Raw genomic sequence first — 56,983 nt, 5'->3', positions numbered from 1 at the left:
TGGCCGACCTCGACGACCTCGGACGGGTGGTCGATGTGCTTCCAGGACAGCTCGGAGACGTGCACCAGGCCGTCGACGCCGCCCAGGTCCACGAAGGCGCCGAAGTTGACGATGGAGGACACGACGCCCTTGCGGACCTGGCCCTTGGCGAGCGCGTTGAGGAACTCGCTGCGCACCTCGGACTGGGTCTGCTCGAGGTAGGCGCGACGGGACAGGACCACGTTGTTGCGGTTCTTGTCCAGCTCGATGATCTTCGCCTCGAGCTCGCGGCCGACGTACGGCTGCAGGTCGCGCACCCGGCGCATCTCGACCAGCGACGCCGGCAGGAAGCCGCGCAGGCCGATGTCCAGGATGAGGCCGCCCTTGACGACCTCGATGACGGTGCCCTTGACGGGCTCGTCCTTCTCCTTGAGCTCCTCGATCGTGCCCCAGGCGCGCTCGTACTGCGCGCGCTTCTTGGACAGGATCAGACGGCCTTCCTTGTCCTCCTTCTGGAGAACGAGGGCTTCGACCTCATCGCCGACGGCGACAACCTCGGCCGGGTCGACATCGTGCTTGATGGACAGCTCGCGCGAGGGGATGACGCCCTCGGTCTTGTACCCGATGTCGAGCAGGACCTCGTCGCGGTCGACCTTGACGATGGTGCCCTCGACGATGTCCCCATCGTTGAAGTACTTGATCGTCTTGTCGATAGCCGCGAGGAAGTCTTCCTCCGACCCGATGTCGTTGATGGCGACCTGCGGGGCCCCGGTCGGGGCGGTCGGGGCGGTGGCGGTGTCGGTGGTCATTAGGCGGGTTGCTCCGGTGGATGGGTGTCGTAGGTGGATGTGAAGTTGGCTACCGGCAGTGCACGCGGCGAGTCCCGCAGCCATGGCATGCGGCGACCCTGCTCAAACGTCCGGCGACCAAACGTTCCACCAGTGAACGACCGCGGCATGACCCGCTGACGATGCGCGGCCCCGGTGGGTAGTCACCCAGGCAGCGCGAACCCCACTGCGCTAACACGTATCGTACGCGGGCCCCCGCGAGGGACACAATCAGGGTCGCCCTGGGCTCCCGGTACCTTCTGTCCAACGTTTCCGCCGGTCCGGGCATTCCCCGCGCCCAGCCGGCGCCACCGGGAGAGGAGACCGGCATGCCCGAGCCCGCCGCGGCCACGGCGGCCCCGTCCGGCGACCGCCATGCGAGCGCCGAGGAACGGCTCGGCACCGTCGGCGTCGCCCACCGCGAAGTCGGCGGAAACGAGGCCGAAGCGGCGAATCTGGCCTGGTGGGACGCGGATGCCGACGACTACCAGGCTACCCACGGCGGATTCCTCGGCGACGCCGATTTCGTCTGGTGCCCGGAAGGCGTGCGCGAGGAGGACGCGCGGCTGCTCGGCGACGTGCGCGGACAGCGCGTGCTCGAGGTCGGCTGCGGACAGGCCGCGTGCTCGCGCTGGCTCGCCGCCGCCGGAGCCGAACCGGTCGCCACCGATCTGTCCGGCGGCATGCTCCGGCACGCTCGCGAGGGCAATGTCCGCACCGGCGCGACGGTCCCCCTCGTGCAGGCGAACGCCGAGCGGCTCCCGTTCGCCGACGCCAGCTTCGACATCGCGTGCTCCGCGTTCGGCGCGCTCCCCTTCGTGCCGTCGCTGGAGACGGTGTTCGGCGAGGTGCGCCGCGTGCTGCGTCCCGGGGCGCCGTGGGTGTTCTCGGTGACCCACCCGATGCGGTGGATCTTCCCGGACGATCCCGGGCCGCAGGGGCTCACCGCGACCCAGCCGTACTTCGACCGCACGCCGTACGTCGAGGTGGACGACGACGGCACGGCGACATACGTCGAATACCACCGCACGCTCGGCGACTACGTGCGCGCGCTCGCCGCCTCGGGGTTCGCGCTGGAAGACCTCGTCGAGCCGGAGTGGCCGGCCGGCCACACGCGCACCTGGGGCCAGTGGAGCCCGCTGCGCGGCAGGCTGTTCCCCGGCACCGCGATCTTCCGCACGCGCCGCGACTGACCGGCTACGCTGCGCTGGTGAGCTCCGCAGGCCGATTCGCCGAACTCGACCCGCTCCTGCCGCCGCCCGTTCCGCTCGCGAGCGGCGACCGGCTGCGCGCGGTGACCGCGTCCGGCACGCAGGTTTCCGCGATGCTCCAGCGCTACCGGCACGGTCCGGGCGACGCTCCCCTGCTGTGGTCGGCGGCCGAGGTGTGGCAGCTCTTCCCGGATCCGGAGACGGCGGGCTCCGAGGGGTTCGACGCGCTGCTCGGCGCGCTGCGGTCCCAAGTGGACACTGAAGCGCCGGGAGCCGATTCGGCGTGCGTCGTCAACTGGCCGAGCCGCGACGCCGAAGCCATCCGGGCTTTTCTCGACCACGGGCTGGTTCCGTTGTCCGCGCTGGCCGTTCGCCCCGCCGTGGCGCCAGAGAACACCGAAACCAACGCGTCGATCCGCCTCGCCGGACCGGACGACTACCCGGCGGCGCTGGCGTTGTGCACCGCGACGTTCGACTACACCGGCCTTGTCGCGCACCGGAAACGCGAGCAGACCGCGGAACTTCTCGGCCCGGCATTGCGCCGCGCGCTCGGCGAGAAAGCGACCTGGCTCGCGGAGGTCGACGGCGAAGTGGCGGCACTCGCGCAGTGCGACTGGGTCGAATCCACGCCCGGGAGCGAGGCCGCCGAACTGCTGCCGTCCGGACGCTGGGGTTACGTGAACAACGTCGTCACCGCCCCGGCCAGCCGCGGCAGCGGGATCGGCCGCGCGCTGATGGCCCGCGCGCACCGCGAACTGCTGAACCAGGGCGCGACCGGCACCTACCTCTATTACAACCCGACCAATCCCCTGTCGTCGGTGTTCTGGCACCGGCAGGGCTACCGGCCGCTGTGGACGTCCTGGGAAGCACACCCTGCGTGGGCCCTGCGCTGAGTCTTCCGCTCTTTGGTGTGACGTCCGGCGAGCCGTCTTGCCGACGCCGCCAGGTCAGGACTAACTTTTGAACTGACTAGTCAGTTCAAAATCCGTGGAGTGTGTCCTGTGCAGGTCCGTGCCGACCGGGTGTCTCTGAAGGGTCCCCACGGCCCCTTGTTGCCGCCTACCTCGCTCACCGTCGAGGAGGGCTGCCTCACCGTGGTGCACGGCGAGCCGGGCGTCGGCATCACCGCGCTCGCGCTGGCGCTGGCCGGGCGGCTGAAGCCGACCACCGGCACCGTCACCGCCGATCCCGAGGGCGACCTGCGGCGGCTCGTGGCCGTGGTGGACTCGCCGGGGGTCAGCGAGCCGGACGAGGCCCTGTCGCTGCGCGTCGTCACCGGCGAAGAGCTGGCGCTCGCGCACCGTCCTTCCGGCAAGGATGCGGTCGCGGCTTGGCTCTCGCAACACGACGCGGGGCCGTACGCCGACAGCCGGTTCGAGAGCCTCGAACCCGCGCTGCGCACCCGGCTGCTCACCGCGCTGGCGTCCGAACGCGACGGCGTGCGCGTGCTCATCCTCGACGCGCCCGACCGGCACACCAGCGACGTCGACTCCTGGACCGCCGTCGCGAAGGAGCACGCCGCCCGCGGGTTCGCGGTGGCTGTGCTGGCCGCGACGACGCCGGAATCGGCGCTCCCCTATCCGCCCGCCAAGGTCGGCGAGGCCGAGCAACCGGACCCGATCCGGCTGTACGCCCCGCCCGAGCCCGCTGAAGCGGAGGCCGAGCAGACCAAGCAGCTCCCGGAGACCGCCGAACTGACCGCCGAAACCGAGAACTCCGAGGGAGACCGGGCATGACCACCCCCCACAAGCGGGCCGGCGGACTGAACGCGTTCCGGATCGCGCGCAACGAGCTGCGCAGGCTGTCCACCGGGACGCTGCCGAAGCTCGCCATGTTCGCGCTCGTCATGGTGCCGCTGCTGTACGCGTCGTTCTACCTCTACGCGAACTACGACCCGTACGGCCGCCTCGACAAGCTGCCCGCCGCCGTGTTCACCGAGGACGCGGGCGCGAAGGATTCCAACGGGGCCGAGCGCAACGTCGGCCGCGAGGTGACCGACGAACTGGTGAAGTCCGGCACCTTCCAGTGGCACCAAGTGTCCGAAAAGGACGCTCGGGACGGCGTGCGGGACGACAAGTACTCCTTCGCCATCGGGATCCCGCACGACTTCTCGAAGGCGCTGCTGTCGTCCGGCAATTTCGAGCCGCAGCAGGCGACCATCACGCTGACCACCAACGACGCCAACAACTATCTGTCCGGCACCATCGCGAAGCAGGTCGCCGACCAGGTCCGCAAGACGATCGCGGAGAAGGTGGGCAGCGAGGCCGCGGACAAGTTCCTCGTCGGTTTCTCCACCATCTACGGCAAGATCTCCGAGGCCACCGACGGCGCCAAGCAGCTCGCCGACGGCGCGGCGAAACTCCAGACGGGGCAACATCAACTGGCCGACGGGGCGAGCCAGCTCGCGACCGGGTCGAGCAGTCTCGCCACCGGATTGGGCACGCTCAAATCGAGCACCGCGTCGCTGCCGAGCCAGACCCAGAAGCTCGCTGACGGGGCGGGCCAGGTGGCCGACGGCAACCAGAAGGTGGCGAGCGCGGGCTCGCTGGCCGCGTCGGCTTCCTCCGACGTGATGGGCCGGATCGACAGCTATCGCACCCAGCTGGCCGCGAAGCTGCAGGAATCCGGGATGCCGGAGAACCTCAAGGACTCGATCCTGGCCGACTACGACAAGCTGCGCACGGACGCGAACCAGGCGAACGGGAAGATCCAGTCCGCCAACGGAGACCTGCAGAAGCTCTCCAGCGGCGCCCGGCAGGTGTCCGACGGGGCGCACCAGCTCGCGTCGGCCTCGCCGCAGCTGGCCAACGGGATCGCGCAGGCCTCCGACGGCGCGAACCAGCTGCGCGACGGTTCGGCGAAGCTCAACGACGGCGAGAAGACCGCGGTCACCGGCACCGACCAGCTCGCCGACGGTTCGGTGAAGCTGCGCGACGGACTGGCCGCCGGGCTGTCGCAGATCCCGAATCCGGACGATCCGACCCGCACCGCCACCGCGAACACGATCGCCGACCCGGTCGCGGTCACGTCGAACGGCGTGGCGTCGGCGGGGACGTACGGCGCCGGACTCGCGCCGTTCTTCATCTCGCTGGCCACCTGGATCGGCGCGTTCGTGCTGTTCCTGCTGATCCGCCCGCTGTCGACGCGCGCGCTCACCGCCGGCGCGTCGCCGCTGCGGGTCGCGCTCGGCGGCTGGCTGTCCTCGGCCGTGCTGGGCCTGGGGCAGGTGATCGTGCTGTTCGCCGCGGTGACCTGGCTGGTCGGCATCCACGTGGCGCATCCGTTGGGCGCGATCGGGTTCGCGTGTCTGGTGTCGCTGGCCTTCACGTCGATCGTGCACGCGCTCAACGCGCTCTTCGGCGCCGTCGGCAAGTTCCTCGGGCTCGTGCTGCTGGTGTTGCAGCTGGTGAGCGCGGGCGGCACGTTCCCCTGGCAGACGATCCCGGACGCGCTGTATCCGCTGCACATAGTGCTGCCGATGGGCTATGCCATCGACGGGTTCCGGCACCTGCTCTACACCGGCGCGTCGATGCAGATCCTCGGTGACATCGGGGTGCTGCTCGCGTACCTCGTCGGCGGGATCCTGCTGTCCACTCTCGCCGCGCGCAAACACCGGGTGTGGTCGGTCTCGGCGCTCAAGCCCGAGCTGAGCCTGTGAGAGAGGCGACCAAGCGGAAGCTCTTCGAGGCCACGTTGCGGCTGTCGGCCAGTCGCGGACTTGTCGGGCTGACGGTGGACGACATCGCGGCTGAAGCCGGGGTCGCCAAAGGGACCGTTTATTACAACTTCGGGTCCAAGGACGGGCTAGTCGACGCGTTGCTGCGGTTCGGCGTCGACTTGCTCGCGGGGCGGCTGCGGGCCGCGGGGACGGATGACGATCCGTTGGCGGTGATCGAGGCCCAGGTGGATACGACGTTGGAGTTCATCGCGGAGTATCCGGGGTTTTCCCAGATCGTGGTCAGCGAGTTGTGGCATACGCCGGGGCGGTGGCACGACACGTTGGCGTTGCTGCGGGAAGAGTTGATCGCTGTCGTCAAGGCGCAGCTGGAAAGGCTGGGGGCGGCTGGGCGGTTGCCGGAGGGGTTGGACATCGCTACTGCCGCGGCCGGGGTTTTCGGGACGATGCTGGTGGTGGCGCTGGATTGGCAGGTGTTTCACCCTGGCCGGTCCCGGGCGGATGTGCTGGGGTCGGTGATGTTGCTGATCCGGGGGTTGAAGAGGTGACGTGGTGGGGCCCGGCTTCGGCGCCGGGCCCCTCAGGGGTTAGTGGCAGTTGGCGCAGCAGCCGCAGCCCTTGCCGGTGCAGGCGGAGCAGCATCCGTGCCGCAGGACGGTCTGGAACAGGCGTTTGATCATTGCTCGGTCCTTCCGGGTTGGTCGTTCCTGCGTGGGTCACGCTAAGTGGGGTTGTGGTTACGGGGGTACCGCTGACCGGGCAGGCGGGCGGGTGAATCTCGCTTCGGGCGTGGGGCGTCGGCTCGTCGCCTGGCGGCGACATTGCGCCCGGGAGTGCGTGGGGCACCCCGAAGCTTGATTGTGATGACGGTCTGAGGGTGTTTGTCAAGGCTGGAAAGATGCCTTGACAAACACCCTCAGACCGCATTTTGGCTTCGTATCGGGGTGCGGGGGTGGGCTGGGTGCCTCGATCGTTGGGTGCATTGGTGCGGTTTTAGGGCGTGTTTACTGTCCGCAGGGGACGTTTAGCCAGTCTGCTCTGGGGATGCTCTTGCGGGTGTCTTCCAGTCTGGTCAGCAGGGTTTCCAGTTGTGTGGGGTCTGCGGTGTATTCCAGGATTGCTCGGTAGAAGGCGCCGGTCATGGTCTTCGGCATCAGGTCGGAGGCGTCGAAGCAGACGGGTTTTCCTGAGGTGATGGTGTCGGCGACCTTTCGTCTTACTGGGTCGCGGTAGACGTCCTTCGCTACTGCGGTTCCTGCGGAGAAAGCGGTCGCGTTGGGGTTGCCTGCCCAGATTTGCTGGGCTTCCGGCGAGACCAGGAAGTCCAGGAATTGGCGGGCTTGCGGGGTGTCGTTGAACATCGCGGCCAGGTCTGCCGAGACTTCCGACGCGCCGGAGCCGGGGAACGGGAAGAAGTCGTAGTCGGTTCCGGGTTGCGGGTGCGGGCCGGTTTCGTTGTGCAGGTGCATGGTTTGGTAGCTGCCCATCGCGAAGGAGCCTTGGTGTTCCATGCGGCAGCCGGGCGGGTCGGTGAAAAGCGGGCGGGCCGCGTCTCGGAAGTCGGTGAGCAGGGCGGCCGGGGCGCCGCCTTGGATGCCGCCGGGGTGGACGGTCAGGGCGCCCCAGTCTTGGAAGGCTTGGCGTACGGGGTTCGACGTCCACGCGAGGGTGCCTGCGGTCCATTGCCGATAGACCTCGGGGCCCGCGGAGTGCAGGAGGATGTCTTCGATCCAGTCGGTGCCTGGCCAGCCTGAGGTGGGCGGGGCGGCCAGGCCGAGGCACCACGGGGTGGTCTGGCCGGCGGCTAGGGCGACGAGTTGTTGCCAGGTGGCGGGTTTCGGGCCGGGGAGGCTTGCCGGGCGGTACCAGATCGCGCTTTTGAGGTCTGCTTTCACCGCTACTGAGTAGAGTTTTCCGGCACCTAGGCGTTGCAGGTTGACCCATTGTCTGCCGTAGAAGGATTCGGCCTTCTGTTCGAGGAAGTCCAAGGGTTTGATTTCCTGGCGGCGGGCGTAGTCGGCCAGCAGGCCGGGGCTGGACAGGACCGCGATGTCCGGGGCGGCGCCTTGCTGGACGTCGGCGGCCAGGACCTGCTCGACGGCACGGGTGCCTTGGTAGCGGACTTCGATGCCGGTCTTTTCCTCGAAGCGTTGCTTGACCTGGTTGAAGGCTGCTTCCTCGCCTTCGGTCCACACGCCGATCACCTGCAGCGTGTTGCTGCTCGCGGCGACCCCGCATGCCGACGAAGCCCCCACCAGCGCGGTTGCGGCCAGCAGGAGCAGTTTCTTCCACAGTGGACAGTTCATGGGCGGTACCGGTATTCGTCGATCCGCCGATACAGCCCGGCGACCACCAGGCCGCCCGCGAGGATCAGGGCGGCGGGGACCAGGACGGGCAGGCCGCCGGACTCGGTGGCCTCGGTTCCGGCGGACGTCACGGCTCGGGCCGCTGAGGTGATGGCGTTCTGGGCCGGGGCGGCGGTCGAGGTGGTTGGGAGCTGGCGGCGGAAATCGTCCACAGTGGACCCGCAGCCGGGCGGGCCGCAGCGTTGTTGCAGGAGGGTGGCCAGTCGGGCGTGGCCGCCGGCGTCGGCGGCTTCGATGCTTCTTTCCCGGACGGCGACGGCCTGGTCGACGCTGCCCCGGACCGTGTCGAGGCGTCCGGCCAGGGCGAAGGCGACGAGCAGGCCCGCGACGACGCCGAGTCCCAGCACGGTCGCGCCCAGCAGGGGCAGGTTCAGCCGGCGGCGGAAACGCTGGCGCAGGAAGACTTGGGTCGCGACCAGCAGGGTGAGCAGCACGATCGGCGGCAGCAGCCAGAGGACCAGCAGGCCCGCGCTCATTCTGGTGCCGGAGATTTGGCGGTCCAGGGCGGAGCGCTCGTCTTTTTGCAGTTTTCCCAAGAGTTCCAGGACGTTGTCGGGCGCGTGCAGCAGGCGGGAGGCGTACCAGAGGTCGGCCAGTCCGACCAGTTCCGCGCCTGGTTGCCGGAAGTGGGCGTCGGCTTGGCTCATCGCGCCGGAGTACGACGCGACCAAGCCTTCGACGGTTTGCAGGGTTCCGGCGCCGGGGTCGCCTGCCTGGTTGAACTCCGCGACCCGGGCGAGGCTCTGGCTCGCCGACGCCATCCGGTTTTCGTACTCCTGCCCCGGGCCGGCGAGTTTCGCCTCGCCCGAAGCGAAACTGGCGATGGCCGCGGCGTCGGCGGATACGAGGGCGTCTCGGGCTGCCGCGACCTCGAGGATCGCTCGGCTGGTCGCGGACGAGATCTGGTCGGCGGTCCGGACGACGCCGCTCACCGCGAGGGAGGAGGTGACCAGCGCCAGCACGGTTCCGGCCAGCAGCACCGCCCGGATTCGTACCAGTGCCTGCCGCGTCCGGAGGGTCACGCGGCACCTCCGGCCAGCGTCTCCCCGCACTCCTCGCAGAATCGCGCTCCGGACGGGTTCGGGTTCTGGCAGTGGGGGCAGATCGCGGGTTTGGTGTCCGGCGGCGGTGCGGGACGGGCGTCGCGGGGTTCGTCGCCGACGTTCGAGACGGTGGAGACGAGCAGGTTGAGCAGTTCGCTGCGGGTGACTTCGGGGCGAAGCTGTACCGTCTCGCCGGTCGTGTCGACCACCCTGGCGAGTCGGCGCAGTACTTCCTTGTTGTTGGTCCGCGTGGCGATTTCGACGGCTTGGCCCCATTCCCGCGCCGCTCGCGCGTGGTCGCCCGCGGCGTAGGCCTCGTCGGCGTTCACCAAGGCCTCGCTCAGCTCGGCGTGCATGGTGTAGCGCCGCACCTTCGGGTCGACCAGCGTCGGCGCGACCGGGTCGTGGGTCCAGTGCGCCAGCAGCGGGACTGCTGAATCCGCCGCGCCGTCGACCTCGACCCAGGCGAGCATCCGGTCCGAGCCGTACTCCGGTGTGTCCGCCGAGACTTCCACCGCGAGCTGGAATTCCCGGGTCTCGCCGGCGCTCCACGAACCGAGCGAGAGGACCGCTTTTCCGTCGCCGTCGGGAACGCAGCGCGAGGTCAGGTCGTATTCGCTCGGCCAGACTTGCTTCACGAAGCGCAGCGTGGTCTGTTCGGTGACGCCGATCCTCAGCCGCGCGGACGGGATGACTTTGGCGAGCGCCGCGGCCATCAGCGCGCGGAAGTCGTCGACCAGATCTTCGTCGCGCACCACCGAATCGACCGAGCCGCGCAGCACCCGGCCGATCTCGACGAGTTCGGCCCGTTGCCAGCCGTCGCCGATTCCCCTTGCGTCGCAGACGAACTGGCCTTCGCAGGCGTCGAGTTCGCGGCGCAGCGACTCCGCGGACTGCGACTGGTTGTTCCCGTCGGTCAGCAGGATCGCGTGCCGCACCGCGTCCGGAGCCGAAGCGAACAGCGTCCGCGCGCACTCCAGCCACGTGCCCATCGCCGTGCCGCCGACCGCGACGAATCGTTCCACCGCGGCGACCGCGGCCGCCCGGGTCTCGTCCGACGCGACCGCCAGGCCGGGTTGGAGCGGATACGCCAGGTCGGCGCGTTCGGTGCCGCGGACCACGGCGAAGCCGACGCCGTCCGGCAAGGCCCGGATCGCCGCGGCCGCCGCCCTGCGCGCGGCGGCGATCTTGGTCGGCGGGTAGCGCATCGACGTCGAGCAGTCGACCAGGAGGACTTCCGCGCCGGGCGGCCGAAACTCGGGCTGGCCGTCGTCGCGCGCGGAGACGGTGACCACGGCCTGCATCTCGGTGTCGCCTTCGCCGAGGTAGCGGTTCTGATGGACCTCGACGTCCCAACCCCTGCTCATCCCTCGCCCTTTCGCCGCTTACACCCAGGTCGTCGGCCTCGTCTCGTTCGCCCGGTCGACCAGTGCGTCGTGGTACTCCGCCGAACCGGCCCGGCGCGCGATCCGCCGGTACGACTGCTCCACCAACAGACGCAGCCCGTGCTCGTCCAGGCGCTCGCCGAGGACCGGACCGGGCGGCATGCCGCGCATCCCGGCGGCGAAGCACCGCAGCGCGCTCTCGCGGACCTCCGCGGTGAGCCGGTCCGCGGTGTCGCGGTCCAGCTCCAGCGCGGACAGCCGGTCGATCGCCTCGGTCAGGTCCTCGATGCCCGGCAGCGCGTCCCCCACCGGCAGGATTCCCGCGCGCACGCGGATTCCGGCGATCCGGGCCGCCTCGTCGTGCCGCGAGTACTCCGGCACCTGGTCCAGCAGGTCCACCGCCGCCGTGCGCTCGTCGAGCTGCAGATGCCCGCGCGCCAGCCCGAAAACGGCGTTGACCTGCAGGTGGTCCCGCACCCACAGCGCGTCGTAGTAGCGCGCCGCCCGCTTCGGCCCGCCGCAGTGCTCCGCGCACAGACCGAGCGCGAGCTTCGGCGTCTCCTCGCCCGGGATGTCGCGGTGCACGCGTTCGAACCAGGTCTGCGCTTTCTCGACGGCACCGGCGGCCAGCGCGACCAGGCCGCGATGCCAGGCGATTCGCCAGTCGTGCTTCGCCCGGGCGCCGAGCAGTCTTTCGGCGGCGTCCACTCGCCGGCCGGCCTGCTCCGTGCCGGTTGAGTCCACTTCGGACAGTTCCAGCCAGGCCCGGCAGCGGCGCAGTTCCACCTCGACGGTCGAGTCCGCGCGTTCGAGTTTCTTCAGCAGCCGGGCAGGATCCGGCGCGCGGACCGTGCGCAGAAAGGTGACTGCCGGGTCGTGCGGATCCTCGTGCGGCACCGGCAACCCGAGCGCGATGTCGAACGGCTCGGGCAGCGCGCCGAGCGGGCTCGCGGTGCGCCGGGCGCGGCGCACCCACTCCCCGACCGGCCTCGGCTGGCCGAGCCCGGCGTCCAGGAGCACCGCTGCTTCGGTGAACAGCGTGGAGATCGACGGCCGCGATTGACGGTCGCGCAGCGAAAGGATCTCGTGCAGTACGCCGTCGAGCTGCACGAGCATTTCGCCGGTGGTGGCGAAGCGGTGCTCGTACGGCCCGGTCGCGCGGTCGAGGACCTGGGTGAAGGATTCGACGCCGAGCGCGATCCGTTTGTCGGCCGGATGCGGCCAGCCGTCGCTGCAGCGGAACAGGTCGCGCAGTGTCGCGCCGACGGTGTGGATGTCCGAGCGCACGGTGAGCCCGTGCTCGTCCAGTTCGGTCGCGCCGATCTGGAACCGCGGATTGCCGACGATCGGGCTGGTCTGGTCGCCGATCTTGCGGATCGCGCCGAAATCGATCAGCTTGACCCGTTTCTCGCCGTGGATCACGTTCTGCGGGCTCAGATCGCAGTACAGCAGCCCCTGTTCGTGCAGGTAGCCGAGCGCGGTGAGGATCTCCCGGCCGTAGGCCACGACGTGCTCGACGAGCAGCCTGCCCTCGGGTCCGTCGAGCATCGCGCGGCCGCGCCGCATCACCTCGGCGAGCGGGAGGCCGTCGACGAACTCCATGACGATGTAGCGCGCGTCCGGGCCGCCGTGCGGATCCGGATGCGTGGCGACGTCGTGAATCCGGACGATGTTCGGGTGGTCGAGCGAGGTCAGCACCTGGCTCTCGGTCTCGGCGATCCGCACCGCGGCCTCGTCGCCGGTGTTGAGCAGGCCCTTCAGCGCGACGTACTGCTTCAGCCGCAGATCGGTGCCGAGGTAGACGTAGCCGAGCCCGCCGCGGGCGATGCAGCCGTGCACCTGATAGCGGCCGTCGACCACGTCGTCCGGAAACAGCTTGGGAGAAAACGAAAACGGCGTGCCGCACTGCGAGCAGAAGCCTTCGGTGCGCGCGGGCCGGCCTGCGGTCGAGCGGCCGACCGGAGCGCCGCAGCCGCGTTTGCCGCAGTGCCGTTCGTTCTCGGCGACGTGCGGATCGGCGAGGACCCGCCCGGCGAGGTCCGGCAGGACGACCACGGGAAGCGGGATGTAGTCGTCACCGGTGCCGTGCCCGGCGGTCTGCTGCTCCCGCGTGACGACGGTGTCGGCGATCCGGCTCGCCCCCGGAGCGGGGATGACGAGCGTCGCGTCGGCTTTCGGGGCCGGTTTCTTCGGCTCGGATCCCGGTGCCCAGCCGCACTTCGCGCAGAATCCGGCACGGCTGATCGTGCCGGAGCAGTTCGGGCGCGCGCAGGCCGTCATCGACTCCCCTTGCGCACCGCGGCACCGAACTCCTCGACAGCCGCCGCGGCCGCCTCCGGATCGCACGCGCCCTCGTACAGCAACTGCCAGGCGTTGGCATACAAGGAATCCAGCAGCGGGTCCTCGACCCGGCCCGCGGCGCGGGCACGCTCTCCGTAGCCGTCGAGGCGAAACCGCAACTCGGTGCGGCGCTCGTGCGCGGCGTCGAGCCGATCGCGGGCGTTTTTCGCCGAAGCCAGATCGGCGGCCACCACACTGGCGACTTTCTCGACGTATCGCTCCGCCCATGCGACATCCCCGAGATCCGCGGCTTCCTGCAAGCGGCTCACCGCGCCACCGCGGCGACGCACCCGCGGCGGCGGAATGTCGTTCACCGCGAACCTCGGGGCCAGCTCGGCGATGTGCTCCTCGATCGCGGCGAGTTCGTCGATCTGCTTGTCCAGCGCGGAAATCCGGCGAGCCAGCCCGTCCGGCCGGGCCCCGTTCCGGCGCGACCGCAGCTCGGTCAGCCCAGGCGAGGACTCCCGGCGGAACCCGAGCGCGAGCCGGATCCCGAGCCGCGCGGCGCGGTCCGCGAGCGGCGCGATCACCTCGCCGATCAGCTGTTCCGGCTCCGCCGCGTCGTCGATCGCGTTCACCACCACGGTGCGGCCGATGCCCGAATGCGTCGCGCCGTTGTCCAAGGTGAGGTCCAGCCGTTCTGCGAGCCGCTGCCGCACCTGCGCGGAGGTTTTGCCCGCCGCGTCGACCGCGAGATCGACACTTCCCGCCGGCGGCAGGGTTTCTTTGGCCAGGGTGTCGCGCAGTTCGTTCGCCGCAGCGGAACGCTCGCGGTCGGCAAGCACCACCGCAAGATCGAGCGCGGCGGCTTTCGCGGACCCGACCTCGCCGGTCACGACGATCCACACGCCGTGCCCCTCGCCGAACCAGCCCACGACTTCGCGCGCGAACTGCGGGTCGTACGCGACCCGGTCGAGTTCGCGGCCGAAAGTCCGGTCGACGGCCGGACTCCCCTGTCCCCACCGGTCCGCGCCGAGGTAGCCGAGAATGGTCTCGACCGGGATCATCCACGCGACCCGCTCGCCCTCCGCTTTGTACCGGGACACGACCATCCCGACCACGCGGCCGGTCTCCTCGTCGAGCACGGCGGTGCCGCTGAACCCGCCGGTGATCGGCTGGTCGTCGTTCTTGCGGGCGAGCTGCACCCATTCGCAGCCGGGCCCGCCTTCGCCGGCGAGCTCGCCGAACGTCCACAGCCCTTCGTCCGCGCCCGCCGGAAACCCGTAGGCGCGCACGGCTTGGCCGTCTGACAACGGCATCCGGTACAACGGCGCGCCCGCCGCTCCCGGCACCCGCTCGGCCAACCGCAGCACCGCGATGTCGCCGCGCTCGTCCCGCCCCGGCGGCACCCACGCCCCCGGCACAACGCGGCCGGTGCCGACCGGAGTGCCGGGCAGCCCGACGAAATCGACCAGGACGTCCTCGCCCGGCCCGCCCGCCCGCTCGACGACGTGCGCGCAGGTGAGCACATGGTCCTCGTCGAGCATGGTGCCTGCCCCGCGGATCCCGCCGGTGCGGTCGCGCAGGCGAACCCGCCAGCGTCGACGCTCGGCCTGGTACCCCACGGGAGGACCCTACGCCGGGCGCGTCGCAGGCCGGGCGGCGTTCGCGGAAAGTGGCCCACGCTGGAGCAGCAAGCTCACCCGTTCAGCGGCGTCGCGGCACTTCTGGTGGGTGACACCGGTTTCGCGGGGTGGTTTGGTGTTGGCGGGCGGACAGCGGAAGCCCCGGCGACGCGGGCGAGGCTGGCTCTCGACTCTTGGCTACCGGCTGTCGGACCGGTTGCGGGCTGCCGGGTTCCCGCGCCGGGTGCGAAGCGGACCGGACGGGCAAGCGGCGAGCTTGAGTCGGATTGCTGATTCGTGCTCGCTTAGCCGATTTGGTTGCCAATTTCGTTGCGCCGGACGCTGTTCGCCTTTGGGTGCGCCGGGGATTCGGCTTCAACCGCGCAGCAGATTCGCGTTCGTGTTCGGGACGCGCAACCGATTGCGTTGCCCACACCGCCGATTCACGCTCGCCCGGGACGCGCCACCGATCGCATTGCCCACACCGCCGATTCACGCTCGCCCGAACGGAGAGACCGCGCAGATTCCGTTGCCTGCTCCGCTGAACCGCAACGCCAGGACTGGCTTCGGCAGCCCACCCTGCTGCCCCAGCGTTCGCCCGAACGGGCGCAGCACCAACCACCACTGCCCTCACAGGCCCGCCGACAGTCAGCCAAATTCCATCGCCGAGCCGCTACCCCGTGCGCTCCCGCACCGACGCAGCGCGTCTCCAGCCGAGAGACCCGCTCCGCCCTCGTGCCCGGGGCCGGTCGGCGGCCCCGGGCAGTGCTCCTCAAGCTCAGTGCGTCAGTGCGCGGCCTCGTTCCACGACCGCCCGTATCCGACCGAAACTTCCAGCGGCACAGCCAGTTCCGCGGCCGAGCCCATGCCCTCGCGAACCAGCTTCTCGACGTCCCCGCGCTCGCCGTCGGCAATTTCCAGGACCAGTTCGTCGTGGACCTGCAGCAGGACGCGGCTGCGCGAGCCCGCTTCGGCGAGGGCGCGGTGCACGTTCAGCATCGCCACCTTGATGATGTCCGCCGCGCTGCCCTGGATCGGGGCGTTCAGCGCCATCCGCTCGGCCATTTCGCGGCGCTGGCGGTTGTCGCTGTTCAGGTCCGGCAGGTAGCGGCGGCGGCCGAAGATCGTCTCGGTGTACCCGCGCTTCGCGGCCTCGCCGACGACCGACTGCAGGTAGTCGCGCACCCCGCCGAACCGCGAGAAGTACGCCTCCATCTGCTCTTTCGCGTCTTCCGTCGAGATCTTCAGCTGCTGCGACAGGCCGTACGCCGACAAGCCGTACGCCAATCCGTACGACATCGCCTTGACGCGGTAGCGCTGTTCCGGCGTGATTTCCGCGGCGGGCACGGAAAACGCGCGCGACGCGACGAACGTGTGCAGGTCCTCGCCGCTGTTGAAGGCCTCGATCAGACCTTCGTCCTTCGACAAGTGCGCCATGATCCGCATTTCGATCTGGCTGTAGTCCGCGGTCATCAGCTCGACATAGCCGTCGCCTACCACGAACGCGTCGCGGATGCGCCTGCCTTCCTCGGTGCGCACCGGGATGTTCTGCAGGTTCGGCTCGACCGACGACAGCCGTCCGGTGGCCGCGATCGTCTGCTGCAGCGTGGTGTGGATGCGCCCGTCGTCGGCGACCGATTTGATCAGGCCCTCGACCGTGGTGCGCAGCCGCGTCGCGTCGCGGTGTTCCAGCATGTGCTGCAGGAACGGGTGCTCGGTCTTCTCGAACAGCGACTGCAGCGCGTCCGCGTCGGTGGTGTAGCCGGTCTTGGTGCGCTTGGTCTTCGGCATGCCCAGCTCGTCGAACAGCACGACCTGCAGCTGCTTCGGCGAACCGAGGTTGATCTGCTTGCCGATCACCTCGTACGCGGAGTCCGCGGCCTGCGTGACCCGGCTGAGGTAGTGCGCCTCCAGCTCGGTGAGCTGGTCGACGTCGACCGCGATGCCCGCCGCCTCCAGTTCGGTGATCACTTCCAGCAGCGGCAGTTCCAGCTCGGCCAGCAGCTTCGCGCCGCCGAGCTCCTCCAGCTCGGTGGTGAGCGCGCCGGCCAGCTCGAAGATCGCGCGCGCTTTCACCAGTTCGGCGGAAATTTCCTTCTGCTCCAGCTCGTCCGCGCCGCCGTCGAGCAGCGACAGCTGACCGTCGCCGTCGCCGGCTTCCGAGCGCAGCTCGCGGTGCAGGTAGCGCAGGGCCAGGTCGTCGAGCCCGAACGTGCGCTGCCCCGGCCGCGCGAGGTACGCGGCGAGCGCGGTGTCCATGGTGAGCCCGGCGAACGTCCAGCCGCGGGCGCGCACCGCGTGCAGCGGCACCTTCAGGTCGTGGCCGATCTTGCGGATCTTCGGGTCCGCCAGCCACGCCGACAGCGCCCGGTCGTCCGCCTCGTCCATCGCCGTGACGTCGACGTACGCACCCTCGCCGTCGGCCGTCGCGAACGCGACCGCCTTGAGGTCGGAGCGGACCGACGCACCGGTGGTCCGGAACGACAGCGCCACCGGTTCGGCCGCGCCGGCGTGCGCTTCGAGCCACGCGCCGAGCGTGCCCGGCGCGAGCGCGGAGCCGGACACCTCGAAGCCCTCGTCGGCCTCCGGTTCGGCGCTGCTCAGGGTCTCGAAAAGCCGGTCGCGCAGCACGCGGAACTCCAGCTCGTCGAACAGCCGGTGCACCGCCTCGCGGTCCCAGGGCCGCAGCTCCAGCTGATCCGGCACGGACTCCAGCGGCACGTCGCGGACCAGTTCGGTGAGCTGCCGGTTGAGCTGGACCGACGACAGGTGCTCGCGCAGCGCGTCCCCGACCTTGCCCTTGACCTCGTCGACCCGGTCGATCAGGTCGGCCAGCGAGCCGAACTGCCGGATCCACTTCGCCGCGGTCTTCTCCCCCACGCCGGGGATGCCGGGCAGGTTGTCCGACGGGTCGCCGCGCAGCGCCGCGAAGTCCGGGTACTGGGTCGGGGTGAGGCCGTATTTCTCCTCCACCGCGTCCGGCGTGAACCGCACGAGGTCGGAGACGCCCCGCTTCGGGTACAAAACGGTCACCCGATCGGTGACGAGCTGCAACGCGTCGCGGTCGCCGGTACAGATCAGGACGTCGTAGCCCTCGCCGGCCTGCGTGGTGAGCGTGGCGATGACGTCGTCGGCCTCGTAGTTCTCCTTCGTCAAGGAGGGGATGCCGAGCACGTCGAGCACCTCTTTGACCAGGTCGACCTGGCCGCGGAACTCGTCCGGCGTGGCGCTGCGGTTGGCCTTGTAGTCGGCGTACGTCTCCGACCGGAAGGTCTTGCGCGAGAGGTCGAAGGCCACCGCGAGATGCGTCGGCTTCTCGTCGCGCAGCAGGTTGATGAGCATCGAGGTGAAGCCGAAGACCGCGTTGGTGACCTGCCCGGTCTTCGTGCGGAAATTCTCCGCGGGCAGGGCGAAGAAGGCGCGATAGGCCATCGAATGGCCGTCGATCAGCAGCAGCCGGGGGCGGTCTTTCTCGGCGGCGGCGCCTGTGGCGTTGGCAACGGTTCGGTTCTCGGTCGGGCTCACGGGGGCGAGTCTAGGGTGAGGGTCTGACACTCTTGCGTGTCGCATAGGTTGAGGAGCAGAGAGTGACCGAGCAGACGGCGGAAATCACGCCGGGCCAGTTCGCGGGCATGGACCCCGCGGCAGCGGGCCAGCAGCTGAACGACAAGATCGGGCTGAAGCTCGTGGAGATGACGCCCGAGCGGGTCGTCGGCACGATCCCCGTCGAAGGCAACCTCCAGCCCTACGGCCTCCTGCACGGCGGCGCGAACGCCACCGTCGCGGAAGCACTCGGCTCGGTGCTGGCCGCACTGAACGCAGGCCCCGAACGCGCCGCGATGGGCCTGGAACTGTCCTGCACCCACCACCGCGCAGTCCGCTCCGGCACCGTCACCGGCGTCGCAACCCCGCTGCACGTCGGACGGGGGACGATCACGTCGGAGATCGTGCTGACTGACGACGAAGGCCGCCGCACCTGCACTGCCCGCTTGACTTGCGTGGTCCGGGACCGCCCACCAGGCGCCTGATTCTTCGGTGAAACGCCGTGAGGGGAACCCTGACGAACTCTGATTCCCTCAGGGTTCCCCTCACGTCCCTAAACCGCAGCCAGTGCACCCAAGTCACCAGGCAGCCACACTCCCCCGCTCCCCGATACGAAGCCAAAAACGCGGCGCGGGGGTGCTTGTCAAGGCATCTTTCCCGCCTTGACAAGCACCCCCGCGCCGTAGTCACAATCAAGCTTCGGGGTGCCCGTCTCACCACCCAAACGCAATGTCGCCGCCAGGCGACGAGCCGAATGAGAAATCACCCAACCCCGAGATAAGCCTCCTTGATACTGGTATCAGCCAGCAACTCCTGCCCAGTACCAGTCTTGGTAATCTGCCCAGTCTCCAGCACATAAGCCCGATGCGCCCGAGACAACGCCTGCTGCGCATTCTGCTCAACCAGCAGCACGGTCGTCCCCTGCCGATTGATCTCCGTGATAATCCGGAAAATCTGCTGAATGAACTGCGGCGCCAACCCCATCGAAGGCTCGTCGAGCAACAGCAACCGAGGCTTGGCCATCAACGCCCGCCCGATGGCAAGCATCTGCTGCTCGCCCCCGGACATAGTCCCGCCGACCTGAGTCTTCCGCTCAGCCAGCCGCGGAAACAACTCGAACACCCGATCAAAGTCCGGCTGGAGATTCTTCCGGTCCTTGCGCGCATAAGCGCCCATGTCCAGATTCTCGAGCACCGTCATGCCAGGGAAAATCCCCCGACCCTCCGGTGCCTGAGAAATCCCGCGAACCACGCGCAAATCCCCGCGCAGCCGCGAAATGTCCTCGCCGTCAAACCGGATAGCACCGCCGGAAATCGGCCGGATGCCGGAAATCGCCCGCATCGTGGTCGACTTGCCGGCCCCGTTCGCCCCGATGAGGGTGACGATCTCGCCCTCGTTGACCGTGATCGACAGCCCGGACACGGCCTGGATCCGTCCGTAGTGGACCGAAACGTCAGAAAGCTCAAGCAACGTCATCGTCGGGAACTCCCAGGTAAGCGGCGATCACGGCGGGGTTCTCCCGGATTTCGGCGGGAAGCCCGTCGGCGATCTTCTTGCCGAACTCCAGCACCACGATCCGGTCGGTGACGCCCATGACGAGCTTCATGTCGTGTTCGATCAGCAGGACGGTGTAGCCGTCGTCGCGGATCGTCCGGATCAGCCCCATGAGCTCTTCCTTCTCCGCCGGGTTGAACCCGGCGGCAGGCTCGTCGAGGCACAGCAGCTTCGGCTCGGTGGCCAGCGCCCGCGCGATCTCCAGCCGCCGCTGATAGCCGTACGGCAGGTTCTTCGCGCGGTCCGCGGCCCGGTCGGCGATGCCGACGAATTCCAGCAGCGCCATGGCTTTCTCGATCGCCTGCTTCTCCTCGCGGTGGTGCCGCGGGACCCGCAGGAGCGCGCCGAGCAGGCTCGTCTTGTGCCGCGCGTCGGTGCCGACGACCACGTTCTCCAGCGCGGTCATCTCGGAAAACAGCCGGATGTTCTGGAACGTCCTGGCGATGCCGAGCTGGGTGATCCCGTGCCGCGACGTCTTGCCGAGCGGTTTGTCCTCGAGCAGCACCTGCCCCGAGGACGGCCGGTAGACGCCGGTCATCGCGTTGAAGCAGGTGGTCTTGCCCGCGCCGTTCGGCCCGATCAGGCCGAGGATCTCGCCGCGCCGGATCTCGAAGGACACCGAGTCCAGCGCCACCAGGCCGCCGAAGCGGACGGTGACGTCGTCGACCTTGAGCAGCGTCTGCCCGTAGTCGGCCTGGATCTCCCGGTCCGGCGCGACGACCTCGGCGACCTCGGCCTCGTGCTCGGCCAGCTCGTCGGCGGTCATGTTCGCGACCTCGGCCACGAGGCCGCCCTCGGCCGGGACCTCGGGCCCGTTTCCGTTGCCAGGGACCGTCATGCCTTCTCCCCCGCGTTGTCGGACGCCAGCGAACCGTCGCTGCTGACCTGCTCGCCCTTGCCGAGCAGCCGCTGGTACGCCTGCCTGCCGTACGCGAGCAGCCGCTGCCGCGCGCCGAGGAGGCCCTGCGGGCGAAAGATCATCAGGATGATCAGCGCGAGTCCGAAGATCAGGTACTTGTACTCCGCGATCGCCTGGAACCGCAGCGGCACGTAGGCCACCACGATCGCGCCCAGCAGCACGCCGACCTTGTTGCCCGCGCCGCCGAGAATGACCGCGGCCAGGAACAGCATCGACGTGACCACGTCGAACTTCTGGTTGTTCACGAAGCCCAATTGCCCCGCGTACAGCGCGCCGGAGAGGCCGCCGACCGCGGCGCCGCCGACGAACGCCCAGATCTTGAACTTGAACGTCGGCACGCCCATGATCTCGGCCGCGTCCTCGTCGTCGCGGATCGCGACCCACGCGCGGCCGACGCGGCTGCGCTCCAGGTTCCCGACCACGAACAGGATCACGATGATGATCGTGACGCAGAGCCAGTACCACGGGATTCCGTCGGTGTTGTTGAACAGCGGGCTGCCGTCGGCCTTCGAGCCCGGCGGATGCCCGACGCCCTGGAAACCGCGGTTGCCGCGCAGCGGGTCGATGTTGTCGGCCAGCAGGCGCACGATCTCGCCGAAGCCGAGGGTGACGATCGCCAGGTAGTCGCCCCGTAGTCGCAGCGTCGGCGTCCCGAGGATGACCCCGAAGATCATCGTGACCACCATCGCGATCGGCAGCACGACGAGGAACGGCAGCTTCGCCAGCGACGAGTCCGGACTCGTGAAGAGCGCCATCACGTAGGCGCCGATCGCGAAGAACCCGACGTAGCCGAGGTCGAGCAGACCCGCCTGGCCGACGACGATGTTGAGCCCGATGGCGACCAGCGCGTAGCGGGACACCTCGAACATCGCGATCGGGAAGTCGTACCCGGGCTGGGTGGTGATCAGCGGCGGGTTCAGCACCGGCAGCAGGTAAACCAGCGCCACCAGCGGGATCAGCACGCCCCACTGCTGGACCCGGGACAGCCGGTTCCACCAGTCCGAAACGGGACGGCGGCGCGCCTTCGCCGGAGCGGCGGGCGGCGTCGTAGTCGTCGTCATACCCGTGCCTTTCCGAGCGATTCGCCGAGAATGCCGGTCGGGCGGAACATCAGGATCAGCACCAGCAGGGCGAACGCGACGACGTCGCGCCACGCGCCGCCGAACAGCGACTGCCCGTAGTTCTCCACGACCCCGAGCAGCAGGCCGCCGAGCAGCGCGCCGCGCAGGTTGCCGATGCCGCCGAGCACCGCGGCGGTGAACGCCTTGATGCCGAGGATGAAGCCGCCTTGGTACGAGGCGCCCTGCGGGATCTTCATCATGTAGAACAGCGCCGCCGCGCCGGCCAGCAGGCCGCCGATGAGGAACGTGAGCGTGATGACGCGTTCTTTGTTGACGCCCATCAGCGTCGCGGTGTCCGGGTCCTGCGCCACCGCGCGGATGCCGCGGCCGAACTTGGTGCGGTTGACGAACATGTCCGTGCCGACCATCAGCAGGATCGACGCCACCACGGTGATGATGGTGACGATCGTGACGCTGCCGCCGAAGATCGTGAAGACCTCGTCGTTGCGCAGCAAGCGGATGCTGTTCTCCGGGTTGCCGCCGCGCCAGATGAACAGAATCTGCTGCAGCACGAAGGAGGCGCCGATCGCGGTGATCAGGAAGACCAGCCGGGGCGCCTTGCGTTTGCGCAGCGGCCGGTAGGCCACGCGTTCCAGCACGACCGCGGTGCCGCCGGACACCGCCATCGACGCGATGAGCGCGAGCAGCAGGAAGCCGATCAGTTCGAAGATCGGCAGATCGGGGGTCGCGCCGGAGCGGAAACCCAAGCCGTAGAAGGTGAACCACGTCGCGAAGGCGCCGTAGATGAACACCTCGGAGTGGGCGAAGTTGATGAGTTTGAGCACGCCGTAGACGAGGGTGTAGCCCAGCGCCACGAGCGCGTAAATGCTGCCGTAGGAAAGACCGTCGATCGTGTTGTCCCAGAACTGGTTCAGGAACGAATTCACGTCGAAGGTGATCCAGCTGCCGCCGCCCTGCGCGAGGACGAGCGAACTGAGGTCAGGGGTCATCGACACACTAGTTCTCCATGTGGGTCCGGGGTGCGGGCGAGGCGGGATCAGCCGCCTGGCCCGCACCCCGGTACTGGAACCGAAAGCGGTGAGCTACTTGATCTCGGTGTTGCGGACGATCTTTCCGTTGTCCACCTTGTAGGTCCACACGGTGGTCGCGGACAGCTCGCCGTGGTCGTCCCACTTGAAGTGCTTCGTGATGCCCTGGCCGTCGTAGGTCTTCACGAAGTCCAGCAGGTCGGCGCGGGTCTTCTTGCCGGCGTCGATGCCCTTCAGCAGGATCGTCGCGACGTCGTAGGCCTCGGGCGAGTAGGTGCCCGGGTCGACGCCGGTCGCCGCCTTGTAGGCGTCGGTGAACTTGGTGAACTGGTCAGCCGGGACACAGGGGCAGGTGAAGTACGCGTTGGCCGCGGCGTCGCCCGCGCCCTTCACGAACAGGTCGTCCTTCACGCCGTCCGGGCCGACGAACTTCGCCTTGACGCCCGCGTCGTTCAACTGCTGCGCGAACGGAGCGGCTTCCTGGTAGTAGCCCGAGTAGAAGATCGCGTCCGGCTTCTCGCCCTTGATCTTGTTGACCACGGCGGAGAAGTCGGTCTGCTTCGTCTTGACCTTGTCCTGGCAGCTCGCCTTGTCGCCGAGCGCCTTGATGGTCGAGGCGGCGAGGCCGGTGCCGTACTCGGAGTCGTCCTCGATCACGCAGACCTTGCTGGCCTTGAGCTCGCCGGTGATGAACTTCGCGGCGGCCGGGCCCTGCGCGTTGTCGTTGCCCAGTGCGCGGAAGAAGGTCTTCCAGCCGTTCTGGGCGAGCGACGGGTTGGTCGCGGACGGGGTCACGGCCACGAGGCCCGCGGAGTTGAAGATGTTGCCCGCGGCCTTCGACTCGCCCGAGAACGGGAGGCCGATGACGCCGATGATGCCCGGGGTGTTGACGATCTGGGTCACGATGCCCGGCGCCTTGTCCGGGGTGCCCTCGGTGTCGAACTGCTCCAGCTTGACCTGGCAGCCCGGGTTCGCCTTGTTGTGCTGGTCGACCGCCAGCTTCGCGCCCTTGAGGATGTTCTGGCCAAGGGCCGCGTTCGCGCCGTTGATCGTGCCGGCGTAGGCGATCGAGGTCGGCGCGCACTGCGCCTTGCCGTCTCCCGCCGGGTCCGCCGCGTTGGCCGCCGCCGACGGGGCCGCGGCCTGCGGCGCGCCGCTGTCGCCACCCGAGTCACCGCCGGTCCGCGCCGAGCAGGCGCCAAGGGAGATGACTCCCGCCGCGGCCAGCACGATGACCTTAGTGAGTCGTGCTCTCTGCACTCGTTCCTCCAAATGCCACCCGACACGCTCCCGTGGAACGGCGGGTCCCTGCGTGGGACTTCGACTGGGCGCTGAACGTAGCCGCCGGGTGAGGTGTTGCACAGAGTCACAGCGAGTCTTGTATCCACATCGTGACGGTCGTCACGAGAATTAACGGACGATTTACACTCGATCGTCTTATTGCAACGACCGAGTGAATGACTCTTCGTGTCCGAGCACCCCTCGAAAGGACCTTGACCAGACGCCTGATCAATGGGGGCAGTCTAGGAACATCCCCTCCGTCACCGTGACCGACACCACGATGCCCCGGCCTCCAAGGTAGCAACCTTGCCCTTTCGCGCAGGGCAGATCAACCCGCACGGGTGGGTCCGGCGCCGGTGCGGCGAAAGGGTTTTCGCTGGTCAGCACCCCAGTTTCGGCGCGACACGGCGGGCCGGGACGGACGCGGCGAAACGGGCGAAGTCCCGCTGGGCGGGAGCGCACTCCGGGTCCGGCCGGTCACTCTCCGGCGCGGTTTCCGGTTTCCGGGCCACGAAAAAGCGGGCGCGACCCCCTGGTCACGCCCGCTTTTTCAGTGCCCGTTGCTCAGCCGATGCTTTCGACGACCGCCTCCGCGACGGCCTTCATCGTGGTGCGCCGGTCCATCGCGGTGCGCTGGATCCAGCGGAACGCGTCCGGCTCGGTGAGCCCCTGGCGGCTCATCAGCAGGCCCTTCGCCCGGTCGATGACCTTGCGGGTCTCGAGCCGGTCGGTGAGCCCGGCGACCTCGGCCTCGAGGGCCTGCAGCTCGGAGAACCGGCTGACGGCCAGCTCGATGGCGGGCACGAGGTCGCGTTTGGCGAACGGTTTGACCAGGTACGCCATGGTGCCCGCGTCGCGGGCCCGTTCGACGAGGTCGCGCTGGCTGAACGCGGTGAGAATGACGACCGGCGCGATCCGGTCGCCGGTGATCCGCGCGGCCGCCTCGATGCCGTCGAGCTTCGGCATCTTGACGTCGAGGATCACGAGGTCCGGCTTGAGGTCGGTGGCCAGCGCGATGGCCTCCTCGCCGTCGCCGGCCTCGCCGACCACCTCGTAGCCCTCTTCGCGCAGCATTTCCACCAGGTCGAGCCGGATGAGCGCCTCGTCTTCCGCGACGAGCACCCGTCGCTGCGGCACGCCGGCGGCGGCGCCGTTCGACTCGGCAGCCTGTTCGGTCACCGGTGTCCTCCTGAAGGCTCGGCGGGACGTCTTCGACACGCGGTCACCCGCGAGAGCCCAGCGTACCGGGACCGATCCAGATCCCACGATGGCGTTCACCACGAAGTGGCGGGAGACACCCAGCCCCGGCCGCAAGTCGATCACCGTCGATCACCGGACCCGGTCGGCGGGCGGGAAGACGGATCCCGTAGAGTTTCCGGTACTACGGCCCCGTAGCCCAACTGGCAGAGGCAACGGATTCAAAACCCGTCCAGTGTGAGTTCGAATCTCACCGGGGCTACAGACGATGACCAGCACAAACCGGCCCCGCGACCTGCGAAAACAGGTGCGGGGCCGATCTTGTTATGTCCGGCTGTGTCCGGCCGTATCGGGCTGTTCACGGGTATCCACCCCCAATACGCCCCCATATTTTCGAACGCCTGCGTTCACTCCGATGCATCAGCGTCGTCGTCCCAGTCCAGCGCTCGTTCGATCCGCTCGTGCGCCTCCGCCTCCAGCCCGGCGATCACCGCGGCGTAGGTCGCCAGCAGCACCGCCACGGAGTGGCCTGCCCACGCAGCGCACTGCGTGGCCGGCACCCCGGCAGCGAGCCACGTCGACACGCACGCGTGCCTGAGGTCGTACGGACGCCTCGCGAGCGGCGACGCGTATTCGCTTTCCGAGAGCGCTGCTTTCCGCGCGTTATCCCACACCCGCGAGATCGTCGACTCGGCGAGATCGCCCCCGGTCAGGTTCCGGAAGAGACGGCCGTCGGCCGCCGTGCCGACGGTACTCAGGTGCTCGTGCAGGATCGCCGTGAGCGGAGGAGGCGAGGGCACGGTGCGCACCTCGCCTTCCGCCCGCTGTTTCAACTGCCGCCGGTCCCGTCGCTCCCCCGAATCTGTCCACGCGGCTCCCGTGGTCGGAGCGGTCTCCGACAGCAGCAGTTCGCCCCACCCTTCATCGGGCAGTTGCAGGTCCGGCTTGCACAGCATCGCGGCTTCCTCGGGGCGCAACGCGGCGAAGTACATGACCGCGAAGAAGGCCTTGAGCATGGGGCCGGACGACCGGCGTGGTGCGGTGTCCACTTTTTGCGCCTCGACAGCGCCCAGCAGATTGCGTCCCTGCGCGGGATTGATGACCACTCGCTTGTCGATTGCCCGCACCGTTTTCGGCGCCGTCCATTTCACTTCCGGGAGCCGGTTGGCGGTCAGGATCTTCAACTCCAATGCGTACTCCAGCGCGTTGTTGAACACAGCGCGTTTCCTGTAGACGGTCTTGGCCGCGGCCTGTTTGCCGTCGAGCTTCAGCGAGATCTGGTCCAGGACCTCACGCAACTTCGCGGGATCATTGAGCCGGGAGGTGGGCAACGTGTTCGCTTGTACCCATTTCAATGCCTGCTCGATTTCGGGCGGCTTCGGGTCTTCTCGCCGCTTCGTGTTGAACGCCCATCCGGTCAGAGCACGTCGGAGGACACGGTCGTCGGGCTTGCCACGGGTAGTAGCAAGCATCGCTGGCAACACGGACGCCAAGGTGTCGGCATTACCGGCGCGCGACTTTCCGGCTGCTCGCGGCCACTTCATGTCGACGTACTTGCACGCGAAGGCGTAGAACGGCATGTCGTTTTCGTTGCGGAGCATCGAGACCGGCAGCCCGCGCGCGCATTCAAACGCCTCGCCGCGACGAGCCGCCGCCACAAGATCGGAGCGGAAGCTCTCGGCCAGCGTGTAAGTACTCGCCGGTTCGTCAAACCGCTCTCCGGCGACGAACCACGTGACCCGATACGACGTCTTGGTTTTGCCTGATCGCGTCTCGATATTCCAGATCTTGACGTCATAGCTGGTCTCGTTCACACGTTCTCCTCAGCGAGGCTGTCGAACCACCGGTCAAAGTCCGCGCGACGGATGCGAAGATCGCCGTTCGGAAGCCTGGTGCATTTAGGCCCGCGATTCTTCGCGCGCCAGTCGTAGAACGTCGAGCGCGCGAGCGGTTTGCCGTTCTCGTCGGCCAGCTCGGCGCAGACTTCGTTGACGGTCATTTTGCGATCGGCAGTTGCCATGACAATCCCCTTTGATGCGGTGGCGGGTGATGACGAGGCAGGACGGGATGCCCTCAGAGCAACTGGGGCGGAATGGTCACTGCGCGTGTTGGGTTGCGGGTGTGCTGGCAGGAGGAGCGGGGGCTGGTGAGCGTGGGAGGGCGAAATCAAACCCCGCAACCCCGCAAACCCCGCAAAGTGGTCCTGGACCTGGGGATCTGTCTGCGGGGTTTGCTGTGGTGGGGCTGGGGTCGAAACCCCGCAAACCCCGCACGTTGCGGGGTTTGCGGGGTTTGCTGGTCTCGGCGCGGTGAGCAAACCCCGCAGACTTTGCGGTGTCGTTTCCGCAGTTCAGGAACTGTTTCTCTGGCCTGTTGCGGGGTTTGCGGGGTTTGTTTTGGGGATCAGCTCGAATCGGCCCGGTGTTCGACGCGGTAGAGCTTGATCTTGCTGTGGTTGTCCATTGCGCTGCGTAACACTTTGTCGCCGCGCCACCTGTCCACCTGTCCTGCCAGCCTCTTTCCCAGCGCCTTGGCCGAGAGGGGTTTGCCGGTGATCGTGGTCGGGAACGTCCCCTTCCACTGGTCCGGTGCGCCGAACTCGGGTTCGGCACCGGCGCGGAGCTGTTGCGCGGTCTGGGGTTCCTCGCCGTAGAGATGGTGCCAGGTGGACAGGAACCCGTACCACTCGCTGGCGTCCTCGTCCAAGTCGCGGCCGGCGTCGGCGTTGCCGAGGAAACCGTCGATGCCGTGGTGGGCGAGGAATCCGCCGAGGTACTGGGCCCAGCGGGTGAACTGGCGCATCTGCGGGACGTCGGTGGCGATCGGCGCGCCTTGCGCGGTCCAGTCCAGCACCAGCGTCAGCACGTGCCGCAGCACCTCCGCGCGGTTGCGAGGGTCGAGGATCCAGCTGTCCAGGTTCGGGATGGTAAACCCGGTGCGGGCCTCGGGCCGGGGGCAGTCCGGATCGAGGCGCACCCACACCGACCGGCTGGCCATGTCCCCGCCGGTGCGCAGGTTGTTCCCGGTCGCGAGCCAGAGCCGGTCGTTGGTGAAGTTGGCCGCGGTGTTCGAGCCGAGTTTCCGGTCGGTCCAGGTCCGTTCGGTGACCAGCCGGGCGAGCACGGCGGAGTTGACCACTTCGCCCTCGGTGAGGTTGTCGAACACCACGACCCCAACGCTGTCGGCCAGCACGGTCGTGATGCTCTTGCGCAGCTCTTCCTCGCTGTCGGTCCAGGTAAGAACCCGCTGCCCCACCAGCAAACCGACGCACCCGGCCAGGATCGTCTTGCCGGACCGGGCGGGCTCGGCCGAATCGACTTGCGAGCAGGAGAGGAGCTGTGGGGCTACGTCTCGCTGCACCTGTGCGGGGTCGACCGCCGCGCCGTCCTCGCCCGCGTCGCCGTCGCCGAAACCCAGCGCCGACGCGGCCTGGCCACCCTGCTCCTCGACGCAGCACTGGCCAGCGCGCCCGGCTATGACTGGTCCACCGCGGCCTTCGACGCCGACGACCCCGTCCTCCGGTCCCTGCGGGCCACACTCGACCTGGCCGAACCCGTCACGCTCGGAATCCCGGGCTACTGCTCCCACATGCGCCGCGCCAACGGCGACCACGACTGGCTGTGAGACCCCAGCGCTCGGGAGCCTTATCCCCTGCCGTTCAAACCGCGTTTCAGGGCGTTGAACTCGACGTGCTTCGAGCCGGTCAATTCGGTCTTGCGTAAGCGCTGCAACGCGGGCTGTACTGTGTTGACAACCCAACCGCGGGTTGTGAAGGGTTGGGCGGGTGCCCAAGGCAACCCGCCCAATGCGGCCTTCTACATCAGCGCCAGTGCACGGACTGCCAAGCCCCCCCGCACCGGCGATGATCAACCAGGTCGTCAAACGGGTCGCCGTGAGCTTCACCTGCACAGTGACGCTCACGGTGATCCCGCCCCACTTCTCCGCGGATCGCTCCGCGTTCCCTTCTCCCACGGCCACAGCCGAGGGCTTCGACAGAACCTCGTCGGGATCCATCTACATCGCCCGTACCTTCCATGTTGTTGTGAGGCACCAGCCCCACCGTGACGGGACGGGTTTCCCGTCACGCCCGAGAGGAAGGCACCTTCTGGCGATGCGAGTCACAGCCTAGAGGTCAACAGCACCTCGGCGGCAAATCGTCGGTGCCTGCAAACAAACCGCTGTTCCGGCAATAACCCGGAACAGCGGGTCTCGTTTTGCAGACGACGAACAGAACCCGACGCACTGGGTACTGCGTTCGTGGCGACGTCAGCACTTGCCGACGTTTGCCGACTTGCGGTTGGACGAACCTCGGGGAGAGCCGCGAAATGCCGCACAGTGGCCGCGCACCCGCCCCATCGCGCAGACCTCGGACGGGGTGATGGCGGGCGGCCCGCGCTGGAGACCAGGACCCCCTGTCGAGCCGGTGACCAGGACTGTCACCAGGCCCAGCGGAGTGGACTCCTGCGGGGCCAGTAGGCCGACAACGCCGGTGGGCTTAGGCGTAGTGAAGGAGAAGGCCGGTGGGCTTAGGCGTAGTGAAGGAGAAGTACGCGATCGGGACTACGATGCCGACGATCGCCCATCACACGACGTCCGCTGGGCCCCCGCCACCGCCGCGCCAGCGCGATCTTCGCCGTGGCCATTCTCTTCGATTTCACTACACCGCGCTCAAGCGCGGGTCTTGAGCCGCCGATCCGGCTGGCGGCCTTGAAGCGGTTCGGCATGTTGGCCCGGACAACGGCTCACGATTCTTTTTGCCTGCTGCCTGACGAACTGCCTGACAACGGATCCGGACGTCAGCGGACGTCCGCGCACGCTTGCGGCTTCTCGCAGTCAGGCAACAACGCGACTCCACCAGGTGTTTTGAGCCTGTCAAGTGCCTGGGGGTCAAGGGTTGCAGGTTCAAATCCTGTCAGCCCGACCGGACGAACAAGGGCCGCTGAGCTGCAGGTTTACATGTCCCTGCGTACACGCGGGGGAACCACCCGATATTTGACCCGACCAGAGAATTGCCTCGGCTATCCCTAGGGTAATCCGAACGAATGCCCCGCAGCGCACCAGCTAAGATCATGATCAATACCCCAAAGTGCATTCCATTTCAACATCAGAACTCTAACATTTGTATTTGTCCACTAGAATGCGGGCGGCACTCAAGGCCGCTTGCGCCTCATCACGGCAGGTTTCATCGCCGCCATGCAGCACACGGTTACGAGGTTTATTCACAGCTTCCTCCAGGTCTCCTGGTAAATCAATTCCAAGATCTCCGGCGAGCAGCTTAAGTGCCCCCAAGTTGCGAGATTTTCTGAGTAGGGCCCGCCGAACACCTACCGGTATATTATTTTTGGCCATGTATTCGTCTATCGCGTACCGCAACGCCACTTCACACGCAGTCGCGGCGTCGACGACCGCAGCCCTCCAGTTGAGCATCGCAAACGCTTTTTCTCCCCATAAAAGAAAAGATCGCGCAAGGGGAGGTTCTTCCTCCCTGTTTGCGCAGTCAACAGCCGTCGACCAACAAGTTTCAGAGAGAGGTTTCGCCTGCGTAAAGATGTGCTGACGCAACGATTTAGCAAAGGGTAAATCGACCCACTCAATACTTGCCCCCTGAGCGACTATTAGACCAGTTGGACCGTCGGATAAAATTTCCGCCCATTGGGAAAATCGATCTACCCACGCATCGATCAGGTCGTTCAGCTCGCCTACTTGGTCATCCAGAATTTCCGATTTAACCTGGATTCCAAGACAGTGGATAACAGCAAAATTTCCCCGATGCAGGCCCCACCCTTGATCTTGACGCATCCCCCATCCATCGCTTGACGGCGCAGACAAACGATTTTCGTAAACCATGTTCGAGCCAACAGGCTCATCCGGCATGATCAAATCAAGAGAATACCCACCCATAACACATGCATACACCTTCCCGAGCAAGCCAGTTTCACATTCGATCATTTCAGGAAGAGTAACAACCGCGCGCCTCATTTGGACCACCTTTCGTTCAGTTAGCATATATAGGTCGCAACAACCGGCGCCGACGTTTCACATGACGGGGTTGGCGGTATCCTCGCGACCGGGCAAGTTCAACGTGACACGCCCGCCCAAGTCGCTCGCAACCTCGCGGATCCGATCGAAACCCTGGCCGTGACAGACGACCGACGCTGTCGAGAGCTGCCCAACTCCCTTGCGGGAGTGTTGGACGCACGCTCGCGCGGTCGAGCGCTTCCGGCCCTACTTCGAGAACTACCCGATCTTCCGCGGCTCCCGGCTCGAGGACCACATGGCGGGCACGCCGCTCACCGTCGGCAGCCCGCAGCAGGTGATCGACAAGGTCCTCACCTTCCAGGAAGGCTTCGGCGACTACCAGCGGCAACTGTTCGCGGTGGACGGTCTCGCGCTGCCGGTCGACGTCGCGCTGGAGCAGGTCGAACTGCTCGGTTCCGAGGTGGTTCCCGTGTTGCGCAAGGAAATGGCGGCCCGTCGCGCCCCCGAAGTGCCGGACGCGCCGACGCACGCCTCGCTCGTGTCGGCCAAGTACGGCGACGCCGAGCCGCGCCAGCCGCGCCCCAACCCGAACCGCGGCGACAACCTCTCCGGCACCTCGCCCTACCAGGACTCCGACCCGTCCGTCGAAGCGCGTTTCCCGGTCCTGCGCTGATGGAATCCACCGCCAAACTCGCGCTCGAGGCCTGGGAATCGCTGATGCGAGCCCAGGCCACCCTCGCCCGCGAATTCGAGTACACCGGCGACTGGGGCGAGATCCTGCCTCGCGAGTACGGCGTCCTGCACGCACTGTCCTCTTCGGACAACGGCCTCCGGATCACTGAACTGATCGACGACGCGCTGCTCACCCAGGCCGGGGTGTCACGCCTGGTCGCGCGGCTCGAAAAGCGCGGCCTCGTCGAGCGCCACGACGACGCCGCCGACGCCCGCGCTTGCCGGATCGCGCTCACCGCCGAAGGCCGCGCCGTCTACCGCAAGCTGGGCCGGGCGCACGCCCGTCAGGTCCGCGCCGCGATGACCCGCGCGCTCGACCCCGCCGCTCTCGAAACCCTCCGCACGCTCGCCGACGCGCTGACCGCCGCCGCCCCTTCCCACCGAAAGAGCACGCCATGACCCAGGAACGCACGCTGGTCGTCGTCAACGCCGGCGTCAGCGAAGAATCGTCCACCCGCCGGCTCGCCGAACGGATCGCGCAGCAAGGTCTCAACGCCTTGCGCGCCAACGGAATCACCGCCACCGTGAGCGTCATCGACCTCGCACCGCTCGCCGTCGACATCGCCCGTTCTCTCGTCTCCGGCTTCCCTGCCGAACCCGTCCGCGACGCGATCTCCCGCCTCGCCGCGGCCGACGCCGTCATCGCCGCGACGCCCGTCTACAAAGCCGGAATCAGCGGCCTGTTCAAGTCGTTCGCCGACCTCGTCGACAACGACCTGCTCATCGCCGTCCCGGTCGTCCTCGCGGCCACCGGCGGCACCGCCCGCCACGCCATGGTCGCCGACGACCAGCTCCGCCCGCTGTTCGCCTTCCTCCGCGCCCTGCCCGTGCCCACGTCCCTTTACGCCGCGCCCGAAGACTGGGGTTCCCCCGAACTCGGCGCACGCATCGCCCGCGCCGCCGGGGAACTCGCCGCGCTCCTGCGCACCGACGCACCGAAACACATCGCCGACAGCGGCTGGAACGGCTACCAGCACACCTTCGGCGGCCAAGCCGTCCGCGCCGAGAAAAGCGCCGCCGACCTCGACTTTGACACCGACCTCATGCGCCTCGCCGCCGGCGGGCAGTGAAACCCGTGCTGGGTGCCCGTCGGGTACCCCCTGCCACAAGCAGTGACCTTCCGCTGCCCGGTCCACGGCATCGGGACCGAGTGACCGGCCGACCTTGGCCAGCACGATGTTTCTCGGCCCGGCGCTCGCCGAACTCACCGTCAGCAGTCCCGAATTCAGCCGCGCCCGGGGCCACGCAGCCGGTCCCCGCGCTCGCCCGGCTAGGCCCGCGCCAGTTCGAGGACGGGGATGGTGCGGATTCCCGCGGTCTGGCGTTCGTACTCCGCGAAACCCGGGTAGCGGCGCGCCTGCTCGGCATAGATGCGATCGCGTTCGGCCCCCGGCAACTCCCGCACGGTCACTTCGTACGCCTCGGTCCCCCGTTCTACGCTGCCGCCGCCCTCGGTCAGGTTGTAGTACCAGTCCGGATTGACCGGCGCACCGCCTCGGGTGGCGAACACGTAGACGAGGTCAGGATCAGTCTCGTGCGGCAGGTACATCACCGGGCTGACGTAATCCCGGCCGCTCTTCCGGCCGCGGTGATGCAGCAGGACGACCGGCGCACCTTCGAACGGTCCGCCGACACGTCCGCCGTTCGCCCGGAACTCCGCGACGATCTTCGCGTTCCCCTCGAGTGCGCCGCTCATGGCTCTCCTGTCGCGCGGTGTGGTCGACGTCGGACTGCACGGTCAGCGTACGCTTGAAGGCAGTCCGTCAGCCGGATCCGGAGACCGCGCAGATCCTGCAACGCCACCGGAAAACGGGAGACGGGACGATAGCCTGCCGACCCGCCCCGAATGCCGCATGGGCCGGATACATAGACGAATCCCTCCTCGGCGTCCCGGTGCACGCTGCCCCACGGCTGGTCCTCCCACGGACGGCCCGCCCGGCGGCGCGCGATCCAGTAGCCGGGCGTCTTCATCGCCTCGGCCACCGCGGCCGCGAGGCCTCGGACGTCGGCTTCGCTGACCCCGAGCCCTCGCCCCGGCCACACCCGCGGCAGAACCCGGACATCCGGGGGACCTTCGCTTCGCGGCGCACAGCGGAACGCCGCCAGGTCGTTGTCGATCGTGACAGCCCATCGCCGCATCGCCGCGGTCGGCGGAATCTCGTACATCGCGGCACCACCAAGCCCCGATCAAGAAGAAGACTGCGGATCGCGCATCAGTGAACACCACCGATACGACGGCGGCGGATCGGTTCCGGCTGTTCGGCCGAGCAGGCGACGGCTCGGCGCTCCCGATCCGGACGTCCCGCGAGGAGGACGCTGCCGATTTCCCCTGTCTAGTGCGCCAAATGCCGGAATCCGGCGACGGCCCGCCGCCGCGCCGAGACCGGTCCGGGCGACCGAACCACACGTGGCAACACCGCTCTGTTCCGCGGCGCGAGCAGGTAGTCGGCCCGCGAATCGCGGCGCCGTTCAGACTGGGGTCTTCGGAATCGTCATCCCTTCCGACAGGGACTCGGGCCAGTCACTGACCGGCTAACAGGTCGCGTCGTCCACGCCGCCGCGATCGCGTTCTCCCGCACCGGGTTCGCGGCCTCGGGCATCGAAGAGATCGGCAGTGCCGCGGGTGTCTCCGGACCTTCGCTCTACCGTCATTTCGGCTCGAAGACTGACGTGCTCGAAACGCTGGCCCGCCAGCGCGAAGGCTGGCTGTCGAGGACGCGGTCCGCTCCGGCACCTGGACAACGCCCAAAAATCTCACGCCGGAAACAGCAGGCTGGCCAGCAAAACATGCACCGTCGTCCCGCCGACGATGCTCAGGACCGCGTTGCGGCGCCATAGATGCAGGCCGATCGTCGCCGCCAGCGCGACGGTCGGGGCGACGGCGCTCGAGGACGTCCACGAAACGTCGCGCAGGCAGTAGACGAGCAGGATCACCATCACGCCCGCCGGCATGCGGGTGCTCAGGTAGCGCACGGTCCGGCTGGCGCGCAACGGTGCCAGGACTGCGAACGGGAGCGCGCGCAATCCCCAGGTGACCGCGGCGGATACGGCGACCGCGGCGAGCAGGTAGGCGGGGTCAGGCATTGCTCAGGCTCCGTTCGGCCACGACGGAGCGGACGACCAGTCCTCCGACGAACAGCAGGAACGCCGCCAGGAGCAGCTGGCCGGGGAAGACCACGCGGGCCACCACCGCGCTCAGCGCGGCCAGGATCGGAGTCGGCAGGTCGCCTTTGCGGTCGCGGACCGCGTCGAGCGCGAGGACGACGAACAGGGCCGTCATGGCGAAGTCCAGGCCGACGACGCCGCTGGGGATCAGCGAGCCGAGCAGGCCGCCCAGTGTCGCTCCGCCGACCCAGAACAGGTGCAGGAACAGTTGCAGCCACAGGATTCGCGCGCCGTTCCACTCGCGGGCAGCGTCTGTTGTGGACAGTGCGTACGCCTCGTCGGTGAGGGCGAAAGTGCTGTACGCGCGTGCCCTGCGGCCGCGCACGCGGTGCAGCGGGAAGGAAAGGGCGTAGAAGACGTGGCGGACGTTGACCAGGAACGCCGAGAGCCCGATCGACGCCAGCGGAGCGGCCGCGGCGGCCAGGCCGATGAGCAGGAACTCGAACGAGCCCGCGTAGATGAAGGTCGTGAACACCGTCGCCCACCACCAGGCGAGGCCCGAATGCGTGAGGAACGCGCCGAAGGCGAGGCCGAGCGGGACCAGGCCGATGCCGACGGACCCGCAGTCCTTCAGCGCGGCCAGAGCGGGCGGGCGATCACGAACAGCCAGGTCGGAGACGGTTTCCACTCTTGGAACACTACGTCAGCCCTCGGCTAATTTGGTGTCCGATCATGGCGTTACGATGGGCCGGTGAGCAATGTAGTTAGGCTAGACGCGCTCGATCGGGATATTTTGTTTCACCTGCGTCAGGACGGCAGGCTGACCAACGTCGAACTCGCCAAGCGGGTCGGGCTCACCCCTCCCCCGTGCCTGCGCCGGGTCAAGCGCCTCGAAGAGGCCGGAGTGATCGCCGGCTACCGCGCGGTGATCGATCCCGAAGCCGTCGGCCGGGGGCTGGAAACGCTCATCGACCTCGAGGTCTATGCGACCGACCGGGCGACCATCGAGGCGCTCGAGGACACGATCGCCTCCTACGAGGAAGTCATCGAGTTCCGGAGGCTCTTCGGCCGCCCCGACTACTTCATCCGCGTCGCGGTCGCCGACCACGCCGCCTACGAGGAGTTCCAGACCCGGAAGCTCTCGGGCCTGCCCGGCGTCCTGCGGGTCACGTCCCATCTGACGATGAAGAAAATCAAGGGCGAGGCTTGACTCCGGTCGCCTCGACCGCCGAGCGGGCCGGCGAAAGGTCCGCCGATTCCTGCCCCGAACTGGTGCCGTGAGCGAGGCGTTCCGTCAGGCCAGTTCGAGCAGCAGCGCCGCGAATTGTTCCGGTGCCGACCAGAACGGCGAGTGTCCTCCGTCGATCTCGCAGACCTCGGCATCGAGCAGTTCCTTGGCGCGGGCGGCGTTCCAGTCGCAGTTCACCGCGCGGTCGTCGCGGCACGACACATACGTGGTCGACACGCGGCGCTGCGGCAGGTCGGGGCAGATTTGCTGGCCCACGGTGTTCGCGCTGGGACGCAGTCGGCTGACCGCATCGGCGGCGTCCGCCGGGGCACAGTCGTGGTACAGCACCTCGGTCGCGTCGGCGGGGGCCAGGACCACGCAGCCGGATTCGTTCACGACGGCGTTCGCGACCGCCTTCTGCAGCGGCTCGGCCAGCGGCGCCGCTCCGTCGTCCGACAGTGCCGTGCCGGGTTCGCGCAGCAGGGCGGCGAGCAGGATGAGGGAGCGGACCGCCGGGTTGCCGGTCGCCAGCGGGGCCACCATGCCGCTCATCGAGTGCGCGACGAGTACGACGTCGGACCGGCCGCGGAGCGCGTCTTCGATCACCGCGAGGTACTCATCCTGGCCGGCTTCGGCGTTGTCGCACGGCAGCGACGGGCAAATCACCTCGTGCCCGCGCGCGATCAGGTGCTCGCTCACCCGCTCCCAGCACCACGGGCCGTGCCAGGCTCCGTGGATCAGGACGAACGTGGTCGGCTTCTCGGCGCTCATGATTATCACGCTATCCACGCCCGCGAGGGCGCTGGAGGCCGCTTGGCTCCGGCGGGTTCGTTCTCTGCCCGAATGAACACCTGCGGGTTACTGCGCTCGAGAAGCCTTCCGGACTGTGTCTTCCAACAGCGCGAGGGCACGTTCGACGTCCTTGCGGTCGGTTTCGCTCAAAGTGGACAGAAGCGCTTCTTCCCGGTCCAGGTGTCCTTCGAGGACGCGGTCGATGAGCTTGCGGCCGGCGGCGGTCAGTTCCGCGTAGCTGACCCTGCGGTCAGCCGGGTGGTCGCGGCGGCGGATCAGGCCGTCGCGTTCGAGTGCGTCCAGCCGTCCGGTCAGCGCGCCCGAGGTGACGAGTGCGGAGGCGGCCAGTTCGGACGGCGTCTTCCGGTAGGGACGGCCGCCTCGGCGCAGGTTGCACAGGATGTCGAACGAGCCCGGGGTCAGGCCGTACGAGGCAAGGTAGCCGCGGAGGCTGCCGGCGGCGAGGTCGGCGATCCGCCGGACTCGGCCGAAGATCGCGATCGGCGAGGCGTCCAGGTCCGGACGTTGCCGCGCCCAGTCCGCGACTACCTGATCGACCGGGTCCATCGTCATCGACTCCTTGTTCGCCAGAGTGGGAGAAGGAGCCTATCCGGTGTTCGCGCGACGCCGCGTCCGTCCTAACGGGACTCTTCCGGCACCGCGGGCAGAGCGGCCGCGGCGGGTGCTTTTCCGGCCGGGCCGCGGCCGCGGAGGAGCACGACCGCGCCGAGCAGCGTGAGCAGCTGCGTCGCGGCAAGCAGTGCGTACCCGGCGGCGAATCCGTGGTCGCCGCCCGCGGCGATCGCCACGCCCATCAACGTGGGAAGCAGCGCCGAGACGAGATTGCCGACGCCGTTGATCAGGCCGTAGGCGCTCCCGACGGTGCCCGCCGGCGCGTATTGCTGCACCAGCGTCGGAATCGCCGGCCCCTGCAGGCCCCAGAACGCGTTGGCGAGGATCAGCGTCGCCGCGGCGAGCCAGCGCGAATCGGCGAGAGTCACGGTCGTCGCGCACAGGGCGGTGCCGACGCTGCCGATCACCAGCACGAGCGGCACCCGGCGGGCGGGCATCCGGTCGATGAGGTACCCGCCGAGGAAACCGGATCCGAGGCTGACCACGAACGGCAGCGCCGACAGCGCGCTCATCTGCGCCAGCGAGAAATGCCGCGCCTGCAGCAAATACGACGGAAGCCAGGAGGTGCTGCCCCACAGATAGCCGAGCGTGGCCACCTCGATCAGCAGGATCCAGCCGAGTTTGGGCGTGCGCAGCGCTCCGGCGAACCGCCGCAGCGCGGGCTGCCGCACGGACGTCCGATGCCGCGCGGCTCGGACGAACACGGCGACCAGCGGCAGCCCGACCACCAGGTTGAGCGCCGCGAGCAGGAGGAACGAGCCGTGCCAGCCGAAGTGCACGAGGGCGAAGGTGATCACCGGGATGCCCAGCGCCGTGCCCAGCGAAACGCCCATCGAGCTGACCGCGTTGGGCTTGCCCCACGCGCCTTCGGCGAAATTGTCCTTGACGTACATGGTCTTCAGCGAGAACAGCGGTCCTTCGCTGGCGCCGAGCAGGAACCGCAGCGTCAGCAGTACCACCGCGCCCCCGGCGTACGGGGACGCGAGCGTGAACAGCGCCCAGCACACCAGGCTGACGAGCAACCCACGCCGCACTCCGAACACCGCTTCGTACCACGGGGTGATCAGCATGGCCGCGATTCCGTAGCCGGCAAGGAAAAGCGTCATCAGCGCGCCTTGCGCCGCCCGGTTGCCCGCGATCCCGAAGTGCTGCGTGAAGGCGGGATCGGTGATCAGGACGGACACATTGACCCGGTCGATGTACGAGACCGCCACGACCACCAGGAGCGCCAGCACGCCCAGCCACGCGGACAGCGGCGTGCCGGGTCGGCGGTTTTCCCTCAGCACGGTCACGACGGTTCCTTTCCGGGCCGGACCATCGCGAGGCGGCCCGGACCGCGCGGACCCGCCGCGGCGCCGGACCGGCCGCCTCGGCCGGCGGGGTCGCCGGGCAAGTATCTTTGCCCTAAGATGCTTGTGTCAAGCTATCCAGGCATGATCCTTTCGGAGGGCGAGTTCTCTTGGCAGGTCAGGGCGATGGGGCGAACGACGGCGCGACGGGACGGCGGGCGCGGCGGGACGGCGCGGCGGCGGGACGGCGCGACGGGACGGCGGGCGCGGCGGCGCGACGGCGCGGCGGCGCGGCGGCGCGGCGGCGCGGCGGCGCGGCGGGCAATGATGCGGGGCGACGGGACGGGGCAGCGACGAGGCCGGGCGACGGCGCAGGGCGATGAAGCGGGGCGGGCGACGAGGCGAGGCGACGGCGCGGGGCAACGGCCCGGGGCGATGAGGCAGGCGGTGATACCGGACCGAACTCCCCCGGCGTGGCTCGCGGCGGGCTCGATTCCGCAGGTACGACGACGAGACCGCGGATGCCTGTGGTTGGCGGAGGGCACCGATCGTCCACGCCGCGCCACGGATAAGGTGTCCCGACAAAAGAAGGGCTGAGCCCGCAGGCCCAGCCCTTCTTTTCGGCCAATCAGACCGGTGTCAGCCCCACACCGGTTCGCTCGCGGGGGCGAGCAGGTCGCTGACGTCGCCGGAGACGTCCTCACCCGGCGCACCCCGCCGGAACAGCCGTCCGGGCGCGCCGCCGCTCGTGGACACGCCCGCGAGTTCCGCCCAGTCTCCGCGCACCCGCAGCCACGTGCCCTCGCGCAGGCCGAGCACCGGAATGTCGTTGCACTCGTGGAATTCCGCGAGCCTCTTCTCCCGGGTCTCCCCCATGTGCCTGCTGGCCGGGTCGGGGTCGACGTAGTGCGGGTTGAGCTGGAACGGCACCAAACCCAGCGAAGTGAGACTCGGCGGCTCCACGATGGGCATGTCGTTGGTGGTACGCACAGTCGGGCCCGCGATGTTGGTTCCCGCGCTGGCTCCGAGGTAGGGCATTCCCTCGGAAACCCTGTCCCGCAACGGTTCCAGCAGCTCGCGACGGTACAGCTCGGCCAGCAGGCGAAAGGTGTTGCCGCCGCCGGTGAACACCGCCGGAGCCGAGCGCACCGCGGCGACCGGGTCGGCGGCGGTGTGCAGCCCGCGTACCCGCACGCCGAGCGGTGCCACCGCGGTCGCGATGCGCTCGGTGTAGCCGTCGTGGTCGGCCAGCGCGAACGGCACGAACACCAGCTCGGTGCGCCCGTCGAGCACCTCGGCGACCGCGTCCCGCGCGTGTTCGAGCGGGTCGCGGCCGTGGTTGGTCGAGTTGGACAGCAACAGCAAGTCAGTCACGCGATTCTCCTCGGTTCTCCCGCCATTGTTCAGCAAGTCCGCAGCAGCCGGTCCAGGACCCGGACGGAGAACCGCAACGACTCCAGCGGCACCCGCTCGTCGACGCCGTGGAACAGCCGGTTGTAAGGCAGTTCCGGCGGGACGCGCAGCGCTTTGAACCCGAAGCCGCGGATGCCGAGCGCAGACAGCGCCTTGTTGTCGGTGCCGCCGGCGTTGCAGTACGGGGCGGGGTGGCCGTCGGGGTCCTCCGCGGTGATGGCCGCGCACATCGCGTCCACCAGCGGACCGTCGAAACCGCTCTCCATCGCGATGTCCCGGTGGATGAACTCGCGGCGCACCGACGGCAGCAGCAGCTCGTCGATGGTGTCCAGCAGTTCCTGCTCGTACCCGGGCAGGAACCGGCCGTCGACCGCGGCGGTGGCCCGGCCGGGGATGACGTTGACCTGGTACCCGCCGGAGATCATGGTGGGGTTCGCCGAATTGCGCAGGATGACGTTCACCAGCTCCCCCACCCGGCCCATCCGCGCCAGGCTTCCGTCCACATCGGACGGATCGAAGGGGACGCCGAGCAATTCGCCCGCCCGTTCCAGCAGCGCCCGCACCGGTTCGATCAACCGGATCGGGAAGCGGTGCCGTCCGATCCGGGCGAGCGATTCGGCAAGATCGGTGACCGCGTTCTCGTCGTTCGGCGAGGAGCCGTGGCCGGCGCGGCCGGTGGCGACCAGGCGCAGCCACGCCTGCCCGCGCTGCGCGCATTCGATCGGATACAGCCGGCTGCCGTTGCCGAGGTCGAACGACACGCCGCCGCCCTCGGTGATCGCCTCGCCCACGCCCTCGAACAGGTCCGGGCGGTTCTCGACCAGCCAGTGCGAGCCGAACTTCCCGCCGCCCTCCTCGTCGGCGAGGAAGCCGAACACGATGTCTCGCGGCGGTTTCTCGCCGGTGCGGCCGAATTGCCGCGCCAGCGCGAGGATCGCCGCGTCGAAGTCCTTCATGTCGATCGCGCCGCGACCCCACAGCAGGCCGTCGGCGATCTCCCCGGAGAACGGCGGGACGCTCCACTCGTCGGCGTCCGCGGGCACCACGTCCAGGTGCCCGTGCAGGAGCAGCGCGGGCCGCGAAGAGTCCACTCCGGACAGTCGGGCGAACACGCTGGCCCGGCCGGGCGCGCTTTCCACCAGAGTCGGTTCCAGCCCGGCCTCGGCGAGCTTCTCCGCGACATACTCCGCCGCGGGCCGTTCGGACGCGCCCGGGTTGGAGGTGTCGATCCGGATCAGGTCGCGGCAGAGGTCGACCACCTCGTCCTGTGCGCTGGTCACGCGGGCACCTCCTCGAGTTCCGCCGAGCCCACCGGCCGGATCAGCCCGGCCCAGCCCAGCACCGTGTACAAGATCGCGGCGGTGAGCAGCGAGTTCAGCGCGGGGATGCCCCAGTGCACGAACTTGCCGACGCAGAACGCCGCCGCCCACACCGCGAGCGTCGCGGGCACCCAGACCGGCATCGTGGCGGGCACCCGCCCGGCCGCCCGGGTTTCCCGCAGCGGCGTGGAAAGCCGCCGCACCAGGAAGTACTCGGCCACGATGATCCCGCCCACCGGCGGGATCGCGACGCCCAGCAGCGACAGGAACGCGGTGAAGTGCTGCAGGAAACCGACCGCGGACAGCACCGTCCCGGCGATCCCGATCACCAGCGTGACGACGCCGCGGTGCAGCGGGCGGCCGAACACAGTCCGCACGAAGTTCACCACGCCCAGCGAAGAGCCGTACAGGTTCCAGTCGTTGATCTTCGCGGTCGCCAGCACCACCACGATCAGGCCGACGAAGCCCGAGGTGGACAGTACGATGTGGGTGACGTCGGAACTGCCGACCAGGTGCCCGAGCAGCACGCCGGTCATGCCGACGATGTACTCGGACAGGACGATCGACGCCGAACTCTGCAGCAGGACGTGCCAGCCCTTGCGGTTGAACCGGGTCATGTCCGGGGCGACCACGGCTCCGGTCATGTAGCCGCCGGCGATGATCGTCGCCGCGGCCGGGATGGAGATCGCGGTCGCGGTCGGCGCGGCCGACATCAGCGCGCCCACCGAGTGCTCCGACAGCGTGGAGATCACGCTCCACGCCACGAGCCCGAAGAACAGCGGCACCGCGATCTTCGCCAGCCACATCATGTACTTGAAGCCGTAGATCACCAGCAGCGTCAGCACCACGCCCGACACCGCGCACCACAGCCACACCGGCCCGCCGACCAGCGCGTTCATGCTCTTGCCGAAGATGCCGTTCTGCACGCCGAACCAGCCCACCAGGCTGATCGCGATCACCAGGCTCACCAGCGCGGACCCGTTGCGGCCGAAGCCGGTGAACCGGGTCAGCATGGTCATCGTGAGGCCCTCGCGCTGCCCGGCGAGGCCGATCAGGAAGATCACCACCTCCAGGATCACCGCGCCGAGGGTGAACGCCCAGAACGCGTCGGAGAACCGCATCCCGACGCCGAGCGTCGCGCCGAGCACGAACTGGGACAGCGACCCGGACTGGGCGAGCCACTGCAGCAGCATCGACCCGAACCCGTAACGGGCGTTCTCGGGGACGCGGCGCAGGGAGTAGTCGTCGTTGCCGATCCGCTTTTTGGCGTGCTTCGCGGGTTTCGTCGCGGTGCTCATCCGGCCACCTCCGTGCCCAGGGTTTGCAGGTGCGCCATCGAGCCGTAGCGGGTCTGCAGGTTGGCGAATTCCGTCTCGTCGTGGAAATGCAGGGTGCCCGCGCCGAACTGCTTCGCGACCTCGACCGCGTAGCGCGCGGCGGCGGCGATGTCCGTCTCGTGGCTCGCCCCGGTGGCGCAGCCGGCCACCGTCGCGGCCGACGTGATCGCCAGTCCGACCACCGGTGCGTCCGTCGCGGTCGCGGGCTGGAGGATCGAGTTCAGGTGGTAGACGCCGTTGCCGTAGGGCGTGATGTCCTGCGTGGTGATCGGGTAGGTCACCAGCGGCGCGCCGGTCACCGTCTCCAGCAGTTCGCCCAAGCCCTCGGACACGCGCAGGATATAGCCGCTGCGCACGGTCGGGGACAGCGCGAGCCCGCGGTGGTTGATCACCCGGTTGCCCTTGGTGGTGTCGATCGACAGCACGGCGGCCATCTCGGCGGAGAGCTCGTAGCTGTTCATCGTGGCGATGTCGACCGGCGAGTTCATGAACGGCACCGGGTCGTGCGGCAGCGTCGGCGCGTCCGGGCAGATGTGCGTGCCGATCAGCACGTCGCCGGCCAGCACGTCCCCGCGAGCCCGCATGGACAGCAGCTTGGCGGCGGCGGCCAGCGCGGCGGCGGCGCCGTCCCCGTCGGACACGAAGCCGGTCACCTCCGGCCGGGCGCCGACTCCGCCGAGGCGGCCGACCACGCCGAGGGTGGGCGCGTCGCCGCCCGCGGTGCGGCCCCGGCTGCCGGGCACCCGCACCCGGACGAAGTCGGTCCGTCCGGCGTCGCCGGTCACCGTGGTGATTTCCGCGCCGCTGCCCGGGGCGCCGGCGACGGCGTCGAGGTAGGCGACGACCTCTTTCCCGGTCACCGCCGGGTCGTCGAGGATTTCGAGCAGTTCCAGGACGTGTTTGAGCATGTGGTTCCTCTGAGAAGTCAGGCCGCCGGGGGTGGTCCGACCAGACTCAGTCCGGGTGTACCGGCTTTACAAACATTTCCCGTTATTCGCACAATGGCCGGATGCCGGACCACGACGACCGCGCCACCCCGCCCGGCCTGCCGCAGACCGCGGACCGCGCGCTGCAGGTGCTGCTCGCGTTCGACCGCGCCCGCCCGGAGTGGGGAGTCACCGCGGTGGCGCGCGAGTTCGGGCTGCACACGTCGATCGCGCAGCGGCTTCTGGCGGTGCTGGCGCATCGCGGTTTCCTCGTCCGCGACGACAGCACCCGCCGGTACCGGATCGGGCCCGCCGCCCTGCACCTCGGCCGGTTGTGGGACCGGGCCGGGGCGCTGGACCTGCTGGTGGTCCCCGTCCTCTCCGACCTCGCCGCCCAGACCGGGCACGCCGCCCTGCTGTCCCTGCCCGACGGCGCGCACACCCGGTGCGTGCTGGCCGCGGAAGGCACCGACGGGCGGCTGCGCGGCTATTCGCTGGTCGGCGAGCTGTATCCGGCGCACGCGGGCGCGACCAGCAAGGCGTACTTCGCGTTCCTGCCCGAAGAGGAGCGCGACCGGCTGTTCGCCGACCGGCCGATGGCGCGCTTCACTCCGGACACAGTCACCGACCTCGCCGTCCTGCGCGAGCAGCTGGCCGAGGTCGCCGACCGGGGCTGGGCGTTCACCACCGGCGAGTACGACACCGGCGTGGCGACGCTCGCGGTGCCGGTGTTCCTGCGCGGCGAACCGTACGGCAGCCTGTCGGTCGGCTGGTCCTCCGCCCGCTTCGACCACGATCCCGAGCAGTGGGTGGACCTGTTGCGGCGCGGGGCGGACCTGATCGAGCTGCGGCTCTCCCGGCCGGTCCCCCGCCGGTGAATGCCGTTGGCCGAGGCTCAGTCGCTGGCGTGGGCGGTGTTGTCGAGCCAGTGCTGGGCGAGGGCCGTGTCGCCGTCGACGGTTTCGCAGTCGGCGAGCGGGAGCCGCCGGGTCAAGAGGAAGAGCAGCGATTGCGCCGGGCCGGTCACGGTCACGTCGGCCTCGCGGGTTCCGGGCTGCCACGTCGCGCCGTCCGGCCGTCGTTCGACGGACCAGGCGTCCGAGGTGTCGGTGGCGAGCCACTGCAGGGTCTGCCCGGTGCCCCGGATGGCGTGTGCGGACTCGGACCGCTGCATCTCCCAGGTCGGCGAGGTGAGCATCGTCAGGTGGTTGGTGATGAGCGCGGCCGCGACGCCGGGATCGACGGTGAGCGGGTGGTTCGCCGCGTTGGCCGCGTCGAAGCCGTGGATGACCGCCTCGTTGAGCATGCTGGTCATCCAGAACTGCGTCCCGGACCGTGCGTCGCCCGAGGCGTTGAACACCGGCGCGTCGAACGCGTCGTCCGAGCATGCGCCGGCGACCCGTTGCGCGGACTCCGACAACCAGGCCGGCCATTCGCGCGGATCGGCAGGCGGCGTGGCCATTTCGGTGGGCAGCTGGGCGGGGTCGGTGACCCGCCGCTCGATGATCTCCGCGACCCAGTGCTGGGTCTGGCCCACGTGCGCGACCAGGTCGGCGACGGTCCACTTCGGAGCAGTCGGGACGGCGGCGTCCGGCCCGGCCGCGAGGGCCGATTCCGCCAGGAGCCGGGTGTGGTCGACGATCGCTCGACGGGCGAGGTCCGCGTTCAGTTCAGTCATCGGAGCATCCTTGGGGTCTCGGCAGTCGCCCCTTCGCGGGGCCTTCGACTACGCGTCGAACGACCGTAGCGGGGATCGACACCCCTCCGGCACAAATCTTTCGATCGCCTTCCCCAGTGGTCGTCCGGGCCGTTTCGCGGGGCTCATAGGGGTGGTCCGAGGTGGTTTTCGCCCGGAGACGGAGGAATCATGGCTCAGATGACAGAAGAACCGCCGCCCGCGGGCGGCTCCCTCGCGACGCGGCGGCGCACGTGGATCGGCGACCACGACCCGGCGGACCAGAACTGGCAGGAGACCGGCGACGAGATCCGGCTGGCCGCCCAGCGGGCCGGACGGTCCTGGCAGCAGCCCGAAACCGACTGAACCGATCCCTGGAAACCGACGACGGCGAAACGGCCGCCGGAAAGGCATGATCGGGCAAGCGGAATTGCCTGAACGTCCTCCGGCTTTCGCCGTCGCCGGCTTGTGCGGGCTACTGCCCGCCATCGAAGCGTCGAGGACGGCTGTCGAGTCGTCGCAGCTCAGCGTGGTGCGGGTCGGCCAGATGGCCGATGCCCGGACGGGGTTGCCCGCCGACCGGCCGGAATGGACGGACTCTTCGGACGATTCTGCGCATTCCCCGGTCTCAATACCTTCGGATCGCTCCCGCTTCCCGCAGAAGCGGACCGTTGCCGAAGGAGTTCGCATCGATGAAGATGCTCGTGGGGGTCGCCGCAGTCGCTGTCGTGGGAGGTCTGGTCGCCGCGATCGCGGTGGCGTGCGGTTCCGGCGGCACGGACTGGCAGGCCGCGTGCAAGACGGTTCCGGCCGCGGCGGCGGGCAAGCATCCGGGCGCCGTCGCCGAAGCCAGGAAAGCGTTGCTGAGCAACGGGAACGATCCTCGGCTCGAGATCGAGGTCGTCGATCTCGACGCGTGCGCCGTGGAGGTGAGCTGGAAAGGCGACCAGCCGCAGCCGACCGCGTCCGTGGTGAAGCTGCTGATCGCGCTCGAGCTGATCGACCGTTCCGGAGTTCCTTCCGACAGCGACGCCGCGGCCGTCCGTTCGATGCTCTCGGCCAGCGACGACCGCGCCGCCAGCCGGCTGTGGCAGCAGCTCGGCGGACCGGAGATCGTCCGGCGGCAGGCCGGAAAGCTGGGGCTCGCGCACACCTCGCCGCCCGCCGATCCCGGCCAATGGGGTTCCACTCAGATGTCGGCTGACGACGTCGTCGCGGTGTACCGGCACATCACCTCGGGACGGCCCGACGACGAACGGGAATTCCTCACCGAGGCGCTGGAGAGCGCACCGCGCAACGCCGCCGACGGGTTCGACCAGCACTTCGGGATCCCGCGAGCGTTCCCGGGCGCGAAATGGGCGGTCAAACAAGGATGGGGCACGTCCGACGGGCGACGGGTGCTCAACACGACCGGCCTGGTCCGGACCGAGTCGCGGACGTTCGCGGTCGCGGTCATGAGCACCTGGGACGACAGCGTGGACGTCGCTGCCGCGACCAAGGCGCTCACCGCGGCGACCGGTGCGTTGAAGGGTTCGCTTGCCGGCGGCGGCAAACTCGCCTGAGTTGGTCCTTTGTGGACTTGGCGCTCTCCGGGAAAGCGCTGTTTGCGCGGGCGCCGGCCGGGGTACTCCGATGCCCCGACCCCAGGAGAACCTCGGTGAGCGACCAGACCGGCGACGTGCTGACCTTCGGCATCGAAGAGGAGTTCTTCGTCGTCGACCGGGACGGCAGGCTGGCCAAAGCGGACGACGTGGTCGACGACGCCGCGGAAACGGGCGGTGGCAAAGGCGAACTGCAGCACGAGCTGATCCGGCCGCAGGCCGAGATCGCCACGGACGTCTGCCGGACCCGGGACGAAGCGCTGCAGCGGCTGCGCGAATTGCGCGAGGACCTGGCCGCGGCCGCACGCCGGCAGCGGTGCCGGTTACTGCCCGCGGGCTCGCCGCCGGTGCCGGAGTCGGGTTTGCCCGGGGTCACGCCGAGTCCGCGCTACGAGCGGATCGCCGAGCATTTCGGGGCCACCGCGCGGACTTCGCGGACCTGCGGCTGTCACGTGCACGTCGCCGTCCCGGGCAAGGAGACCGGCGTCCAGGTGCTCGGGCGGGTCCGGCCGTGGCTGCCGGCGCTGCTAACTGTGACTGCGAATTCGGCCATCTCCGACGGCTTCGACACCGGATATCGCAGCTGGCGCTACCAGCAATGGAGCCGCTGGCCCTCGGCCGGTCCGCCGCCGCGATTCGCGTCGCTCGACGAGTACGAGAGCGTCGTCGACGCGTGGCTGCGCTCGGGCGCGATCCTCGACCGCGGGATGGTCTACTGGGACGTCCGGCTTTCGGAGAAGCAGCCGACCATCGAGTTCCGCATGGCCGACGTCGCCGCGACCCCGCGGGAGGCGGTCCTGCTCGGCGTCCTGGCTCGAGGTTTGGCCGCCACCGCGTTGGCGGACGACGCGCCCCCGCCGGATTTGCCGAACGAGGTGCTGCGCGCCCAGCTCTGGCGGGCCTCGCGCGACGGGGTCCTCGGCAGGTGCCCGCATCCGCACAGCGGCGATTTGGCGCCGGCGAGGACGGTGCTCGCGGATCTGGTCGAGCTGACCGCGACGGCGTTGGAATCGGCTGGAGACCTGGAGTTCGCCCGGGAGGCCGTGCCGCGGCTGTGCGCCGAGGGCAGCGGCGCGGATCGGCAGCGGCGGTGCTTCGCGAAGCGGGAACGCGGTGAAGACGTCGTCGACCTGCTCGCGGGCCCCGGCTGATCCCCCGTCAACGCCGGTGCGCCCAAGCCGCGGCCAGGCAATAGCCGCCGAACGCCGCCAGGCCCAGCGCCACCACCGTCAGCAACACCGTGCCGAACGGCTGGGCGGCAAGGGTCTTGAGGCTGGCGTCCAGTCCGCCGGCCTGTTTCGCGTCGGCGCGGAAACCCGCGTAGCCCAGCAGGAACGCGGTCACCGCGAAAACGACGGCCTTCGCCAGATACCCGGTGGTGCCCAGCCAGCCGACCCAGCGACGCGTCTTGCCGGGCAGCCCGGCGGGGTCGAGGTCTTCGAGGAAACTCTGCTTCCCGCCTTTGACCCCGGCGGCGACGGCGACGCCGAGCACCGCCACCGCGGCGGCCACCACCAGCGCCGGGCCGGCGGGCAGCTGGAGCAGCTTCGCGGTGAACTCCTGCTGGGTCTGATCGCTCGACCCGCCGCCGCCCTCGCCCGCGGCGAGCCGGAAGGCGGTGCCGCCGAGGGCGAGCACGACGATCCCCCGTCCGGCCGCGCCCCACCGCTTGCGGGTCCGCTTCCCGCCGCTGGTCCAGGTGTAGCCGGTCGCGGCCATCAGGAACTGCCACAGCCCGAACGCGGCCAGCCCGGACGCGAGCACCCACAGGAGAACCTGGCCGAACATCGTCGAGCCGACTTCCCGCAGGGCGCCCTTCTGGTCGGTCTGTTCGCCGCTTCCGAACGCGACTCGCACGGCGAGGTAAGCGAGGATGAGGTGCACGAGCGCGTAACAGGCCATCCCCGCCCGGCCGAGCAGCTGGGCGGCGTCGGTCTTTTCGCCCCGGGCGACCGCGCGAGTGATCCGGTTCATGCGGTGGGGGTACCCGTTCCGGGGCGGTGCCGTTGGGGCAGATGGCGCAATCCGGCGGGTGGAAGATCCACAGAGGACGGTCGGGTCGCGTACGGTCAGCGATCGGTTTCGGGCTGCGACGGGTGGGGTGGTTCGGTCAGTCGGTTCCGCGGCGCGTCCTCGCATTTAGGGTGCGCCTGTCCACGACCTGGGCCGTGCGAGCGGGGTCGCGGTCCGAGTTCGCCGGACAGGATCCGGCGAACTCGGGGACGTCGACGAAATCGGGCTCCCGGCCGGTACTCGAAGACAGCGGTTGTGCGGCGATGCCCGCCAACGCACCACCTGGGGCACATTTGCGCGACCCCGGCCCGTCCGCCAGTGCGCGTCAAGAAGCGACCGCCCCGAATCAGCCCGGTGCCAGGTCGGGTTCCGGATGCGGAGGGCTCCGGTAGATCCTGATCGTCAGCAACGTCGTCACCACGCACCCGAGCCCCATGAAAGCCAGCATCGTCCGGGTGCCCGCGAGTTCCGCGATCGGGCCCAGCATCGCCGTGCCGACCGGGATCATCGCGCGGTCCGTGCTCGCGATGCCCATGATCCGGCCGAGGAGGTTGCCGGGGGCGGTCGCTTGCAGGGCTGCCCGGTTGGCCGTGCGGTAGCACTGTCCGACCAGGCCGACCACGACCATCGTCGCGCCGGCGCCTACCGCTGCTGGTTTTCCGGTGAGGCCGCTTGGCACCAGGAGGACCAGCAGGGCGAAGCCGAGGAGCACGGCGCCGATCGCGGCCAGTCGCGCGGGGTTGGCCGGCGGACGGCGGGACATCGTGGTCGACGCGGCCAACGCGCCCGCCGCGCCGCAGGTCAGCAGCAGGGCCGCGGTGCTTCCGTCGCCGTCGAAGAGATCTTTCGACAGGAGCGGCATCATTGCGGTGTAAGGGAAAGCGAACAGCATCGGTCCCATCGCCAGGGCGATCTGACGGCGCATCGCCGGGTTTTGCCGGAGCAGGTGCCAGACCGAGTCCGCGGGCTGGTCCGGGGCGGACGGCGCCGGAGCGGACTCGGGCAGGACAGTCAGGCAGCACAGGGCGACTAGCGTGCAGAAAGCGTTGAACCAGAACGCAGTCGGGACCGAGCTGACCGCGAGGACTAATGCGCCGGCCGCGGGGCCGAGGATCATCGCCGCGTTGAGACAGGCCGAGTGCATCGCGATCACGGCGGTGAGCGGTCGCTCGCCGCGCAGCAACGGCAGGAGCGTCTGTCTCAGCACGGGTTCGGCGCTGCCCGCTGAGGCTCGCGCGAACACCATCGCGCACACGAGCCACAGCGGGCCGCCAGCGGTGACGACCCAGGCCAGGCACAGGGTCGAGGCGAAGAGCGCCACGCGCAGGGCCGCGAGAAGCCGGCGTTGGTCGTAGCGGTCGGCGAGCCACCCGGCCGGCGCGGTGAACAGCAGGATGGGCGCGAGCCGCACCACGTTCACCGTCGCCAGCGCGGTTGCCGAACCGGTCTGCTCGACCACGTACCAGTTGAGGGCGACCAGATCCGCGGTGTCGCCGATCCGGGAGGACAGCGTCCCGGCCAGGAACAGGCGCAGCGGCAGCCGTCCGGCGGTCATCGCACAGGGTCGCCCGCGCCGTGCAGAGGATTGGCCTGTGGCAGGTAGATGTCGTGGTCGGCGGCCAGCAACCGCATGAGCCCGAACGCTTTCTGCGGGAGATGGGACGTCCGGAGGAACGCCACGTCCGCGGCCGCCCTCGCGAGCAGGTTTTCCGGCAGCCCGGCCAGCAGGTCGGTCATCGTGGTGCGGACCGTCGCCCAGAGCTGCTCGCCGGGGAGGTCCCAGCTCGCCGCGAACATCGTCACCACCTGCGCGATGTTGGCCTGCAGCAGCGCGTACGACACCTTTCTGCGGACGTGGTCGATGTCTTCGGTGAAGGTGATCGAATCGGGGTGCGGCGTGAAATCGACGCCCGCCTCGCGCATCCGGCCGGGATTGACGCGGATCCCGCCGAAGTCGCGGACGAGAACCCGCACCGGGAGTCCGTCGCGAACCACCAGCAGCGTGTTCTGCAGATGGGCTTCCAGGCCGATGCCGTACCGCCACAGCAGCGGCAGCCCAGCGGCCAGCATCAGTTCCACGTACCGCGCGAAGAACTCGTGCGGACGGTCTTGGACCAGTTCCGCCAGAACGGTTCCGCCCGAATGCGAGGCTCCGCGCAGAGCGCAGGCGGACAGGACGATCTCGCCCGGCATCGCGTAATCGGCGGGATCGGCCCGGAGCAGCGCGGAAAGGCCGCGTTCTCGCTCGGGTGCGGCGTCGCCCGCCGGTGGGGCGAAAGCGATGCCGGCCAGCTCCGGTACGCAGACGACCCTGCCGCGCGTGGCGGGGTCGTCGGCCAGAAGGCGTTGCAGGAGGCAGCTCATCCGCGGGCCGTTGTCGGTGGTGGCGGGCGAGATGGTGCGCCGCCGCGAGGTGAGCTGGACGTCGAGCGAGGTCTTGACCGTCAGCCGTCGTCCGTGCCTGCCCGCAGCGGCGGTGACGAGGGTGCGGATCGAGACGGTCGGGCGGCAAGCCAGTTGTGCTTCGGGGAGCGGGACGATGCTGCCCGCCGCCAGTTCCTCGTGGTATTCGGCGGCCAGCCGGCTCCGCAGCTGCCACGGATGCACGGGGATCAGCTCGTACTCGGCGGGAGCGTGCCCGCGGGCGGCGAGCCCGTCGATGGCGCGCGCGGCTATCGCCGGAAAGTGATCGGCGACGATCGTTCCCACCGACGCACCCGACGGATCAGGTGTCGAGAGCACGGAATCCTTGCGCACCGCGACGAAGGAAAGGCTTACCGTGTCCGCGCTTTCCGGGCAGTACGCGAGAGAATCCGCCGGCGTGAAGCCCCGGCGAACCCTCGGGCAGAGGTGGATCGTATGCCCTTCCGCGGCGGCCGCGTCCAGGTCGAGAGTGAGGTCGGAAGCGGCGCGCTGCTCGGCCAGCCGGTGGATGGGCAGGCCGCGCCGGACGCAGGCGCGGGACAGGGCGAGATTGCGCGCGGAGTCGACGAGGTCGTCGCGGAGCGCGCCCCAATCCATCTCTTCGCCGGACGAGGCGACGGCGTCGACGAGCTGTTCGGGACGGCCGAGCGCGCGGACTTCGACGCCGTCGCTCACCACGACGGGGCTCACCACTTCGTTGGCCCCGAACCCGTTCTCCAGCTCGCACACCGCGGCCAGCCGTCGCCCCGACGCCAGGGTCACGCAGATCAGCCGGCCGGTGCGCGGCCCCAGCAGCGCGAGAACGCTCGGGGACACCGGCGGCGTTCCGGCGAAGGGCAGCACGAGTTCGGTGATCCGCTTGGCGGACAACGATCTCCGCTCGCGCAGCAGCGCGCCGCAGGCTCCGTTGAGGGTGCTCAGCCTGGCCCCGGCGAGCTCGTCCAGCCAGGGCCGCACGAGTTCCGGCCTGCGCTCCCGGAGGCAGGCCAGCATCTCCCGCTCCGCCTCGTTGAGGTCCGGCGGTTCCGGTTCCGCGGCCGGTGCGGCGAGCGGATTCGGCCCTTCGACGTACTGCTGGTCGGTGACGAGGTTCTTCAAGCGCATCGTCAGCAGGGCTTTGTGCTGCCACGGCCCGCTCAGCAGCGCCTCGGCGTCCGCTCGGGCGTCCTCGGCCTCTTCGGGGCAGCAGGCGGACATGGCGAGCCGGTGGAACGTGCGCCGCACGCACTCCCCCACGACCGGCCACAGGAGGTCCTCCGAGCACCCGGCCGCGTTCGCGATCCCGGCGACGACTTCTCCGAGGTGATGACCGAAAAGCGGGTAGTACAGCTTGGCGCGCAGCGCCGCGGCGTCCCCGGCGAGCAGGGGCGAACCGGGAAGGAACTCGCCGGTCATCGCCCGCCGGGCCAGCCGGGATTCCAGCAGCCGCGCGGCACCGAGATCCCTGGCCAGAACGCGGTGCGGCCACCGGTCTTTCAGCACGAGAACGGTGTTCTGCGGATGGGGTTCGAGCGCGATGCCGTAGCGGACGAGGAGCGTCAGCACCGGCGGGACGCAGCATTCGACATGCGCGGCCAGCCACTGCTGCCCCACCTCGCCAAGCGGGGCACCGGTGACCGCCGCGGTCTCGGCGATCAGGTCGTGCAGCAGGCTCGCTCCGGTCAACGGCGATTTCGCGAACAGCGACGCGATCGGCATCGACAGTTCGCCCGGGCCGAGCAGGTTTTCGCTGTCTTCACGCAGAACGGCGGCCAGCGAACGACGCCGCGCCTGGGCGGCAGCGGGATCGGGCCCGTCCGGCGGCACGTACGCGACGCTGGCCAGCTCTCGCAGCACCGCGAACCGGGGCCGCCCGTCCGGCGTGGCGAGCGACAGGTCCAGGTCTCCGGCGACGATGTGCTCGAGCAGCGCGGACAGGCGCGGGCCGTTGTGCACCGCGGCCGGCGAGACCCCGCGGACGGCACTGGTGAGCTGCACTTCCAGCGCGGTTTTGACGTGCAGCCCGGCGCTGGCCGCGGTCTCGCGCGCGGACAGGGTCCGGACCGAGATCAGCGGCCTCGCCGGGATCCGGGTCCGCAGCGGCACCACCGTGCCGTCGGCGAGCGCGTCGGCGTGCAGCGCGGGCAGGGCGTGGAAACGCTGGTGCGGATGAACCGGAATCAGCACGCGCTGCTCCGGAATCAGCCCGGCCGCGCGCATCTCGACCGCCGCCGCGGCGACAGTTCGCGGAAAGGCTTCGCTCAGCAGAGCTTGCGAAGCATCGAGGTCATTCGCTCCGGTAGCCGCGGCGCGGGAAACCGAAACCAGCGGCAGGCCGAACTCCGGGCCGAATTCCGGGGAATACCGCACGGCGTCCGCCGCCGACATTCCGACTTTCATTTTCGCGACCGGATGCAACGGATGTCCTTCGGTGACCATTCGCTCGAACGAAACCAGCAGCGACCCGGATTCGCCCGACTCGCGGAGCGCGTCGACAAGCGCCGTGAACGGCCGGGTTCCGCGCTCCTTGTCGGAATCATCCCGATCGCACAGCCCGGCCGCGAAGACTCTCGCGCCGGCCAGGGACAGCGCATGACCGGTGACGCTGTCGGCGAGTTCGGCGCGGAGCCGATCCCAAGCGTCGCAATCACCGGAGCACAGCTGCTCTTTCAGAAGGAAGTCCAGGATTCGCAACGGGTCGGCGACCTCGCGGCCGCCGAGGGACACTGGACCGGCGAGGACCAGCCTGCCGGTCTTCGTCGCCTGGCTCAGCACCAGGCGCAGGCCGCGTTCGCGGGCCAGCCCTATTTTCAGCAAACCCTCGCGCACCAATGCGGAGAGCAGCCGGGAAACAGTTGTCTCCCGCGCCTCCGGAAGGCATTGGACATAGGTTTCGGCAATGCCCGGCGGCGCGACGTTTCCGGATTCTTCGAGGCGGACGAGGACGGCGCGTTCCTCGGGAGAAAGAATGTCTCCCGACGGAGCAATGAAAGCATTTTCACTAGCCTGGGCGGGGGATGGCATGGTGCACTATGGTGGCGCTGCCACGGTTAACCAGACAGGAACGTACAGGTTAACAACAGATGAACACACCTATCACGGCCCAATAAACTCGGACATTCGCGCACTCATTCGCGGCCATTGCGTCGCAGGTTGAGAACTCAACTGGAGCACTGTCGCATACTTTGCCGCACCAATTAATCCGGCATCACCGAATGCGGCCGATCCGCCGGTCGATCTCGCGGGTGACGGCCAGGGTTCCGCGCTCGGCGTTGGACAGCACCGCCACGTCCAGGTATTCGGCAGGGTAATGCCGCGCGATCCCGCCGACGCCGGCGTTGCCGCCGTCCTTGTAGTAATTCCGCACAGAACCGTTGCGCCCCAACGTAAATTCCAGCCCGAAGCCGTACCACACATCGCCGTCCTCGGCGCGGTGGTGCAGCACCTGCGGGGCGAGGAACTGCTCGGTCCGCTCGGCCGACAGGAGCTCGCCGCCGCGGACGGCGCGCAGGAACCGCACCAGATCGGCCGCCGTCGAATGCGCGCCGCCGTCGGGCGAGCCGATCGGCGGGTAGCTGAAGATGTTCTGCTTCCAGCCCGTGATCCGGCCTTCGGAATCGGTGACCGGATCCCAGCCCTCGGCGACGTCCGGCACCGCTTCCCGGCGGTCGTAGAAGTCCGACGCGGTCATGCCCGCCCGCGCGAAAACCGCGCTCCGGATGTGGTCCCGGTAGGCGGCTTCGGTGATTTTCTCGGGTCGCAAGGCCGACGAGGACGTACCCGGCGTTGCAGTACCGGCAGCCCTCCCCTGGCGCGAAATTCGGCGGCTTGTGGGCGAAATTCGGCAAGTGGTCACGTGTCCGCGTCACCGAGTAAACCGGCTGGTCGACCCACAACGCCTCGTAGCTCTCGCCCGCTTCCTCGTCGGCGTCGTCAGCGATCCCGGAGGTGTGCGTGAGCAGTTGGCGCACGGTCACGCGCGGCGAAATCGTCGTTCCGGTCAGGTCGGCGACCCCGGTGATCGGCGTGTCCAGATCCAGCCGGCCTTGGTCCACCAGGTGCAAAGCGGCCACCGCCGTGAAGAGCTTGGTGATGGACGCCGTGTCGAACCGGAGGTCGAGCCGGTTCGGCACGGCCCATCGACGGCTCGCCCGCCCATACGAGCCTGAGAACATCACCTGCTCTCCGCGACGGATCAGCACGACCCCGGAAAACTGGTCGGCGGCGGCTCGGGCACTCAACCAGGCATCCAGGCCGGTGAAAGGCATCCTCCGAAGGTAACTCACCCCACCGTGACCACCCGGGCCCAATCGGGCGGCGTGTCCGGCCGGTAGTCCGGCGAGTGTTCCCACGACCGGCCGACCCGGGGGAACAGGCCCACCACCGTCCGGCAGGGCGGTCTCGAATCGGGCCAAGGGGTTTGGCCGTCGGTCAGGGCCACGATCGCGTCCGGGCGAGGGCTTCCGCGCAGTGCGGCGGCGAAACCGGTGCGCAAATCCGTACCGCCGCCGCCCAGCAACGGGATTCCTTCGGCGCTGCACACCTGTTGTGTGACATACGCCGCGGCGTCGCACGACAGCACCGAGACGAGATCTCTCCGGCCGCCGACGGCGCGCACGATCGCAGCGATTTCGAGGAGTGCGCTGCCCAGTTCGGTGTCGCTTACCGAGCCGGAGGTGTCGACGATGACGCTGACCTGCGGCGGACGGCGGCGCAGGCTCGGCAGGACGACGCCGGGCAGGCTGGCCGACCGGCGCGAAGGACGGCCGTACGTGTAGTCGTCGCCCGCGCCGGAGATCGCGGACCGCAGCGCCGCGCCCAGCAGTTCCCGCCACGGCTGCGGCGGGTGGAACGCTTCCTGCGCCCAGCGTTTCCACCCCGCCGGAACGTCGCCCGGGTTGCCGTTGATGCCTTGCGCGACCCGGAACCTGACGGCGTCCCGTGCCTGCTCGCTGAGCCCGTGCGCGCCGTCGGGGCCCAGATCCCATTCCCGTTCCAGGCCGTCGGCGCCGCTGCCGCAGTCGAGCCACGCGAATTCGGCGGTGTACGGCCCGAGCCGGAACTGGGCCAGGTATTCCTCCATCAGCTCGCCTTCGCGCAGCCTCAGCAGTTGCGGATCGACGGCGCCCTCTGGCCGGTCCAGGCCGTCGCCGAAGACGTCGTCGTTGATTTCGCAGTCTGCCGCGATGTTCATCCGCAATCGCTCCGCCGGCCCGGTCAGCTCGTGTTTCGCGGCGAACCGGTCGCCGCGGCCGTGGTGGTCGCGCAGCAGATGGGAGACCTCGTGCACCCAGACTCCGGCCAGTTCCTCCAACGGCGTGCGGTCCACGAACCTCGGCGAAACGTAGCAGCGCCAGTGGCGGTCGACAGCCATCGTCGGCACCCGCCGCGACTCCACCACGTGCAAGGCGAACAGCGCCGTCGCCAGATACGGCCGGTGCCGGACGGCGTGAAGCCTTGCGGCGTAGAGCTTCTCCTCGTCCATCAGGCCTCACCTGCCCGGTCTGCCCGCCGCGACAAGGCCACTGCCCCGGACAGCCGT

The 56,983-nt window shown here is 69.1% G+C and carries 50 protein-coding genes, 1 tRNA gene and 2 pseudogenes (2 of these 53 cut by a window edge); 17 read left to right on the top strand and 36 right to left on the bottom strand.

Features of this window, described 5'->3' with window-relative positions; genetic code table 11:
• Window positions 1-788, bottom strand: the 5' portion of a protein-coding gene (gene rpsA / locus ABD156_RS41140) for a 30S ribosomal protein S1 (protein ID WP_344286459.1). It extends 706 nt beyond the left edge of the window; the window shows 788 of its 1,494 coding nt (coding positions 1-788); it begins with the start codon at window positions 786-788; its stop codon lies off the left edge, out of view.
• A 347-nt stretch (window positions 789-1,135) separates the two neighbouring features.
• Between rpsA and ABD156_RS41135 the strand changes: the two genes are divergently transcribed.
• The 5 genes from ABD156_RS41135 to ABD156_RS41115 all read left to right on the top strand — a co-directional run bounded on the left by ABD156_RS41135 (window position 1,136) and on the right by ABD156_RS41115 (window position 6,241).
• Window positions 1,136-1,999, top strand: coding sequence for a class I SAM-dependent methyltransferase (locus tag ABD156_RS41135; protein WP_344286458.1), 864 nt, complete (start codon window positions 1,136-1,138; stop codon window positions 1,997-1,999).
• Window positions 2,000-2,013: 14 nt separating this feature from the next.
• A complete protein-coding gene (locus ABD156_RS41130; RefSeq protein ID WP_377928003.1) occupies window positions 2,014-2,910 on the top strand; it encodes a GNAT family N-acetyltransferase in 897 nt (298 codons plus the stop codon).
• 108 nt (window positions 2,911-3,018) lie between these two features.
• Window positions 3,019-3,753, top strand: coding sequence for an ATP-binding cassette domain-containing protein (locus ABD156_RS41125; RefSeq protein WP_344286593.1), 735 nt, complete (start codon window positions 3,019-3,021; stop codon window positions 3,751-3,753).
• Between the two features lie 26 nt (window positions 3,754-3,779).
• Entirely contained in the window at window positions 3,780-5,675 is a 1,896-nt protein-coding gene (locus tag ABD156_RS41120; protein ID WP_344286592.1) for a YhgE/Pip family protein, read from the top strand.
• Window positions 5,672-6,241, top strand: coding sequence for a TetR/AcrR family transcriptional regulator (locus ABD156_RS41115; RefSeq protein ID WP_344286456.1), 570 nt, complete (start codon window positions 5,672-5,674; stop codon window positions 6,239-6,241). The genes ABD156_RS41120 and ABD156_RS41115 overlap by 4 nt, the downstream gene beginning before the upstream one ends.
• 456 nt (window positions 6,242-6,697) lie before the next feature.
• On the opposite strand, the gene ABD156_RS41110 is transcribed toward ABD156_RS41115, so the two are convergent.
• The 6 genes from ABD156_RS41110 to polA all read right to left on the bottom strand — a co-directional run bounded on the left by ABD156_RS41110 (window position 6,698) and on the right by polA (window position 17,917).
• Entirely contained in the window at window positions 6,698-7,999 is a 1,302-nt protein-coding gene (locus ABD156_RS41110; protein WP_344286455.1) for an ABC transporter substrate-binding protein, read from the bottom strand.
• Entirely contained in the window at window positions 7,996-9,081 is a 1,086-nt protein-coding gene (locus ABD156_RS41105; protein ID WP_344286454.1) for a hypothetical protein, read from the bottom strand. Before ABD156_RS41105 ends, ABD156_RS41110 begins: the two co-directional genes overlap by 4 nt.
• Window positions 9,078-10,469, bottom strand: coding sequence for a VWA domain-containing protein (locus ABD156_RS41100; RefSeq protein WP_344286453.1), 1,392 nt, complete (start codon window positions 10,467-10,469; stop codon window positions 9,078-9,080). The genes ABD156_RS41105 and ABD156_RS41100 overlap by 4 nt, the downstream gene beginning before the upstream one ends.
• A gap of 18 nt (window positions 10,470-10,487) precedes the next feature.
• A complete protein-coding gene (locus ABD156_RS41095) occupies window positions 10,488-12,767 on the bottom strand; it encodes a tetratricopeptide repeat protein (RefSeq protein WP_344286452.1) in 2,280 nt (759 codons plus the stop codon).
• Window positions 12,764-14,392, bottom strand: coding sequence for a S1 family peptidase (locus tag ABD156_RS41090; protein ID WP_344286451.1), 1,629 nt, complete (start codon window positions 14,390-14,392; stop codon window positions 12,764-12,766). Before ABD156_RS41090 ends, ABD156_RS41095 begins: the two co-directional genes overlap by 4 nt.
• Window positions 14,393-15,178: 786 nt before the next feature.
• A complete protein-coding gene (gene polA, locus ABD156_RS41085) occupies window positions 15,179-17,917 on the bottom strand; it encodes a DNA polymerase I (RefSeq protein WP_344286450.1) in 2,739 nt (912 codons plus the stop codon).
• 107 nt (window positions 17,918-18,024) lie between these two features.
• Between polA and ABD156_RS41080 the strand changes: the two genes are divergently transcribed.
• Entirely contained in the window at window positions 18,025-18,420 is a 396-nt protein-coding gene (locus ABD156_RS41080; protein WP_370940728.1) for a PaaI family thioesterase, read from the top strand.
• A 277-nt stretch (window positions 18,421-18,697) separates the two neighbouring features.
• On the opposite strand, the gene ABD156_RS41075 is transcribed toward ABD156_RS41080, so the two are convergent.
• The 6 genes from ABD156_RS41075 to ABD156_RS41050 all read right to left on the bottom strand — a co-directional run bounded on the left by ABD156_RS41075 (window position 18,698) and on the right by ABD156_RS41050 (window position 24,978).
• Window positions 18,698-19,411 (bottom strand): ABC transporter ATP-binding protein, encoded by a 714-nt coding sequence (locus ABD156_RS41075; protein ID WP_116203489.1) that lies wholly within the window; start codon window positions 19,409-19,411, stop codon window positions 18,698-18,700.
• Window positions 19,398-20,327, bottom strand: a complete 930-nt coding sequence (locus tag ABD156_RS41070) for an ABC transporter ATP-binding protein (RefSeq protein ID WP_344286448.1) — start codon at window positions 20,325-20,327, stop codon at window positions 19,398-19,400. The genes ABD156_RS41075 and ABD156_RS41070 overlap by 14 nt, the downstream gene beginning before the upstream one ends.
• A complete protein-coding gene (locus tag ABD156_RS41065) occupies window positions 20,324-21,469 on the bottom strand; it encodes a branched-chain amino acid ABC transporter permease (RefSeq protein WP_344286447.1) in 1,146 nt (381 codons plus the stop codon). The genes ABD156_RS41070 and ABD156_RS41065 overlap by 4 nt, the downstream gene beginning before the upstream one ends.
• Window positions 21,466-22,479 (bottom strand): branched-chain amino acid ABC transporter permease, encoded by a 1,014-nt coding sequence (locus tag ABD156_RS41060; RefSeq protein ID WP_344286446.1) that lies wholly within the window; start codon window positions 22,477-22,479, stop codon window positions 21,466-21,468. Before ABD156_RS41060 ends, ABD156_RS41065 begins: the two co-directional genes overlap by 4 nt.
• Window positions 22,480-22,572: 93 nt before the next feature.
• A complete protein-coding gene (locus tag ABD156_RS41055) occupies window positions 22,573-23,748 on the bottom strand; it encodes a branched-chain amino acid ABC transporter substrate-binding protein (RefSeq protein ID WP_344286591.1) in 1,176 nt (391 codons plus the stop codon).
• 615 nt (window positions 23,749-24,363) lie between these two features.
• On the bottom strand, window positions 24,364-24,978 hold the full coding sequence (locus ABD156_RS41050) for an ANTAR domain-containing response regulator (RefSeq protein ID WP_009079762.1): 615 nt from the start codon (window positions 24,976-24,978) through the stop codon (window positions 24,364-24,366).
• A gap of 206 nt (window positions 24,979-25,184) precedes the next feature.
• Between ABD156_RS41050 and ABD156_RS41045 the strand changes: the two genes are divergently transcribed.
• Window positions 25,185-25,258: transfer RNA gene (locus ABD156_RS41045), tRNA-Leu, on the top strand.
• A gap of 145 nt (window positions 25,259-25,403) precedes the next feature.
• On the opposite strand, the gene ABD156_RS41040 is transcribed toward ABD156_RS41045, so the two are convergent.
• The 3 genes from ABD156_RS41040 to ABD156_RS41030 all read right to left on the bottom strand — a co-directional run bounded on the left by ABD156_RS41040 (window position 25,404) and on the right by ABD156_RS41030 (window position 28,251).
• Complete coding sequence (locus tag ABD156_RS41040; protein ID WP_344286445.1) at window positions 25,404-26,810, bottom strand: tyrosine-type recombinase/integrase; 1,407 nt, start codon at window positions 26,808-26,810, stop codon at window positions 25,404-25,406.
• Window positions 26,807-27,016, bottom strand: a complete 210-nt coding sequence (locus ABD156_RS41035; protein WP_344286444.1) for a helix-turn-helix transcriptional regulator — start codon at window positions 27,014-27,016, stop codon at window positions 26,807-26,809. Before ABD156_RS41035 ends, ABD156_RS41040 begins: the two co-directional genes overlap by 4 nt.
• Window positions 27,017-27,399: 383 nt before the next feature.
• Complete coding sequence (locus ABD156_RS41030) at window positions 27,400-28,251, bottom strand: hypothetical protein (RefSeq protein WP_344286443.1); 852 nt, start codon at window positions 28,249-28,251, stop codon at window positions 27,400-27,402.
• A gap of 63 nt (window positions 28,252-28,314) precedes the next feature.
• On the opposite strand from ABD156_RS41030, the gene ABD156_RS41025 reads away from it, so the two are divergent.
• A complete protein-coding gene (locus ABD156_RS41025; RefSeq protein ID WP_344286442.1) occupies window positions 28,315-28,620 on the top strand; it encodes a GNAT family N-acetyltransferase in 306 nt (101 codons plus the stop codon).
• A gap of 1,488 nt (window positions 28,621-30,108) precedes the next feature.
• On the opposite strand, the gene ABD156_RS41020 is transcribed toward ABD156_RS41025, so the two are convergent.
• On the bottom strand, window positions 30,109-30,945 hold the full coding sequence (locus ABD156_RS41020; RefSeq protein WP_344286441.1) for a hypothetical protein: 837 nt from the start codon (window positions 30,943-30,945) through the stop codon (window positions 30,109-30,111).
• Between the two features lie 229 nt (window positions 30,946-31,174).
• Here ABD156_RS41020 and ABD156_RS41015 point away from each other — a divergent pair, with 229 nt between their 5' ends.
• Genes ABD156_RS41015 through ABD156_RS41005 form a run of 3 tightly spaced genes read left to right on the top strand, consistent with a single transcriptional unit; the run spans window position 31,175 to window position 32,777 of the window.
• Entirely contained in the window at window positions 31,175-31,648 is a 474-nt protein-coding gene (locus ABD156_RS41015) for an LLM class oxidoreductase (RefSeq protein WP_344286440.1), read from the top strand.
• On the top strand, window positions 31,648-32,106 hold the full coding sequence (locus ABD156_RS41010; RefSeq protein WP_344286439.1) for a MarR family winged helix-turn-helix transcriptional regulator: 459 nt from the start codon (window positions 31,648-31,650) through the stop codon (window positions 32,104-32,106). The genes ABD156_RS41015 and ABD156_RS41010 overlap by 1 nt, the downstream gene beginning before the upstream one ends.
• Window positions 32,103-32,777: a CE1759 family FMN reductase gene (locus ABD156_RS41005; RefSeq protein WP_344286438.1), complete on the top strand. Its 675-nt coding sequence runs from the start codon at window positions 32,103-32,105 to the stop codon at window positions 32,775-32,777. Before ABD156_RS41010 ends, ABD156_RS41005 begins: the two co-directional genes overlap by 4 nt.
• Before the next feature lie 200 nt (window positions 32,778-32,977).
• Here ABD156_RS41005 and ABD156_RS41000 read toward each other — a convergent pair whose 3' ends face one another.
• Together ABD156_RS41000 and ABD156_RS40995 are read right to left on the bottom strand one after the other, a co-directional pair.
• Complete coding sequence (locus ABD156_RS41000) at window positions 32,978-33,403, bottom strand: nitroreductase family deazaflavin-dependent oxidoreductase (protein WP_344286437.1); 426 nt, start codon at window positions 33,401-33,403, stop codon at window positions 32,978-32,980.
• The gene (locus ABD156_RS40995) at window positions 33,400-33,873 is read right to left on the bottom strand and encodes a hypothetical protein (protein ID WP_344286436.1); all 474 of its coding nucleotides are present in this window, start codon (window positions 33,871-33,873) and stop codon (window positions 33,400-33,402) included. Before ABD156_RS40995 ends, ABD156_RS41000 begins: the two co-directional genes overlap by 4 nt.
• 393 nt (window positions 33,874-34,266) lie before the next feature.
• Between ABD156_RS40995 and ABD156_RS47920 the strand changes: the two are divergent.
• Window positions 34,267-34,545, top strand: a pseudogene (locus ABD156_RS47920) (helix-turn-helix domain-containing protein); the annotation flags it as partial.
• Here ABD156_RS47920 and ABD156_RS40990 read toward each other — a convergent pair.
• Together ABD156_RS40990 and ABD156_RS40985 are read right to left on the bottom strand one after the other, a co-directional pair.
• Complete coding sequence (locus ABD156_RS40990) at window positions 34,462-34,791, bottom strand: branched-chain amino acid transporter permease (protein WP_344286435.1); 330 nt, start codon at window positions 34,789-34,791, stop codon at window positions 34,462-34,464. The pseudogene ABD156_RS47920 and the gene ABD156_RS40990 overlap by 84 nt on opposite strands.
• The gene (locus ABD156_RS40985; RefSeq protein ID WP_344286434.1) at window positions 34,784-35,500 is read right to left on the bottom strand and encodes an AzlC family ABC transporter permease; all 717 of its coding nucleotides are present in this window, start codon (window positions 35,498-35,500) and stop codon (window positions 34,784-34,786) included. Before ABD156_RS40985 ends, ABD156_RS40990 begins: the two co-directional genes overlap by 8 nt.
• A gap of 63 nt (window positions 35,501-35,563) precedes the next feature.
• On the opposite strand from ABD156_RS40985, the gene ABD156_RS40980 reads away from it, so the two are divergent.
• Complete coding sequence (locus ABD156_RS40980; RefSeq protein WP_344286433.1) at window positions 35,564-36,022, top strand: Lrp/AsnC family transcriptional regulator; 459 nt, start codon at window positions 35,564-35,566, stop codon at window positions 36,020-36,022.
• A gap of 84 nt (window positions 36,023-36,106) precedes the next feature.
• Here the strand turns inward: ABD156_RS40980 and ABD156_RS40975 are convergent, their stop codons facing one another.
• The 7 genes from ABD156_RS40975 to ABD156_RS40945 form a co-directional block, all read right to left on the bottom strand.
• Entirely contained in the window at window positions 36,107-36,811 is a 705-nt protein-coding gene (locus tag ABD156_RS40975) for an alpha/beta fold hydrolase (protein WP_344286432.1), read from the bottom strand.
• Between the two features lie 87 nt (window positions 36,812-36,898).
• Window positions 36,899-37,405: a MarR family winged helix-turn-helix transcriptional regulator gene (locus ABD156_RS40970; protein ID WP_344286431.1), complete on the bottom strand. Its 507-nt coding sequence runs from the start codon at window positions 37,403-37,405 to the stop codon at window positions 36,899-36,901.
• Window positions 37,406-37,470: 65 nt separating this feature from the next.
• Entirely contained in the window at window positions 37,471-38,757 is a 1,287-nt protein-coding gene (locus ABD156_RS40965) for an MFS transporter (protein WP_344286430.1), read from the bottom strand.
• 636 nt (window positions 38,758-39,393) lie between these two features.
• Window positions 39,394-40,128 carry a dipeptidase PepE gene (pepE, locus tag ABD156_RS40960; RefSeq protein ID WP_344286429.1) on the bottom strand — a complete coding sequence of 245 codons (735 nt, stop codon included), beginning with the start codon at window positions 40,126-40,128 and terminating at the stop codon, window positions 39,394-39,396.
• A 29-nt stretch (window positions 40,129-40,157) separates the two neighbouring features.
• Complete coding sequence (locus tag ABD156_RS40955; RefSeq protein ID WP_344286428.1) at window positions 40,158-41,447, bottom strand: M20/M25/M40 family metallo-hydrolase; 1,290 nt, start codon at window positions 41,445-41,447, stop codon at window positions 40,158-40,160.
• Window positions 41,444-42,784, bottom strand: coding sequence for a cytosine permease (locus ABD156_RS40950; RefSeq protein ID WP_344286427.1), 1,341 nt, complete (start codon window positions 42,782-42,784; stop codon window positions 41,444-41,446). The genes ABD156_RS40955 and ABD156_RS40950 overlap by 4 nt, the downstream gene beginning before the upstream one ends.
• A complete protein-coding gene (locus ABD156_RS40945; protein WP_344286426.1) occupies window positions 42,781-43,731 on the bottom strand; it encodes a DUF1177 domain-containing protein in 951 nt (316 codons plus the stop codon). The genes ABD156_RS40950 and ABD156_RS40945 overlap by 4 nt, the downstream gene beginning before the upstream one ends.
• Before the next feature lie 101 nt (window positions 43,732-43,832).
• Between ABD156_RS40945 and ABD156_RS40940 the strand changes: the two genes are divergently transcribed.
• On the top strand, window positions 43,833-44,627 hold the full coding sequence (locus ABD156_RS40940) for an IclR family transcriptional regulator (protein ID WP_344286425.1): 795 nt from the start codon (window positions 43,833-43,835) through the stop codon (window positions 44,625-44,627).
• 17 nt (window positions 44,628-44,644) lie between these two features.
• On the opposite strand, the gene ABD156_RS40935 is transcribed toward ABD156_RS40940, so the two are convergent.
• Window positions 44,645-45,427 carry a maleylpyruvate isomerase family mycothiol-dependent enzyme gene (locus ABD156_RS40935; RefSeq protein WP_344286424.1) on the bottom strand — a complete coding sequence of 261 codons (783 nt, stop codon included), beginning with the start codon at window positions 45,425-45,427 and terminating at the stop codon, window positions 44,645-44,647.
• 198 nt (window positions 45,428-45,625) lie between these two features.
• Here ABD156_RS40935 and ABD156_RS40930 point away from each other — a divergent pair, with 198 nt between their 5' ends.
• The 3 genes from ABD156_RS40930 (at window position 45,626) to ABD156_RS40920 (ending at window position 48,176) form a co-directional block, all read left to right on the top strand.
• Window positions 45,626-45,790, top strand: coding sequence for a hypothetical protein (locus ABD156_RS40930; protein ID WP_344286423.1), 165 nt, complete (start codon window positions 45,626-45,628; stop codon window positions 45,788-45,790).
• Between the two features lie 326 nt (window positions 45,791-46,116).
• Entirely contained in the window at window positions 46,117-46,986 is an 870-nt protein-coding gene (locus tag ABD156_RS40925) for a serine hydrolase (protein ID WP_344286422.1), read from the top strand.
• 95 nt (window positions 46,987-47,081) lie between these two features.
• Window positions 47,082-48,176: a carboxylate-amine ligase gene (locus ABD156_RS40920; protein WP_344286421.1), complete on the top strand. Its 1,095-nt coding sequence runs from the start codon at window positions 47,082-47,084 to the stop codon at window positions 48,174-48,176.
• Window positions 48,177-48,183: 7 nt separating this feature from the next.
• On the opposite strand, the gene ABD156_RS40915 is transcribed toward ABD156_RS40920, so the two are convergent.
• The 7 genes and pseudogenes from ABD156_RS40915 to ABD156_RS40885 all read right to left on the bottom strand — a co-directional run.
• Window positions 48,184-48,999, bottom strand: a complete 816-nt coding sequence (locus tag ABD156_RS40915; RefSeq protein ID WP_344286420.1) for a DUF1206 domain-containing protein — start codon at window positions 48,997-48,999, stop codon at window positions 48,184-48,186.
• A gap of 385 nt (window positions 49,000-49,384) precedes the next feature.
• Window positions 49,385-50,593: an MFS transporter gene (locus tag ABD156_RS40910; protein ID WP_344286419.1), complete on the bottom strand. Its 1,209-nt coding sequence runs from the start codon at window positions 50,591-50,593 to the stop codon at window positions 49,385-49,387.
• Window positions 50,590-54,465: an IucA/IucC family protein gene (locus ABD156_RS40905; protein WP_344286418.1), complete on the bottom strand. Its 3,876-nt coding sequence runs from the start codon at window positions 54,463-54,465 to the stop codon at window positions 50,590-50,592. Before ABD156_RS40905 ends, ABD156_RS40910 begins: the two co-directional genes overlap by 4 nt.
• Window positions 54,466-54,649: 184 nt before the next feature.
• Window positions 54,650-55,204, bottom strand: a complete 555-nt coding sequence (locus ABD156_RS40900; protein ID WP_344286417.1) for a serine hydrolase domain-containing protein — start codon at window positions 55,202-55,204, stop codon at window positions 54,650-54,652.
• Window positions 55,205-55,259: 55 nt separating this feature from the next.
• Window positions 55,260-55,709, bottom strand: a pseudogene (locus ABD156_RS40895) (serine hydrolase domain-containing protein); the annotation flags it as partial.
• Window positions 55,710-55,723: 14 nt separating this feature from the next.
• Window positions 55,724-56,926, bottom strand: coding sequence for a vWA domain-containing protein (locus ABD156_RS40890; protein ID WP_344286416.1), 1,203 nt, complete (start codon window positions 56,924-56,926; stop codon window positions 55,724-55,726).
• Window positions 56,926-56,983: the final stretch of an AAA family ATPase gene (locus ABD156_RS40885; protein ID WP_344286415.1), read on the bottom strand. Its footprint extends 1,133 nt past the window's final position; the window shows 58 of its 1,191 coding nt (coding positions 1,134-1,191); the start codon falls outside the window, past its right edge; its stop codon occupies window positions 56,926-56,928. Before ABD156_RS40885 ends, ABD156_RS40890 begins: the two co-directional genes overlap by 1 nt.

The sequence above is a fragment of the Amycolatopsis albidoflavus genome, from assembly GCF_039525725.1.
In the GTDB taxonomy this organism is placed as follows: Bacteria; Actinomycetota; Actinomycetes; order Mycobacteriales; family Pseudonocardiaceae; genus Amycolatopsis; species Amycolatopsis albidoflava.
This window is presented reverse-complemented; position numbering and strand designations above follow the sequence as displayed.

What these genes read in the sequence shown, in the direction of transcription:
- ABD156_RS41075 (WP_116203489.1), bottom strand. Translation starts at nt 19,411, where the DNA reads ATGACGTTGCTTGAGCTTTCTGACGTTTCGGTCCACTACGGACGGATC.
- ABD156_RS41005 (WP_344286438.1), top strand. Translation starts at nt 32,103, where the DNA reads ATGACCCAGGAACGCACGCTGGTCGTCGTCAACGCCGGCGTCAGCGAA.
- ABD156_RS41095 (WP_344286452.1), bottom strand. Translation starts at nt 12,767, where the DNA reads ATGACGGCCTGCGCGCGCCCGAACTGCTCCGGCACGATCAGCCGTGCC.
- ABD156_RS41020 (WP_344286441.1), bottom strand. Translation starts at nt 30,945, where the DNA reads ATGATCGAATGTGAAACTGGCTTGCTCGGGAAGGTGTATGCATGTGTT.
- ABD156_RS40925 (WP_344286422.1), top strand. Translation starts at nt 46,117, where the DNA reads ATGAAGATGCTCGTGGGGGTCGCCGCAGTCGCTGTCGTGGGAGGTCTG.
- ABD156_RS40950 (WP_344286427.1), bottom strand. Translation starts at nt 42,784, where the DNA reads ATGAGCACCGCGACGAAACCCGCGAAGCACGCCAAAAAGCGGATCGGC.
- ABD156_RS40915 (WP_344286420.1), bottom strand. Translation starts at nt 48,999, where the DNA reads ATGAACCGGATCACTCGCGCGGTCGCCCGGGGCGAAAAGACCGACGCC.
- ABD156_RS40990 (WP_344286435.1), bottom strand. Translation starts at nt 34,791, where the DNA reads ATGCCTGACCCCGCCTACCTGCTCGCCGCGGTCGCCGTATCCGCCGCG.
- ABD156_RS41060 (WP_344286446.1), bottom strand. Translation starts at nt 22,479, where the DNA reads ATGACCCCTGACCTCAGTTCGCTCGTCCTCGCGCAGGGCGGCGGCAGC.
- ABD156_RS41070 (WP_344286448.1), bottom strand. Translation starts at nt 20,327, where the DNA reads ATGACGGTCCCTGGCAACGGAAACGGGCCCGAGGTCCCGGCCGAGGGC.
- ABD156_RS41110 (WP_344286455.1), bottom strand. Translation starts at nt 7,999, where the DNA reads ATGAACTGTCCACTGTGGAAGAAACTGCTCCTGCTGGCCGCAACCGCG.
- ABD156_RS40970 (WP_344286431.1), bottom strand. Translation starts at nt 37,405, where the DNA reads ATGACGATGGACCCGGTCGATCAGGTAGTCGCGGACTGGGCGCGGCAA.
- ABD156_RS41000 (WP_344286437.1), bottom strand. Translation starts at nt 33,403, where the DNA reads ATGAGCGGCGCACTCGAGGGGAACGCGAAGATCGTCGCGGAGTTCCGG.
- ABD156_RS40995 (WP_344286436.1), bottom strand. Translation starts at nt 33,873, where the DNA reads ATGTACGAGATTCCGCCGACCGCGGCGATGCGGCGATGGGCTGTCACG.
- ABD156_RS40975 (WP_344286432.1), bottom strand. Translation starts at nt 36,811, where the DNA reads ATGAGCGCCGAGAAGCCGACCACGTTCGTCCTGATCCACGGAGCCTGG.
- ABD156_RS41035 (WP_344286444.1), bottom strand. Translation starts at nt 27,016, where the DNA reads ATGGCAACTGCCGATCGCAAAATGACCGTCAACGAAGTCTGCGCCGAG.
- ABD156_RS40905 (WP_344286418.1), bottom strand. Translation starts at nt 54,465, where the DNA reads ATGCCATCCCCCGCCCAGGCTAGTGAAAATGCTTTCATTGCTCCGTCG.
- ABD156_RS40940 (WP_344286425.1), top strand. Translation starts at nt 43,833, where the DNA reads ATGCCGGACCACGACGACCGCGCCACCCCGCCCGGCCTGCCGCAGACC.
- ABD156_RS40910 (WP_344286419.1), bottom strand. Translation starts at nt 50,593, where the DNA reads ATGACCGCCGGACGGCTGCCGCTGCGCCTGTTCCTGGCCGGGACGCTG.
- ABD156_RS41135 (WP_344286458.1), top strand. Translation starts at nt 1,136, where the DNA reads ATGCCCGAGCCCGCCGCGGCCACGGCGGCCCCGTCCGGCGACCGCCAT.
- ABD156_RS41010 (WP_344286439.1), top strand. Translation starts at nt 31,648, where the DNA reads ATGGAATCCACCGCCAAACTCGCGCTCGAGGCCTGGGAATCGCTGATG.
- ABD156_RS41065 (WP_344286447.1), bottom strand. Translation starts at nt 21,469, where the DNA reads ATGACGACGACTACGACGCCGCCCGCCGCTCCGGCGAAGGCGCGCCGC.
- ABD156_RS40890 (WP_344286416.1), bottom strand. Translation starts at nt 56,926, where the DNA reads ATGGACGAGGAGAAGCTCTACGCCGCAAGGCTTCACGCCGTCCGGCAC.
- ABD156_RS41080 (WP_370940728.1), top strand. Translation starts at nt 18,025, where the DNA reads ATGGACCCCGCGGCAGCGGGCCAGCAGCTGAACGACAAGATCGGGCTG.
- ABD156_RS40930 (WP_344286423.1), top strand. Translation starts at nt 45,626, where the DNA reads ATGACAGAAGAACCGCCGCCCGCGGGCGGCTCCCTCGCGACGCGGCGG.
- ABD156_RS40935 (WP_344286424.1), bottom strand. Translation starts at nt 45,427, where the DNA reads ATGACTGAACTGAACGCGGACCTCGCCCGTCGAGCGATCGTCGACCAC.
- ABD156_RS41100 (WP_344286453.1), bottom strand. Translation starts at nt 10,469, where the DNA reads ATGAGCAGGGGTTGGGACGTCGAGGTCCATCAGAACCGCTACCTCGGC.
- ABD156_RS40945 (WP_344286426.1), bottom strand. Translation starts at nt 43,731, where the DNA reads ATGCTCAAACACGTCCTGGAACTGCTCGAAATCCTCGACGACCCGGCG.